This is a genomic window from Kibdelosporangium aridum (genome assembly GCF_900176515.1).
GTDB classification, from domain to species: Bacteria; Actinomycetota; Actinomycetes; order Mycobacteriales; family Pseudonocardiaceae; genus Kibdelosporangium; species Kibdelosporangium aridum.
Genome location: NZ_FWXV01000005.1, coordinates 247,360 through 303,702 on the forward strand (window position 1 = coordinate 247,360; position 56,343 = coordinate 303,702).

Annotated in this window: 56 protein-coding genes and 1 tRNA gene (1 of these 57 only partly in view); 32 read left to right on the forward strand and 25 right to left on the reverse strand. The window is 66.0% G+C overall.

Features of this window, described 5'->3' with window-relative positions; translation table 11 throughout:
• Positions 1-641: HAMP domain-containing protein (locus B9C43_RS56895; protein ID WP_160096782.1), on the reverse strand; the 641-nt coding region annotated here is incomplete at its 3' end.
• 217 nt (positions 642-858) lie between these two features.
• Here B9C43_RS56895 and B9C43_RS28440 point away from each other — a divergent pair.
• Positions 859-2,121, forward strand: a complete 1,263-nt coding sequence (locus B9C43_RS28440) for a PP2C family protein-serine/threonine phosphatase (RefSeq protein ID WP_160096747.1) — start codon at positions 859-861, stop codon at positions 2,119-2,121.
• Here B9C43_RS28440 and B9C43_RS28445 read toward each other — a convergent pair.
• Both B9C43_RS28445 and B9C43_RS28450 read right to left on the reverse strand, forming a co-directional pair.
• Positions 2,115-2,495 carry an STAS domain-containing protein gene (locus B9C43_RS28445; RefSeq protein WP_160096749.1) on the reverse strand — a complete coding sequence of 127 codons (381 nt, stop codon included), beginning with the start codon at positions 2,493-2,495 and terminating at the stop codon, positions 2,115-2,117. The two genes, B9C43_RS28440 and B9C43_RS28445, sit on opposite strands and share 7 nt — an antisense overlap.
• Before the next feature lie 9 nt (positions 2,496-2,504).
• Complete coding sequence (locus tag B9C43_RS28450; protein WP_084430048.1) at positions 2,505-3,521, reverse strand: YhjD/YihY/BrkB family envelope integrity protein; 1,017 nt, start codon at positions 3,519-3,521, stop codon at positions 2,505-2,507.
• A gap of 83 nt (positions 3,522-3,604) precedes the next feature.
• Here B9C43_RS28450 and B9C43_RS28455 point away from each other — a divergent pair, with 83 nt between their 5' ends.
• The 3 genes from B9C43_RS28455 to B9C43_RS28460 are packed head-to-tail and all read left to right on the forward strand — an operon-like array spanning position 3,605 to position 5,516.
• Positions 3,605-4,153, forward strand: a complete 549-nt coding sequence (locus B9C43_RS28455; RefSeq protein WP_051897095.1) for a hypothetical protein — start codon at positions 3,605-3,607, stop codon at positions 4,151-4,153.
• On the forward strand, positions 4,150-4,818 hold the full coding sequence (locus B9C43_RS57660) for a hypothetical protein (RefSeq protein WP_200825725.1): 669 nt from the start codon (positions 4,150-4,152) through the stop codon (positions 4,816-4,818). The genes B9C43_RS28455 and B9C43_RS57660 overlap by 4 nt, the downstream gene beginning before the upstream one ends.
• Positions 4,819-4,868: 50 nt before the next feature.
• Positions 4,869-5,516, forward strand: coding sequence for an HNH endonuclease family protein (locus tag B9C43_RS28460; protein WP_200825726.1), 648 nt, complete (start codon positions 4,869-4,871; stop codon positions 5,514-5,516).
• A gap of 9 nt (positions 5,517-5,525) precedes the next feature.
• Here B9C43_RS28460 and B9C43_RS28465 read toward each other — a convergent pair whose 3' ends face one another.
• Genes B9C43_RS28465 through B9C43_RS28475 form a run of 3 tightly spaced genes read right to left on the reverse strand, consistent with a single transcriptional unit; the run spans position 5,526 to position 7,575 of the window.
• The gene (locus tag B9C43_RS28465) at positions 5,526-6,332 is read right to left on the reverse strand and encodes a maleylpyruvate isomerase family mycothiol-dependent enzyme (RefSeq protein ID WP_033390291.1); all 807 of its coding nucleotides are present in this window, start codon (positions 6,330-6,332) and stop codon (positions 5,526-5,528) included.
• Entirely contained in the window at positions 6,329-7,012 is a 684-nt protein-coding gene (locus tag B9C43_RS28470) for a mycothiol-dependent nitroreductase Rv2466c family protein (RefSeq protein ID WP_235038883.1), read from the reverse strand. Before B9C43_RS28470 ends, B9C43_RS28465 begins: the two co-directional genes overlap by 4 nt.
• On the reverse strand, positions 7,009-7,575 hold the full coding sequence (locus tag B9C43_RS28475; RefSeq protein ID WP_084430049.1) for a TetR/AcrR family transcriptional regulator: 567 nt from the start codon (positions 7,573-7,575) through the stop codon (positions 7,009-7,011). Before B9C43_RS28475 ends, B9C43_RS28470 begins: the two co-directional genes overlap by 4 nt.
• Positions 7,576-7,675: 100 nt before the next feature.
• Here B9C43_RS28475 and B9C43_RS28480 point away from each other — a divergent pair, with 100 nt between their 5' ends.
• The 5 genes from B9C43_RS28480 to B9C43_RS28500 all read left to right on the forward strand — a co-directional run bounded on the left by B9C43_RS28480 (position 7,676) and on the right by B9C43_RS28500 (position 12,856).
• On the forward strand, positions 7,676-8,725 hold the full coding sequence (locus B9C43_RS28480) for a sensor histidine kinase (protein ID WP_084430050.1): 1,050 nt from the start codon (positions 7,676-7,678) through the stop codon (positions 8,723-8,725).
• The gene (locus B9C43_RS28485) at positions 8,722-9,381 is read left to right on the forward strand and encodes a response regulator (protein ID WP_084430051.1); all 660 of its coding nucleotides are present in this window, start codon (positions 8,722-8,724) and stop codon (positions 9,379-9,381) included. The genes B9C43_RS28480 and B9C43_RS28485 overlap by 4 nt, the downstream gene beginning before the upstream one ends.
• A 99-nt stretch (positions 9,382-9,480) precedes the next feature.
• On the forward strand, positions 9,481-11,493 hold the full coding sequence (locus B9C43_RS28490; protein ID WP_327223374.1) for an MMPL family transporter: 2,013 nt from the start codon (positions 9,481-9,483) through the stop codon (positions 11,491-11,493).
• Positions 11,494-11,548: 55 nt separating this feature from the next.
• Complete coding sequence (locus B9C43_RS28495; protein ID WP_084430052.1) at positions 11,549-12,190, forward strand: hypothetical protein; 642 nt, start codon at positions 11,549-11,551, stop codon at positions 12,188-12,190.
• Positions 12,191-12,229: 39 nt separating this feature from the next.
• Positions 12,230-12,856: a response regulator gene (locus B9C43_RS28500; RefSeq protein ID WP_033390299.1), complete on the forward strand. Its 627-nt coding sequence runs from the start codon at positions 12,230-12,232 to the stop codon at positions 12,854-12,856.
• Positions 12,857-12,930: 74 nt separating this feature from the next.
• Here B9C43_RS28500 and B9C43_RS28505 read toward each other — a convergent pair whose 3' ends face one another.
• The gene (locus tag B9C43_RS28505; protein WP_084430053.1) at positions 12,931-13,539 is read right to left on the reverse strand and encodes a hypothetical protein; all 609 of its coding nucleotides are present in this window, start codon (positions 13,537-13,539) and stop codon (positions 12,931-12,933) included.
• Positions 13,540-13,671: 132 nt separating this feature from the next.
• Between B9C43_RS28505 and B9C43_RS28510 the strand changes: the two genes are divergently transcribed.
• From B9C43_RS28510 to B9C43_RS28540, 7 genes are read left to right on the forward strand one after another with little or no spacing between them, the layout of a single operon-like run.
• Positions 13,672-14,943, forward strand: a complete 1,272-nt coding sequence (locus tag B9C43_RS28510) for an ABC transporter substrate-binding protein (protein ID WP_084430054.1) — start codon at positions 13,672-13,674, stop codon at positions 14,941-14,943.
• Between the two features lie 4 nt (positions 14,944-14,947).
• Entirely contained in the window at positions 14,948-15,889 is a 942-nt protein-coding gene (locus tag B9C43_RS28515) for a carbohydrate ABC transporter permease (protein ID WP_143446648.1), read from the forward strand.
• On the forward strand, positions 15,886-16,695 hold the full coding sequence (locus tag B9C43_RS28520; protein ID WP_084430055.1) for a carbohydrate ABC transporter permease: 810 nt from the start codon (positions 15,886-15,888) through the stop codon (positions 16,693-16,695). Before B9C43_RS28515 ends, B9C43_RS28520 begins: the two co-directional genes overlap by 4 nt.
• Positions 16,696-16,705: 10 nt before the next feature.
• Positions 16,706-17,467 carry a nucleotidyltransferase domain-containing protein gene (locus B9C43_RS28525; RefSeq protein ID WP_084430056.1) on the forward strand — a complete coding sequence of 254 codons (762 nt, stop codon included), beginning with the start codon at positions 16,706-16,708 and terminating at the stop codon, positions 17,465-17,467.
• 6 nt (positions 17,468-17,473) lie between these two features.
• On the forward strand, positions 17,474-17,887 hold the full coding sequence (locus B9C43_RS28530) for an FxsA family protein (RefSeq protein ID WP_051897101.1): 414 nt from the start codon (positions 17,474-17,476) through the stop codon (positions 17,885-17,887).
• A 9-nt stretch (positions 17,888-17,896) separates the two neighbouring features.
• Positions 17,897-18,934 (forward strand): DUF3616 domain-containing protein, encoded by a 1,038-nt coding sequence (locus B9C43_RS28535; RefSeq protein ID WP_033390303.1) that lies wholly within the window; start codon positions 17,897-17,899, stop codon positions 18,932-18,934.
• Positions 18,931-19,449, forward strand: a complete 519-nt coding sequence (locus B9C43_RS28540) for a class I SAM-dependent methyltransferase (protein ID WP_084430057.1) — start codon at positions 18,931-18,933, stop codon at positions 19,447-19,449. The genes B9C43_RS28535 and B9C43_RS28540 overlap by 4 nt, the downstream gene beginning before the upstream one ends.
• A gap of 31 nt (positions 19,450-19,480) precedes the next feature.
• On the opposite strand, the gene B9C43_RS28545 is transcribed toward B9C43_RS28540, so the two are convergent.
• Positions 19,481-19,942 (reverse strand): MarR family winged helix-turn-helix transcriptional regulator, encoded by a 462-nt coding sequence (locus B9C43_RS28545; protein ID WP_200825727.1) that lies wholly within the window; start codon positions 19,940-19,942, stop codon positions 19,481-19,483.
• 84 nt (positions 19,943-20,026) lie between these two features.
• Here B9C43_RS28545 and B9C43_RS28550 point away from each other — a divergent pair, with 84 nt between their 5' ends.
• Positions 20,027-20,386, forward strand: coding sequence for a cupin domain-containing protein (locus B9C43_RS28550; RefSeq protein WP_200825728.1), 360 nt, complete (start codon positions 20,027-20,029; stop codon positions 20,384-20,386).
• A gap of 94 nt (positions 20,387-20,480) precedes the next feature.
• Positions 20,481-23,474 carry an alpha-mannosidase gene (locus tag B9C43_RS28555; protein WP_084430060.1) on the forward strand — a complete coding sequence of 998 codons (2,994 nt, stop codon included), beginning with the start codon at positions 20,481-20,483 and terminating at the stop codon, positions 23,472-23,474.
• 48 nt (positions 23,475-23,522) lie between these two features.
• Here B9C43_RS28555 and B9C43_RS28560 read toward each other — a convergent pair whose 3' ends face one another.
• Positions 23,523-23,840: a hypothetical protein gene (locus B9C43_RS28560; RefSeq protein WP_235038884.1), complete on the reverse strand. Its 318-nt coding sequence runs from the start codon at positions 23,838-23,840 to the stop codon at positions 23,523-23,525.
• Between the two features lie 11 nt (positions 23,841-23,851).
• Positions 23,852-24,400, reverse strand: coding sequence for a hemerythrin domain-containing protein (locus B9C43_RS28565; RefSeq protein WP_235038885.1), 549 nt, complete (start codon positions 24,398-24,400; stop codon positions 23,852-23,854).
• Between the two features lie 94 nt (positions 24,401-24,494).
• On the opposite strand from B9C43_RS28565, the gene B9C43_RS28570 reads away from it, so the two are divergent.
• Positions 24,495-24,905: a hypothetical protein gene (locus B9C43_RS28570; protein WP_084430062.1), complete on the forward strand. Its 411-nt coding sequence runs from the start codon at positions 24,495-24,497 to the stop codon at positions 24,903-24,905.
• A 252-nt stretch (positions 24,906-25,157) separates the two neighbouring features.
• Here the strand turns inward: B9C43_RS28570 and B9C43_RS28575 are convergent, their stop codons facing one another.
• The 6 genes from B9C43_RS28575 to B9C43_RS28600 form a co-directional block, all read right to left on the reverse strand.
• Positions 25,158-25,523 carry a hypothetical protein gene (locus B9C43_RS28575; protein ID WP_084430063.1) on the reverse strand — a complete coding sequence of 122 codons (366 nt, stop codon included), beginning with the start codon at positions 25,521-25,523 and terminating at the stop codon, positions 25,158-25,160.
• The gene (locus tag B9C43_RS28580; protein WP_084430064.1) at positions 25,520-28,222 is read right to left on the reverse strand and encodes an FtsK/SpoIIIE domain-containing protein; all 2,703 of its coding nucleotides are present in this window, start codon (positions 28,220-28,222) and stop codon (positions 25,520-25,522) included. The genes B9C43_RS28575 and B9C43_RS28580 overlap by 4 nt, the downstream gene beginning before the upstream one ends.
• Positions 28,223-28,468 carry a hypothetical protein gene (locus B9C43_RS28585; RefSeq protein ID WP_143446650.1) on the reverse strand — a complete coding sequence of 82 codons (246 nt, stop codon included), beginning with the start codon at positions 28,466-28,468 and terminating at the stop codon, positions 28,223-28,225.
• The gene (locus tag B9C43_RS28590; RefSeq protein WP_033390317.1) at positions 28,465-28,725 is read right to left on the reverse strand and encodes a hypothetical protein; all 261 of its coding nucleotides are present in this window, start codon (positions 28,723-28,725) and stop codon (positions 28,465-28,467) included. The genes B9C43_RS28585 and B9C43_RS28590 overlap by 4 nt, the downstream gene beginning before the upstream one ends.
• Before the next feature lie 372 nt (positions 28,726-29,097).
• Positions 29,098-31,686: an AfsR/SARP family transcriptional regulator gene (locus B9C43_RS28595; RefSeq protein WP_235038886.1), complete on the reverse strand. Its 2,589-nt coding sequence runs from the start codon at positions 31,684-31,686 to the stop codon at positions 29,098-29,100.
• Positions 31,687-31,730: 44 nt separating this feature from the next.
• The gene (locus B9C43_RS28600; RefSeq protein ID WP_200825729.1) at positions 31,731-32,306 is read right to left on the reverse strand and encodes a histidine phosphatase family protein; all 576 of its coding nucleotides are present in this window, start codon (positions 32,304-32,306) and stop codon (positions 31,731-31,733) included.
• A 166-nt stretch (positions 32,307-32,472) separates the two neighbouring features.
• Here B9C43_RS28600 and B9C43_RS28605 point away from each other — a divergent pair, with 166 nt between their 5' ends.
• The 4 genes from B9C43_RS28605 (at position 32,473) to B9C43_RS28620 (ending at position 34,678) form a co-directional block, all read left to right on the forward strand.
• On the forward strand, positions 32,473-32,664 hold the full coding sequence (locus B9C43_RS28605) for a CbtB domain-containing protein (protein WP_084430066.1): 192 nt from the start codon (positions 32,473-32,475) through the stop codon (positions 32,662-32,664).
• 19 nt (positions 32,665-32,683) lie between these two features.
• On the forward strand, positions 32,684-33,412 hold the full coding sequence (locus B9C43_RS28610) for a CbtA family protein (RefSeq protein WP_084430067.1): 729 nt from the start codon (positions 32,684-32,686) through the stop codon (positions 33,410-33,412).
• Positions 33,413-33,584: 172 nt separating this feature from the next.
• On the forward strand, positions 33,585-34,061 hold the full coding sequence (locus B9C43_RS28615; RefSeq protein WP_033390320.1) for a hypothetical protein: 477 nt from the start codon (positions 33,585-33,587) through the stop codon (positions 34,059-34,061).
• Between the two features lie 74 nt (positions 34,062-34,135).
• Positions 34,136-34,678 (forward strand): GNAT family N-acetyltransferase, encoded by a 543-nt coding sequence (locus tag B9C43_RS28620; protein ID WP_084430068.1) that lies wholly within the window; start codon positions 34,136-34,138, stop codon positions 34,676-34,678.
• 56 nt (positions 34,679-34,734) lie between these two features.
• Here B9C43_RS28620 and B9C43_RS28625 read toward each other — a convergent pair whose 3' ends face one another.
• From B9C43_RS28625 to B9C43_RS28635, 3 genes are all read right to left on the reverse strand, one after another.
• Positions 34,735-35,943: a glycoside hydrolase family 18 protein gene (locus tag B9C43_RS28625; RefSeq protein ID WP_084430069.1), complete on the reverse strand. Its 1,209-nt coding sequence runs from the start codon at positions 35,941-35,943 to the stop codon at positions 34,735-34,737.
• A 129-nt stretch (positions 35,944-36,072) separates the two neighbouring features.
• On the reverse strand, positions 36,073-38,109 hold the full coding sequence (locus B9C43_RS28630) for an AMP-binding protein (protein WP_084430070.1): 2,037 nt from the start codon (positions 38,107-38,109) through the stop codon (positions 36,073-36,075).
• Positions 38,110-38,234: 125 nt separating this feature from the next.
• Positions 38,235-39,890 carry a M14 family metallopeptidase gene (locus tag B9C43_RS28635; RefSeq protein ID WP_084430071.1) on the reverse strand — a complete coding sequence of 552 codons (1,656 nt, stop codon included), beginning with the start codon at positions 39,888-39,890 and terminating at the stop codon, positions 38,235-38,237.
• 275 nt (positions 39,891-40,165) lie between these two features.
• Here B9C43_RS28635 and B9C43_RS28640 point away from each other — a divergent pair, with 275 nt between their 5' ends.
• A complete protein-coding gene (locus tag B9C43_RS28640; RefSeq protein WP_084430072.1) occupies positions 40,166-41,014 on the forward strand; it encodes an LLM class flavin-dependent oxidoreductase in 849 nt (282 codons plus the stop codon).
• Positions 41,015-41,023: 9 nt separating this feature from the next.
• On the opposite strand, the gene B9C43_RS28645 is transcribed toward B9C43_RS28640, so the two are convergent.
• A complete protein-coding gene (locus B9C43_RS28645; RefSeq protein ID WP_084430073.1) occupies positions 41,024-41,578 on the reverse strand; it encodes a PadR family transcriptional regulator in 555 nt (184 codons plus the stop codon).
• Positions 41,579-41,651: 73 nt separating this feature from the next.
• On the opposite strand from B9C43_RS28645, the gene B9C43_RS28650 reads away from it, so the two are divergent.
• From B9C43_RS28650 to B9C43_RS28660, 3 genes are read left to right on the forward strand one after another with little or no spacing between them, the layout of a single operon-like run.
• Positions 41,652-42,674, forward strand: coding sequence for an LLM class F420-dependent oxidoreductase (locus tag B9C43_RS28650; RefSeq protein WP_033390326.1), 1,023 nt, complete (start codon positions 41,652-41,654; stop codon positions 42,672-42,674).
• Positions 42,671-43,720 carry an MBL fold metallo-hydrolase gene (locus B9C43_RS28655; protein WP_084430074.1) on the forward strand — a complete coding sequence of 350 codons (1,050 nt, stop codon included), beginning with the start codon at positions 42,671-42,673 and terminating at the stop codon, positions 43,718-43,720. Before B9C43_RS28650 ends, B9C43_RS28655 begins: the two co-directional genes overlap by 4 nt.
• A complete protein-coding gene (locus tag B9C43_RS28660) occupies positions 43,717-44,139 on the forward strand; it encodes a pyridoxamine 5'-phosphate oxidase family protein (RefSeq protein ID WP_084430075.1) in 423 nt (140 codons plus the stop codon). Before B9C43_RS28655 ends, B9C43_RS28660 begins: the two co-directional genes overlap by 4 nt.
• A 514-nt stretch (positions 44,140-44,653) precedes the next feature.
• Here B9C43_RS28660 and B9C43_RS28665 read toward each other — a convergent pair.
• Both B9C43_RS28665 and B9C43_RS28670 read right to left on the reverse strand, forming a co-directional pair.
• A tRNA-Asn gene (locus tag B9C43_RS28665) sits at positions 44,654-44,726 on the reverse strand.
• Positions 44,727-44,783: 57 nt separating this feature from the next.
• A complete protein-coding gene (locus B9C43_RS28670; protein ID WP_033382755.1) occupies positions 44,784-45,215 on the reverse strand; it encodes a DUF6319 family protein in 432 nt (143 codons plus the stop codon).
• A gap of 107 nt (positions 45,216-45,322) precedes the next feature.
• Here B9C43_RS28670 and B9C43_RS28675 point away from each other — a divergent pair, with 107 nt between their 5' ends.
• A complete protein-coding gene (locus B9C43_RS28675) occupies positions 45,323-46,843 on the forward strand; it encodes a cobyric acid synthase (RefSeq protein WP_084430076.1) in 1,521 nt (506 codons plus the stop codon).
• Here B9C43_RS28675 and B9C43_RS28680 read toward each other — a convergent pair.
• Positions 46,783-47,766: a sensor histidine kinase gene (locus tag B9C43_RS28680; protein WP_084430077.1), complete on the reverse strand. Its 984-nt coding sequence runs from the start codon at positions 47,764-47,766 to the stop codon at positions 46,783-46,785. The two genes, B9C43_RS28675 and B9C43_RS28680, sit on opposite strands and share 61 nt — an antisense overlap.
• Complete coding sequence (locus tag B9C43_RS28685) at positions 47,763-48,419, reverse strand: response regulator transcription factor (RefSeq protein WP_033382758.1); 657 nt, start codon at positions 48,417-48,419, stop codon at positions 47,763-47,765. The genes B9C43_RS28680 and B9C43_RS28685 overlap by 4 nt, the downstream gene beginning before the upstream one ends.
• Before the next feature lie 86 nt (positions 48,420-48,505).
• Between B9C43_RS28685 and dacB the strand changes: the two genes are divergently transcribed.
• The 3 genes from dacB (at position 48,506) to B9C43_RS28700 (ending at position 53,916) form a co-directional block, all read left to right on the forward strand.
• Positions 48,506-50,005: a D-alanyl-D-alanine carboxypeptidase/D-alanyl-D-alanine endopeptidase gene (gene dacB / locus B9C43_RS28690; RefSeq protein ID WP_084430078.1), complete on the forward strand. Its 1,500-nt coding sequence runs from the start codon at positions 48,506-48,508 to the stop codon at positions 50,003-50,005.
• Positions 50,002-51,123 (forward strand): serine hydrolase domain-containing protein, encoded by a 1,122-nt coding sequence (locus tag B9C43_RS28695; protein ID WP_084430079.1) that lies wholly within the window; start codon positions 50,002-50,004, stop codon positions 51,121-51,123. The genes dacB and B9C43_RS28695 overlap by 4 nt, the downstream gene beginning before the upstream one ends.
• A 93-nt stretch (positions 51,124-51,216) precedes the next feature.
• Positions 51,217-53,916 (forward strand): lectin, encoded by a 2,700-nt coding sequence (locus B9C43_RS28700; RefSeq protein ID WP_084430080.1) that lies wholly within the window; start codon positions 51,217-51,219, stop codon positions 53,914-53,916.
• A gap of 27 nt (positions 53,917-53,943) precedes the next feature.
• Here B9C43_RS28700 and B9C43_RS28705 read toward each other — a convergent pair whose 3' ends face one another.
• On the reverse strand, positions 53,944-54,801 hold the full coding sequence (locus B9C43_RS28705; protein WP_084430081.1) for a TIGR03621 family F420-dependent LLM class oxidoreductase: 858 nt from the start codon (positions 54,799-54,801) through the stop codon (positions 53,944-53,946).
• 166 nt (positions 54,802-54,967) lie between these two features.
• Between B9C43_RS28705 and B9C43_RS28710 the strand changes: the two genes are divergently transcribed.
• A protein-coding gene (locus B9C43_RS28710) for an MMPL family transporter (RefSeq protein ID WP_084430082.1) crosses the window boundary here: on the forward strand, positions 54,968-56,343 show its 5' portion. It continues 754 nt past the right edge of the window; the window shows 1,376 of its 2,130 coding nt (coding positions 1-1,376); the start codon lies at positions 54,968-54,970; the stop codon falls past the right edge of the window.

Genomic DNA, 56,343 nt, shown 5'->3' on the forward strand with positions numbered 1-56,343 from the left:
TTGAGTTCGAGGATCTCGCCACGAGCCCCGACGTTGATCTTCTGCGTCAGGTCACCCCGCGCCACCGCGGTCGCCACCCGCGCGATGTCACGCACCTGATCGGTCAGGTTCCCGGCCATCAAGTTGACCGAGTCGGTCAGATCACGCCAGATGCCCACACCACCCGGCAGCTGGGCCCGGCCGCCGAGGATGCCCTCGGTACCGATCTCCCGGCCGACCCTGGTCACCTCGGACGCGAACAGCGACAGCTGGTCGACCATCCGGTTGACGGTGTGCGAGAGGTCCAGGACGTCACCGCCGAGCGGCCTGCCGTCGATCTCCACCGGCATCCGCTTGGTCAGATCACCCTCGGCGACCGACGTCAGCACGTGGTTGATCTCGACAGTCGGCCTGGTCAGGTGGTCGATCAGCTCGTTGACGACCGAGGTCGCCACGCCCCAGCCGCCTGTGTCGTCCGTCGGACGCAGCCGCTCGTGCAGCACACCCTGGGTCGCGACGCTGTCGCGCACTCTCAGCAGCTCGTTCACCAGTTGCTGGTTACGCTCCGCGATCTCGTTGAACGCTGCGGCGAGGTGCGCCGAGCGACCGTCGCCTGTGGCGACGATCCGGCGGCGGAAATTGCCCTCACGCAGGTCTTCCATCGCGGCCAGCAACCGGTCCAGCGTCGTGTCCTCGCCATCTTGGCTCACAGAATCTTGGTTGATGTGCGTAGTCACGGCGACTGCTCCCCGGATCGAGGCGGCTTACAGGGCTTACCTTGCCATGTTTATCCACAGCCGTGGTGGCAGGTCACCGCATGCGTGGCGGCAGGCGCTACGGTTTAGAGACGTAGTTGCCGAAGCGTCAGCGAGGTGCGGGATGACCGATGCGGCGGCATCGGCCCGTCCGGCCGTTGCCCACCAGGGTGATGCGGCTTTCCTTGCCGAGGTGGGCGGACGGCTCTGCGGCAGCATGGACACCGACACGGCCGCGACGGTCATCGCGGAGCTCGCGAGCCCGGTCCTGGCCGAGCGCGCAGTCGTGTTGTTGCCCGCGTCGCGTGGTCGTTGGGAGTGGTGGAGCCACGTCCTGGACGGCCGGTCCACGCATGGCAAGGTCAGGAGACTGGCTCCCTCGATAGCGCCCGTGCTCGCCAGAGCCATGTTCGCGACGCAGCCCACGGTCAGAGTGTTGCCGCAGGCCGAGGTCGACGCCATTCCTGGCACGCTGGGCGAGATTCTCGCCAACTGCGCCGAGGTCAGCGTGGTCCCCCTGGTCGCGGCGAACGAAACCTCCGGCGTACTGATCTTGGCCCGCAGCGAGCCGCTGGCCGAGCAGGACACGCATGTCGTCAGGGAGTTCGCCGCGCGCGCCGGAGCCGCCCTTGGCGCGGCCGCCGTGCTGGGCAAGGCACGCGCCGCCATCGAAGGCCTGGAAACCACACTGCACCCGGCCGAACTGCCGAGTGTGCCCGGCGCCAGGATGGCCGCTTTCTACCGTCCCGCCGCCGGTCCGCTGCAGGTCGGCGGCGATTTCTACGACGTGCACCCGCGTTCGGACGGCACGTTGTTGTTCCTGCTCGGCGACGTGTGCGGCAACGGCCCCGAAGCGGCGGCGCTGACCGGCAGCATCCGGCACGCCCTGAGCGCGTTGCACCTGGTCGAACGGGAGCCGCAGCGGCTGCTGGACCTGGTCAACCAGACGCTGCTGGCCACCGGACGCAGCCGGTTCGCCAGCCTGGTGGTCGGTTCGCTGACCGCACGTGGCGCGGACACGATGCGCCTGGCGTTGGGGTCCGGTGGGCACCCGAGCCCGTTGGTGCTACGCGGGGACGGCCGCGTCGAAGAGGTGATCATCCCCGGCATGCTGGTCGGAGTGACCGCGAACGCGAAGTTCGGCCAGGAGTTCGTCGAGCTGCGCCGAGGCGACATCTGCCTGCTCTACACCGACGGCATCAGCGAGGCCCGTGGCGGGCCGAGCGGTGACGAGATGTACGGCGAGAGCAGGCTGCATGAGCTGCTGTCCAGCTGCGTCGGCCTCCCGATGGACACCATCCTCGCCAAGGTCGACGCGAGCGTGCGGGAATGGCTCGGCGGCAACGATCACGACGACATCGCGCTGCTGGCCATCCAGCCTTATTGAGCGGCCGGCGGCAACGGGGAACCGCTCAATGCGGCCAATGCATCCGGGACCGTCGGGTAGAGCGGCAGGACCTGCTCAAGACCGGTGATCTTCAGCGGGCGGATGATCGGTGAGGTACCCGCGACGATGCCCCATCTGATGTTGCGGCGCTCGGTCTCGTGATGCGTCTCCACCAGTGCGGAGAAGCCGAGTGAGCCCATGAACGTCACGCCGTCCAGGTTGAGCACGAAGGCGTTGCCGCTGGCCACGCCCTGTGCCAGGCCTTCACGGAACGCATCGGCCGATGAAAGGTCGATGTCTCCGGTCACGTGCGCGACGGTCACCGCCGACTCGTGACGTTCCAGCTGGATCTGGATCACGTCGCTGCCGGACACGATGTCTCCCTACTTGCGCGTTTTCCGTCGGATGGTTCGCTGAAGCCACAGCGCCACCACGGCGCCTGCCGCCACCAGCCAACTAGCAGCCGCCAGGCGCAGTGGAGGCGCCTTGGGCCCAGCGGTGGTGCCCCCAAGGTACCCCGCGCGTTGCTCCGGTTGGACCACCACCGGGGTGGCTTTCGGATCTTCCGCGGTCGCGATCCAGGTCGCCACCAGCAGCAAGAGCCGTGCGACGAGGTAGATGAACACCAGCAGACCGATGATCGACCCGAACGCGGCGGTGGTGGGGGAGCGGCCGAGCAGGCTCAGGTACAGGTTGGCGCCGATCTTGAGGATCTCGAAGCCGACAGCCGCGGCGAGCGCGCCGCGCACGGCCGAGCGGGTGTTGACCTTCGCGCGAGGCAGCCTGATCAGCACCCACAGGAACACCAGCCAGTCCGCGAAGATGGCCAGCGGAACGGACAAAAGTGACAACACCGTCCCCGCCCACGGCTGATCATCCATTCCCGTCCACCGCAGGACCGAGCTGTTGAGCCAGCTCCCGACGGCGGTCAGCGAGAAGGAGACCAACAGGGCGAGCGCCAAGCTGACCAACGCGAGCAGGTCCCACAGGATGGTCCGGAAGAACGGCAGCTGCGGACGTTCCAGGTCCCACATCGCGGTCAGCGCGTCACGCAGGGCGTTCATCCAGCCCCACCCCGCGTACAGGCCGATGACCAGACCGAACACACCGAGTGAGGCGCGCTGGGCTATGACGTTGTCATAAATCTCGGCCACGAAGCTGTCGAGACCCGACGGCAGCGCCTGGATGATCGTTATCCGCATGTCACGGGTGATCTCGTCGCTGTCGGCCAGGACGAAACCGGTGACCGACAAGCCGACCATCGTGATCGGCACGACCGACAGCACGCTGAAATACGTGATCGCGGCCGCGTACTGATAGGCGTTGTGGTCGATGTACCGATCGATCGTTCTGACCAAGTGGTCGAACCAGGCGTATCGGTTGCGCAGCCGCGTGAGCACCGCACGATTCTTGCCGACCGAGGTGTAGTGATCATCACCAAGGGCACCCTGGCGTCAAACCTTCGAGTCAAGGAGGTCTTTTCATGTCAACGGGTGCGATCATCGCCATCATCGTTCTGGTGGTGCTGGTGGCCGCCGCCGCGGTGTTCTTCTTAATGCCGCAGATGCGAAGCCAGCGGCTGCGCCGCAAGTTCGGTCCGGAATACGACCGGGTGGTCTCGAGCAACGGTGACCGGCGTGCGGCGGAGAAGGAACTGGCCGACCGGGAACGGCGGCACGCGGAGTTCGACCTACATCCCATCCCTCCGGAGAAACACGAGAAATACCGCGTCGAATGGACTCGGATCCAGGAGCGTTTCGTTGAGGCGCCGGTCGAGTCCGTGGCGCAGGCCGAGCGGTTGGTGAACGTCGTGGTGGCGGATCTCGGGTATCCGTCCGAGGGGTACGACCGTCAAATCGCCGATCTGTCCGTGGAACACGCGAACGCGGTCGAGCACTACCGGTCAGCGCACGACGTCCGGTCGCAGTCCGACGCGACAACGGACGACCTGCGCAAGGCCATGATCTCTTACCGCAAGGTGCTCGACGATCTGCTTGAGCACCGGCCGCGGAAGGCGGTGCAGCGCGCATGACGACCTTTGATCCCAGCAACCGCAAGCGCGACGAAGCTCAGCAAGTCGACCAGGCCGAAGTTCACGGGCGTGACCGTGCCCAGCAGGCCGACGACAGAGCCAGCCGTGCCGACGACGCCGACGCGCGGAGGCACGACCGGACCCGGCAGACCGACCAGGCTGACGTTCGCGGGCACGACCGGACCCGGCAGGCCGATCAGGCCGACGGCCGCCGAGACGACCGGACCCGGCAGGCCGATCAGGCCGACGGCCGCCGAGACGACCGGACCCGGCAAGCAGACCAGGCTGACGTTCGCGGGGACGACCGAACCCGGCAGACCGACAAGCCCGGCGTTCGTGCTGAAGAAGCCCGGACGCCGGAGACACGGACTCCTGGTGGTGTCGAGAACCAAGCCCCGGTGGCGGCGCGGTCGAAGCTGTTCGGAGAGACCGAAGCCGAGCAGTACCGGGTGCAGTGGCGTGAACTGCAGGCCAACTTCGTTGACGAGCCGCGTGCGGCCGTCCGCGAGGCGGAGACGTTGGTGTCCCAGATGATGGATGCGCTGACATCTCAGCTCAAGGAGCAGAAACGGGCACTGGAGGGCGGATCGGACAGGGACACCGAGCAGCTGAGGGTGGCGATGCAGCGCTACCGGTCGTTGTTCGACCAAATGTTGCAGGTCTAGTCCGGCGCGCCTGACCCGGCTCACGACTGTGATCGTTTTAGATCGCAGTCGTGAGCCGGACTCGTTCATCGACCGCGGCGGCGGCAGCGGTCCTGCTGCTGGTCGTGCTGGCCATCGCCCTGTGGTGGCTCAACAAAGCGGAGTCGACTGCCCAACCTCCGCCGAATGCGACGGCTCCGGCGGATCTGAACGCGTTGGTGGTGGCGCCGGCCGGCCCGATGAGCGGCTACAGCCGGGACAGGTTCTCGCACTGGGCAGGCTCAGGTGCGGGAGATTCCTGCGACACACGGGAAATCGTGCTCCAACGCCAGGGAACCGAGGTAGCGCGAGACGCCCAATGCCGTGCGGTGTCAGGAAAGTGGGTCAGCCCGTACGACGGCGTCGAGCTCCGCAAGGCCGCGGACGTGGACATCGACCACGTGGTGCCGCTGGCTGAAGCATGGCGCTCCGGTGCGTCGACATGGACAGACGAGCAACGCAAACTCTTCGCCAACGACCTGGGCAACCCGCAGCTGGTCGCGGTGACGGCGGCGTCGAACAGGTCGAAGGGCGACCAGGACCCTGGCACGTGGAAACCTCCCGCCAGGACCTACTGGTGCACGTACGCGAAGAACTACGTCGCGGTGAAAGCTTTCTACAAGTTGACGGTCGACACGAAGGAACGCGACGGTCTCACGACGATGCTGGCCACGTGCTGAGCTTCGCGATCAGATCGTGAACGGGAGTGCGAAGGCCACGTGTTCGGCCAGTTCACGGTCGCCTTCTGGTTCCGTCTGGCCGAAACCGAGCTCGACAGGGATTCGGCCACCGGCCATCCGGGTGAACACAGTCGACGACATCGTCAGTGTCGCGGTCGCCGGTCCGGGCAGCTGCGGGACCACGGCGGCACGGCCATCAACCTGGACGTGGATCTGGCGGGTGACCGGGCCGTCGAGGTCGAACGTGACCGATGAGCCTTGGGGTGCTTTGGCTTTCTTGCCGACGATGTACCCGAGTGCCAGCGTGATCTCGTCGATCGAGAGTTCCGCGGCGGAGCCCGCTTCGTTGCCCCTGCGGTCCACCGCTTCGCGGATGTCCTGCTCGTGCATCCAGCAGTCGAACACCCGGATCTGCATGAACCGTGCGTACGTGTCCTGACCGGCCGGTGTCCAGGATGGTGCGAAGAAGTCCTCTTCGGACATCGCGGTCAGCGCCTCTGCCCGTGTCGCGGTGATTTCGCGGAACCGGCGCAGGACTTCGGCGGGGGACTGGGTGCGCATCCACTCCACCCAGCATTCGTTCAACGCGCCGATGTCGTTGCGTACGTGGGAATACTTGCCCGGGTCCGGCTGGATGGGCGGCTGCTTGCCGGACAGGCCGAGCTCCGCGCCGACGATGTGCGCGACCACGTCCTGCACCGTCCAGCCGGGCAACGGCGTCGGCGCCGCCCACTGTTCCTCGGGCAGGTCGGCCAGCAGCTTGTCGATCGACGACCACTCGTCGATCAGGATTGCCACCCTCTCGGCCTTGGTCATGCCGTCCCTCCAGAGAAATCGATGATCTCGCCGCGGTTCACGCTCACCCAGTCACGGCCACTCAGATACGGCTGCAGCGTGCGCGCGATCAGTTCCTGGTCTGCTTGTGCCTTGGGGCGTTGCAGTTCGTAGACGTGTGGCAGGTCAGCCATGCCGGTGACCACGTTCCACAGCTTCAACGCTTCCTCTCCGCGTGGCGGATCGACCAGTACCGGGCCGAAAAGCGTTTGCCCGTCGGCGAAGAACAGCGTCGGCACGCCGAAGCCGCCCGCGTCGATGACGCGTTGATGATCCGCTCTTACTTCGTCATGCGTTGTCGGGTCGGCGATTGCCTCGTCGAATACCCGAGGGTTGTCCAACAGTCGGCGTGCGGCTGAGGGGTCGTGTGGCTTCTCGCCGCGCATGTGGAGTGCTTCGCCGACACGGGCATACCAGGTGTCGAGAGCGTCCATGCTGTGCCGTCGCAGCGTCGCGCCGATCCGCATCAGCGACCAGCCGTACGACCATTCCCGCTCCCACGGGTGCTTCTTGCCCTCGAAGCGGTTGACCTCCTCGAGGCTGAAGAAGCGCCAGTTGACGGTGATCCCAAGCTGCGCCCGGACGTCACGCAGCCATACCGAAGTCTGATAGGCGAACGGGCACATCGGGTCGAAATGGAAGTCCACAGTGGAGCGTGTCACACCGGCTCCTTCAGGTTGGCGCTGATCAATGCCCGCACACCGGCGGCGATCTCAGCGGCGGGCCGCAGCCGCACCTTGGCGATCAGGATCTGTCCCTGGATCTGCGCGAGAATCATCTGGGCCAGCTGCTCAGGCTCGACGCCGTCGCGCAGCTCAACTCGTTCACACGCGGCGACAAGCCGTTTCTCCCACCGGTCGAAGACGTGGGCGACATGGGCGCGCAGGTCGTCGTCGGTGGTGGACAGCTCGGCGGCGAGATTGCCGAACGGGCAGCCCACGATCCGGCCGAACCGTTCCTCGAACTTGCCTTGCACGAAGGCGACGGCGCCCGCGACCGCGTAGAGACCCTGCGACTCGGCCTCGTCGAAACGTTTGTCGAACTCGGCCGCGTGCAGGTCGATCACGGCCTTGGCGAGCTCGGCCTTGGACGGGAAGAAGTGGTAGAAGCTGCCTTTGTGCACTTCGGCCGCGGTGCACAGGTCACTGATCCCGACCGAGGTGTAGCTGCGGGTCAGGAACAACTTGGCTGCCGACCGGACGATCCGGTCCCGCGACACGACCATGCCCGGCACGCTAGCGCGCCCTTGACTGACCGGTCAACTAGATTGTCAACTAGGGGCTCACCCGGATGTCCCGACGGGTTTTCTCCAGCACACTCGGCGTGTGGTGGAGTGGACAAAGGACTCGTTGCTCGCCGGTGCTGTGCTGGCCGGTGTCCTTGTGCTGACGTACGTCAACGGCCCGGCACCGGACCCGATCGCCATCACGGTCATCGCCCTGACGTGCGCGACCTTGGTTTTCCGGCGCCGTTTTCCGATCTGGGTCCTCGCGGGCACAGTCGTGGGCTGCGGCATCTACTACCCGTTCGTCGGCAGCGCCGGCCCACTGCTCGTGACCTTCGTGATCGCCCTGTACTCGGTCGCGGCCGCCGGCCGGATCTTGGTCGCGACGGCCAGCGCGACGGTCAGCATGGCAGCGATCGTGCTGGGCGAGATCTACAGCCCGATCCGTCACGTGGACAACATCGCCCTGTTCATGCTTGTCGGTTGGCTCGTCGCGGTGATAGCGCTGGGCGCGGTCCGCAGCAGCCGGAGAGCCCTGGTGAGCGAGGCGGAGAAGCGAGCAACCGGGGACGAGCGCCTGCGCATCGCCCGTGAACTGCACGACGTCCTCGCCCACAACATCTCCCTGATCAACGTGCAGGCCAGCGCGGCACTGCACCGCAAGAACCGGGAAACCGAAGCCCTCGAAGCCATCAAACAGGCCAGCAAGCAAGCGCTCAAGGAACTCCGGGCGACGCTAGGCGTGCTGAGGCAGGTCGACGAGCAGGCCCCAACCACACCACCAGGCCTGGGCCAGCTGAAGGAACTGGTCGAGCGAACCAGGGCAACAGGCTTGCAGGTCACGCTCGACGGTGAACCCCGGCCGCTGCCACCGGAAGTGGACCTGGCCGCGTACCGGATCATCCAGGAAGCGCTGACCAACGTGACCAGGCACGCATCGGCCCAGGCCGTGAACGTCCGGATCCACTACGACGACAAGCACATGCGAGTGCAGGTCGACGACGACGGCCGAGGCGGCGAATTCATGACAGGCAACGGAATCCGAGGAATGACGGAACGTGCACGATCTCTCGGCGGCGACGTGACCGTCCGGGGGAGCACCGACGGAGTGCGAGTCGACGCCCGCCTGCCGATCGGAGCGGGAGAATGATCAAGGTACTGCTCGCCGACGACCAACGGCTCGTCCGCGCAGGCTTCAAGTCCATTCTGGACGGCGAGCCCGACATCGAAGTCGTCGCCGAGGCGGCCAACGGCACCGAGGCGATCGGCCAGACCCGTGCGCACAAGCCAGATGTCGTGCTGATGGACATCCGGATGCCCGAACTCGACGGCCTGGCCGCGACCCGCGAGGTCGTCAAGAACTCCGACGTCCGGGTGATCATCCTGACCACGTTCGACCTCGACGACTACGTCTACGGCGCCCTGCGCGGCGGAGCGAGCGGGTTCCTGGTGAAGGACACCGAGCCGATGGAACTCATCCACGCCGTGCGCGTGGTCGCCAGAGGAGACGCTCTGCTGGCGCCCGCGGTGACACGGAGGTTGATCGCCGAGTTCGCGGGCCGCGTCGCGCGCCCCGCCACGAGCCCGCGGCTGAATTCGTTGACCGAGCGGGAACGCGAGGTGATGACCCTGGTCGCGGCCGGGCTGTCCAACGACGAGATCGCCGCGAAGCTCGTGCTCAGTCCGGCAACCGCCAAGACACACGTCAGCCGGATCATGACCAAACTGGACGTTCGCGACCGGGCACAGCTCGTCGTGCTGGCCTATGAGTCGGCCATGGTCACGCCCGCGTGGATGTCAACCTAGGGTGTAGGGGATCGCCAGTAGGGAACAACTCCCGCGGTACGTCAACTGCCCCCTTCGGCCGGACGACCGCAACCTGGTGCGTAGCCGAATCTTTCCGGTGTGAACACACAGAAACTCAGCCGGTTCGAGCGGCTGGCGGGCTGGTCGCGACGGCACCGCTGGCTCGCGGTGATGCTCTGGGTGGTGGCGCTCGCCGGGATCACGCTCGCCTCGCAGGCGGTCGGCAGCGACTACCACAACGACCACTCCATGCCGGGCACAGAGTCCCAGCAGGTCGCCGACATGTTCCAGGGCCGCGACTCGGTCGACACGATCCAGGTCGTCGCCGAGGGCGACCTGTCGAAGTTCCCCGCTGTGCTGGACAATGTCCGTGGCCTGCCGCACGTCGCGCAGGTCCAGGAGCCTCAGGCCAGCGGGAACATCGCTTTCGCGACCGTCACGCTGGACGCCAAGGGCGTGCCGGACGAGGACATTCGCCGGATCATCGACACCGCACAGTCCACGGATCTGCGGGTCGAGCTCGGTGGCGAGCTCGTCCGCGGCGCCGAGGAATCGTCCGGCGGTGGCGCGGAAGGCGCGGGAATGCTGGCCGCGCTGGTGATCCTGGTGCTGATGTTCGGGTCACTGCTGGCCGCGGGACTGCCGATCATCACGGCGATCTTCGCGGTCGGTACGACCGTCGGGATCATCATTCTCGCGTCGCACCTGGTCGACCTGCCGGATTACGCGCCGCCGGTGATGATCCTGGTCGGCCTCGGTGTCGGCGTGGACTACGCGCTGCTGATCTTCGCCCGCTATCGCAGCGAGCTGCTGGCAGGTGCCGACCGTGACACCGCGGCGACCAAGGCGCTGGACACTGCTGGCCGGTCGGTGCTGTTCGCCGGATGTACGGTGATCATCGCGTTGCTTGGGCTCTTGGCTCTTGGTCTCGGATCGTTGCAGGGGCTCGCTTTGGCTGTGACGCTGACTGTCCTTTTGACACTCGTCGCGTCGTTGACGCTGTTGCCTTCGTTGCTTTCCCTGTTGGGCAGGCGGATCGAGAAGGCCGTCATGCGCCGGGCGCACAAGCCGCACGGTGACCGTTGGCGTGCCTGGGCTTCCATGGTGCAACGCCGCCCTTGGCCTGCCTTGGTCCTCGCGGTGGTCGCTTTGGGAGCGCTGTCGTTGCCTGCCTTGGGGATGCGGCTGGGTTTCGCCGATGCTGGGACGGAGTCGCCAAGTTCGACGTCTCGTCAGGCCTACGACCTGCTGGCCAAGGGATTCGGACCTGGCTTCAACGGCCCGCTCGTGGTCGTGTCACAAGGAAACGAGCCGAGGCTGCCCGAGGTACTCGCAGAAACCGCAGGCGTGGCCAAGGTTCTTCCGCCGCACCAGACTCCACACGGGACTGTGGTCATGCTCTATCCGACGAGTGCGCCACAAGACGCGGCCACCAACGATCTGGTTGTCCGGTTGCGCACCGAAGTGCTGCCCAAGCTGTCCGGGACTTTCCTGGTCGGCGGTGCCACGGCCGCGGCCGATGATTTCGCGTCGGCGGTCAGCGACCGGCTGCCGTTGTTCATCCTGGTCGTGGTGGGTCTCTCGGCACTGCTGCTGATGGTCGTGTTCCGGTCGATCCTGATCCCGCTCAAGGCGGCCGTGCTCAACCTGCTGAGCATCGGTGCGTCGATGGGCGTGGTGACGTTGGTGTACGGCGACGGGCTGTTCGGCGTCCAGTCAGGACCGATCGAGGCGTTCGTGCCGGTGCTGATCTTCGCGATCGTGTTCGGGCTGTCGATGGACTACGAGGTGTTCCTGCTGTCCAGGATGCACGAGGAGTGGCGAAGGACCGGCGACGCGGGTTTCGCTGTCCGGGAAGGCATGGCCAGCACCGGCGGGGTGATCACGGCCGCGGCCGCGATCATGATCGTGGTGTTCGGGGCGTTCCTGTTCAGCCCGGACCGGATGCTGCAGCAGTTCGGGCTGGGCCTCGCGGTCGCCGTGCTGCTGGACGCGGTCGTGATCCGGTGCCTGATCGTGCCTGCCGTGATGCGGTTGTTCGGCCGGGCGGCCTGGTGGCTCCCGCGTCCGATGGACCGCAGGCTGCCCCACTTGGCCCTGGAGCACGCCTGACAGGCGGCAGAAATACCCACCCGGAACGCCTGGGAGCTGTGCCTACCATCTGCGGATGGTGCCGGGGTCCGCAGAACGTGAGCTGCTCAGCAGCCCGCTGCGGTACGCCCTCGACACGGCCTCGGCGACGCTGCTGATGGTCGGGGCCGGTGTCGTGGCCAAGCGGGAACGGTGGCTGCGCGAGCAAGCCGCGCGTGACCTCGATGGAATTCGCGACGTCCTAGCGGGCGAGGACGACGTGGTGCGCGAGGTCTGCGCGGTGCTGGCCGGGCTGGCTGCCGGCTCGCTGAACCCGGGCGACCCCTCGACTCGGCGGCAGTGTTCGCTGGGTGCGGCCAAGATACGGCGCCTGTTCGCCGAGCGCGCCCCCGATCCGCTGCTGGACGAGCTGCGAGGCTGCATCGAACTGGCCGAACGCAATGGTGTCTCGGTCCGGTTCGCTGAGCGCGGCCAGCGTCCGACCGTGCCGCCGGACGCGCGGCGGATGCTCACCGAACCCGCGGTCGCGATGCTGGCGACCGCGGCGAGCACGGCACGAGTGACTGTTGTCGGTTCGGGGGAATCAGTGACCGTGAGCGTGGTCTCGGACTCGCCGCCCGAGGCCGTACCTGCGATTTCGTGTGTCGGGATCAGTGCGTCGACCGTCCGCAGCGGTACGCGGGTCTGGGTCGAGGTGACCTGGATGAGGGGTGAATGACTGTCACGCTGAGCGGTTGGTGATTCGTAACGTGGTGACATGGGGATCACAGTCGGGGTGATCGAGGACCACCCGCTCTACCGCTCAGCCGTGGCGCAGCTGATCACGGAGTCACCGGGCTTCGAGCTCGACGCGGCAGCAGAATCCGTCGCCCAGTTCGCGGTCCGCCGAAGACACCCGTCCTCAGTGGTCATCCTCGACCTGGGACTGCCCGGTGTCCGCGACGCGGCAGCGGTGCTCGAAGTGGTCACGATGGGCCACAAGGTGTTGGTGGTCAGTGCCCACGCGGCACAACACGAGGTGCTCAGTGCCATGGCTGCGGGGGCACGCGGGTTCCTGTCCAAGGACGTCGAGGCCGACGAGTTGCTGCGCGCACTGCGGCAGATCGCACAGGGCGACAGCTACATCTCGCCGACCTTGGCCTCGTACATGCTGTCGGCTTCGCGCGGCAGGCACGTGATCGAACTGTCCACTCGGGAGCGTGAAGTCCTTTCCCTGGTGGCATCCGGTGAACGCGACCAGGACATCGCCGTCGAACTCGCCATCAGCATCCGCACGGTCCGGTCCTATCTGGACAGAATCAGGGACAAGACCGGCCAGCGTCGCCGCTCCGAGCTGACCCGATACGCGATCGAGCAAGGTGTCCTCGCCCGCAGGTCCGCCTAACGTCCGCAGAAGGCCGCGGTCATCGCGGCGGAGATGTCGAACTCCGGCATGGGACGGGGGTGCACGCGGCCACGTCAGCGATTTTTTCTCGTTGCCTTGACCAGTTGCGAAGTCGTGAGAGGTATCGCGGCTATGAAGATCTCGCCGACGTGACGGCACATCGTGGGGCATGAGCCGAAGTGCCCTGGTGGTTCGTCAGCGACCGCGACAAGGTCATCGAATTGCCATGCCAGCGGGCCTGCCACTACTGACAGCTGTTGCAGGCTGTGCGAACGACCGTCGGCCACGCCGTGGATCGTGCTCATGGACAGTCCGGTGAACGGCATCGACCGGGCGTCCAAGCCGCGATTGTGCAGCAAGCCGTTGAAGATCTCATGAAACGCACGTCCGGCAGGGGCGCTGTCCGGGCCTTCAGGGGCAGGGTTGGCTGAACCCAGGGCCACTACGAGGTTCTTGACGGCCGCCAGGTGTGCATGATCCATCGTGACGAATTGCTTGGCGAACGCGCGCATGACGTCGCGATCGCGGGCAGGTGGCCGTAGGTGCGTGGGGACCGGATGCCCAGAGACGACCAACACATCGGAAACGAGCAGGTCTAGTTCGGCCGCGAGCTCGTACAGCCGCTCACGCCCATAGCCCAGGCCGTGGTCCACGAGGTCTCGGAGCACCTCCGCGCGTTTCATACCGCCAACCTAGCTTGAACGATACATCCGATGTATCAACACCGTAAACCTTTGCAGACCGCTTGACACCCGATCAGTCATCCGATGAAATCCGCCGTGGAGTGACGACGGTCACCGGTAGGGAGATCGGCGATGCGCAAGCCCATTGTGTTGGCGTTACTGGTGGCTGCCTGCTTGAGCGGGTGCTCGGTCAAGCAGGATGCCGGCGGTGGCGGGCAGCAGGAGATCAGCTTCCTCACGTTCGAAACACCCAACCTCCCGCCCGCCTACTGGGACGCGGCCATCAAACGCGTCACCGAGAAACACCCGGACATCAAGGTGACCAAGCTGGTCGCGCCGACCACTCAGGGACGCACCGCCTACGCCAAGCAGCTCTTGCAGTCCGGGCAGTTCCCCGACGTGATGATCGCGGTCGACCCGGCCGGGTTCGCCGAGGCGGGCAACCTCTACGACTGGAAGCCCGAGGAGCTCACCGACTTCGAGTTCCCGCAGGCCAACCCGATCAAGGGCGGCCACCACCAGCTCCCGGCCAACACACAGACCATTCCGCCCGTCTACTACAACAAGAAGATGTTCGCCGATGCGGGCATCACCGGCACCCCGAAGACATGGGCCGAACTGCTGCAAGCCGCCGACAGGCTGAAAGCCAAGGGGCAGCAGCCGTTCGTCATCGGTGGCGGCAAGGACGGCTTCCCGGCGTCCATGATCCTCACCGGCATCATCAGTGTCGACGTGTACGGCAAGACGCCCGACTGGTTGACCCAGCGCAGGAACAACAAAGTCAAGTTCACCGACGCCGATTTCCAAGCCGCGGTGGCCAAGTTCGCCGACCTTGCCGCGAAGGGATACCTGGACAAGGACAGCGTGTCCCGTGACTACGCCGCCACCGAGCAGGCCTTCCTCGACGGCAAAGGCGCGATGTACCCGATGGGCAACTGGTTCGCGGCCAACGCCGACACCAAGAAGCACGACTTCGACATCGGTGTGTTCAACTTCCCCTCCGACAGCGGGAAACTCGTCGTACCCGCGTACACCGGCGGCGGCATGAGCGTGAACGCCAAGTCCAAGAACCTCGACGCGGCCAAGCGGTTCGCCATCGCGTTCCAGACCGACAAGGGCCAGATCGACGCGTCGGTCAAGGCGGACGGTCTCGTCCCGGCGATCAAGGGCTATCAGATGCCACCGGACGTCGGCCCGGTTCTCAAAGCGGGCTACGACTTGTACACGCAAGCCGTGCAGCAGAAGGCGATCGTCAACTCGTTCGGCTGGGAGACCGCGGACGACGGGTTGCTGCCCGGGCTGAAGGAGAAGTTCTACGCCATGGCCCAGGACTTGGTCACCGGCCGCAAGTCAGCGGCGGACGCGTGCGCCTTCCTGGACACCGAATGGGAGAAGGCGGGCTGAGGGGATGGCCGCCGCTGAGGTCGCCGCACCGCTGGACACTCGCAGGGACCGCGGTGCGGCGACCAAGGCCAGACTGGGCCCGAAGGTCTGGCACTTCATCTCCTTCGCCGCACCCGGAGTCCTTGTCTACGCGTGCTTTGTGCTCGCCCCGATCGGGATCAGCCTGTGGTACAGCCTGACCAACTACAACCCGTTCAACCCGCCGACCACGTTCGTCGGGCTGCGGAACTTCGGGCTGCTGTTCGAGGATCAGGAATTCCTCACCGCGCTGCGGGTCACGTCCATCCTGACGCTGATCGTCGTGATCGTGCCCAACGTCCTCGGGCTCGGGGTGGCTTTGCTGCTGGACAAACGAGGCGGTCTCTACAACGCCTTGCGCAGCGTGTTCTTCACGCCGGTGATCTTGAGCTCGGTCGTGGTCAGCATCATCTGGTCGCGTCTGCTCGACAGTGAGGGACCGGTCAACGAGCTCCTCCGGGCGCTGGGCGTCTCCACTCCGCCGGGGTGGTTGTCCGATCCCGATCTGGCCTTGTATTCGCTGGCTTCGATCGTGTGCTGGCAGATGCTCGGGTTCTGTGTCGTGGTGTATCTCGCCGGGCTGCAAGGGGTTCCGCAGGAGCTGCTGGAGGCCGCCGCGATCGACGGCGCCGGGCCGGTCCGCCGGTTCCGCGCGGTGACCTGGCCGTTGCTGGCGCCCGCGTTGACGATCAACACCGTGGTGCTGCTGATCTCCGCTTTCAAGACGTACGACTACGTCAAGGTGATCACCAACGGCGGTCCCGGGTCCGGCGCCACCGCGACCATCGCGTTCAACGTGCTGGCCACCGGGTTTGACGCCAACCATGTCGGTTACGCCTCCGCGATGGCGATCGTCATGCTCCTGATCGTCGCGGTGATCACCGCGATCGTGTTGAAACTCTTGCAGCGCAGGGAGATCGACCTATGACTCGGCCGATCGCCGCGATCTTCGTCAGCGCGCTGTTCTTCGTCCCGCTGTACTTCGTGCTGGCCAACGTGTTCAAGCGGGGCGATCTGATCTCCGCCGAACCGGCCGCGCTGCCGATACCGCCCACTTTGGACAACATCGCCGCCGTGGTCACCCGTCCTGATCAGCTTTTCTGGGTGAGTCTCACCAACAGCATCGTCGTGACGACACTTTCCGTGGTGATCCTGACCGTGTTGAGTGCCATGCTCGGGCACTACCTCGCGCGGTCCAGGCAGCGGTGGACGCGGATCCTGACGCTGGTGCTGCTGTCCGGGCTGATGATCCCGCCCCAGGTGATCCTGATCCCGATCTCGGACGTGCTGAACATCGCCGACCTGATGACCACCCTGCAAGGCCTTGTGCTGTTCAACGTCGGCTACTACGTGCCGTTCGGTGTGTTCGTGTTCGCCGGGTTCATCCGGAGCGTGCCGGTCGAGCTCGAAGAGGCCGCGATCCTCGACGGCGCGCGACGCGGCCAGGTGTTCTGGCGGATCGTGTTCCCGTTGCTACGCCCCGCGACCGCGAGCGTGATGATCTTCCTCGGGGTGTGGATCTGGAACGACTTCATCGATCCGCTGATCATCCTCGGCCCCAGCCAGGGGACCACCGTGACGACCGGGATCTACCGGTCCATCGGTCAGTACCAGGCCGATTTCGGCAGCGTTTTCGCGCTGATGTTCCTGGCGACGTTGCCCGTGCTGATCTTCTATCTGTTCCTGCAGAAGCACTTCGTCAAAGGCCTGACCGGGGGTGCCACCAAGGGATAGGGTCGGGTGAATGTTCGAGCAGATCGTCAACCGGTACCTTGCCGTGGCCGATCGGCTGATTCCCGGCCGGATCAGCGGGTTCTACGTGGTCGGTTCAGCCGCGCTCGGCGCGTGGCACGCGGATACCAGCGACATCGATTTCGTTGCCGTGCTGAACGGGCCCGCCAAACAGTTGCCTGCCTTGCACATCCTGGGAAACCTGGCCACGGCTTGGCGTGCCCTGCTGCGCCGCCAGCCGCACATCCCCGGCACGATGAACGGGGTTTTCGTCGCCACCGAAGACATTTCCAAGCCGGTGACGCGGATACGGCCGATCGCGTCGCACAGCGGGCGGAAGTTCAAATGGGATACCGGGTTCGACGTGAACCCGGTGATGTGGAAAGTGCTGCGGGAAAAGGGCATCACATTTCGCGGACCGGAACCGGCCGAATGGGGACTCGATCCGGAACCCGGCATGCTGCGGCAGTGGACCCTTGATCAACTGAATGGTCATTGGCGATCGTTCGCCGAGAAATGCGTGTCCGGCGACCCGCCGTGCAAACCGCTGATTTCGCCGGACAGGGTCGCCGCCGCGCGGGTGACCGGTCCGCCCAGGTTGCACTGCACCGTCACGACCGGCGAGGTCATCTCGAAGGACGCTGCCGTCCGGTACGCCCTGGACACGTTCGGCGTTCGCGTTGGTGATCTCAAAACCGCCAGGCACGCGGGCGAATTCATGCTCGAGGTGATTTCCGACGCCGGACGGGAGTCTTTTCGCGGTCTCGAGCGTTGAGCGAGTATGCCCGTTTTGATCCTGTTGTTGCTGGCGATGGCGGTCGAGCTCACCGTGCTGGTGCTGATCGGCTCGGCGATCGGTGTGCTGCCGACGATTCTGCTGGTGGTCGTGGCCACCGTGATCGGTGTCGTGCTGCTGCGCCGCGAGGGGATGCGGGCGCTGACGGCGTTTCAGGCGAAGGTCCGGTCCGGACAGCAGCCGCAGGGGGAGATGCTCGACGGCGTGCTGATCGCGGTCGCCGGGATTTTGGTCGTGTTGCCCGGTTTCGTCAGCGATGTACTGGCGATCGCCCTTTTGTTCCCGCCGACGCGGGCGTTGATCCGTGGGCGCGTGCTAAAACGGGCTGAGGCACGTGCGCGCCGCTACCGCGAGGGCGGCGGTCAGATCTTCATCGTTGACGCGCGGCCCAGCGACTAGAGGGGGCGTATGACCGTCAACCGCCAGGTCCGGCTGCGGTTCGAGACCGGTGCCGTCGAGGCGCAAACGCACGTCAACCTGTCCGCGGTCCGCAGCGACGGGCGCTACCTGTGGATCGCCGGCGACGAGACGGCGACCATCGAGCGGCTGACCGCCGACGAGATCGGACGCCCGGCCGAGTACGCCGAACACGTGACGTTCCCGCTACCGGACGTGATCAAGCTGCCCGGAGAGGCAGAAGAAGAGGTCGACGTCGAAGGCCTCGCGCGCGTGGGCCCGTATCTGTGGGCGGTCGGTTCGCACAGTGCGAAGCGCAAGAAGCTCAAGCGGGAACACTCGGATGCCAAGTCCGCCAAGCGATTGGCGAGCGTGAGCATGGAGCCGTCGCGCCGCGTGCTCGCTCGCTTGGCGATCGAGAACGACGAGCCGGTCGACCGGACCAGCGACGGGCACCGCAGTGCCGCGCTGGGCAAGCCGGGCTTGATCGACTTGCTGGAGGACGACGAGCACCTCGCGCCTTTCCTCGCCATCCCCGGCAAGGACAACGGGTTGGACATCGAAGGCATCGCGGCGGCCGGTGACCCGGGACAGGAGCGCGTCTTCCTCGGTCTGCGCGGGCCAGTGCTGCGCGGCTGGGCGGTGATCATGCAACTGGCGCCCCGCGCCGACGGCGACGAGCTGAAGCTGGAGAAGCTCAACGGCGACCGCTACGTCAAGCACTTCCTCGACGTCGACGGCCTGGGCGTGCGCGACATGTGCGTGCACGGCGACGACCTGTTGATCTTGGCAGGCCCATCGATGGACCTCGACGGCCCAGTGCGCGTCTACCGATGGCGGGATGCCGCGGACTTGAAGACCGCGGACGTCGTCCACCGCGACGAACTGGAGAAGGTGCTCGACCTGCCGTACGGCGAGGGCGACGACCACGCCGAGGGAATCGCGCTGCTGCCCGACAACGAACTGCTCGTGGTGTACGACAGCCCGGCGAAGGCGCGGCTGACCGAGCCGGGCGTGGTTCTCGCGGACGTGGTGAGCCTTCCTTCGTGAAAGTCCCGGACCGTGTTCGCTGGGCCCTGTCGGTCGTGGACCCGGGCCCAGCGGACCGCGTCCTGGAAATCGGCTGCGGCCCGGGCGTCGCGGCCGCGTTGATCTGCGACCGCCTGGAAACCGGGCACTTGCTGGCGATCGACCGTTCGCCGGTCGCCGTCCAGCGCGCCGCCGACCGCAACGCGTCCCATGTGGACGCGGGAAGACTGGAGGTCCGGCAGTCGGCACTGGACGACCTCGAAGTCCCCGCCGCCAGCCTGGACAAGGCATTCTGCGTCAACGTCAACCTGTTCTGGGTACGCGACCCCTCGGCCGAACTCACCGTGCTGCGAAAGGCCTTGCGGCCAGGCGGAATCCTGTACATCTTGTACGGTGATGGCCCGACCGGCGACGACCGCGTGACACCTGTGATCGTGGAGGCATTGGAGCGCAACGGCTTCGTCGGTGTCGAGGTGATCGAGGGAGCAGGGTTTGGGGTTCGTGGCGAAGACTGTCGTACCCCACTGGTAGCGTGAAAATCAGGGGTTCCCCCGGTGACGGGTTTTGTCACCAGATGGGGCGGAGGGCCGGCAGGTTGGGGCCGGCCATCGTCCTGATCAACTTGGTGAGCTCGGATCGTAGTCCAGGGAAGTCGACCTGTTCGGCGAGCTCGGCCTCCAGCTCGTGCAGGATCCGGCCCGCCACGGTCAGGTGCCGGAAAGCCTTGTCGGTCAACACGACCAGCTTGCGCCTGCCGCCTTCGGGGTGCGGCTTGCGGGTGACGTAGCCCTTCTCTTCGAGCTCGTCCACGATTTGGCCGGCCGCTTGTTTTGTCACGCCGAGGCGGTCGGCCAGTTCTGTGCCGGTCGCACCGGATGCCTTCAGCGCCTGGAACACCGCGCCGTGAATCGGCCGCAGGTCCTCATACCCCGCCGCCTCGACCCGCGTGACGAACTCACGCAGCACAAGCTGGAACCCCATGCCGAGCAGGAACGTCAGCTCGGTCCGGGCCAGTGGGTCGTCGGTCACGGACATATCTTGACACACCCGAGTCAAGCCGCTTTACTCATCGACAAGTAAAGCTACTTGACTTAGGGGGCGACGATGATAGTCGTGGAGAACGCACGTGTGACCGAGACGCCGAACGCCGTGATGGCCAGCCTTGCCACGCCCAGCCTGGGCAGCAAGGACCTCAGCACCTGGCGCGGGAGCATGAAGGAAGGCGCGCAAGGACCGCTGCACGTCGTCGACCGTGAGCAGGTCTGGGTCACGCTCGCGGGCGCGGTCGAGTTCATCGCGGATGGTTCAGCGAAACTTGTCCGAACCGGACAAGCGGTCATCCTTCCCGCGCACGAGGCGCGGCAGGTGCGGGTGGTCGACGGTCCGGTCGATGCGTTGGTCTGCATGTCGATCGGGGGTTTCGCGTCCGCGCCGGGCTCTGACGAGCGGCATCCGTTGCCGTGGGCGGAATGACGCCGGTCCGGCAATAGTGAACTTCATCGGCTGCCTTCTGGTGAAACCTTGGTATAGCGTCGGCCAGGAACCCCGTTAGACCTGGAGGTCACCTGTGCACGATGATCGGCGGCTGGTCGAGGACCGGCTGGCACGGATGCTCACCACGCGCATCGCGCCGGCCAAGTACGCCGGGTCCTGTCCGCTGGAAATCGAGGTCTGGCACGTACCGGACGAGCCGGTGCCGGTGGCCGAGGCGCTCGCCGCGGACTACGAGCCGTTCACTGTGGGGCAGCGCTGGGGCGCGCCGTGGTCGACCAGTTGGTTCCGTATCCGCGGAGCGGTCCCCCAGGAGTGGCACGGCAAGCGCGTCGAGGCCGTGATCGACCTCGGTTTCACCAAAGCCCAGGCAGGGTTCCAGGCCGAGGCGCTGGCGCACGACCTGCAGGGGCGCCCGATCAAGGGCATCGCGCCGCGCAACGACCACGTCCCGTTGACCGGGGACGTGGTCGGCCTGCTGATCGAGGCCGCGGCGAACCCGGACGTCCAGGAAAACGGCATGCAGCCGACGATGTTGGGGGACAAGCAGACCGCGGGCAAGGACCCGCTGTACGTCTTCACCGCGGCCGACGTGAAGCTGCTCGACGAGGACGTCTGGCACCTGCAGATGGACGTCGAGGTGCTCAGCCAGCTGATGCACCAGCTGTCCACATCGGACCCGCGGCGGCACGAGATCCTGCGCGCACTCGAGCGTGCACTGGACGCGATCGACGTAGCGGACATTTCAGGCACGGCTGCAACGGCTCGCGCCGAGCTGACCGAAGTGTTGTCCCGTCCGGCGCACGCGAGCGCGCACAAGCTGTCGGCCGTCGGCCACGCGCACATCGACAGCGCGTGGCTGTGGCCGCAACGCGAGACCATTCGCAAGACTGCCCGCACGTTCGCGACGGTCACCGCGTTGGCGCAGGACTACCCGGAGTTCATCTTCGCGTGCTCGCAGGCCCAGCAGTACGCGTGGATCAAAGAACACCAGCCGGTCATCTTCGAGCGCATCGCCGCGGCCGTGAAAGCAGGCCAGTGGGCGCCGGTCGGCGGAATGTGGGTCGAGTCCGACGCCAACCTCCCCGGCGGCGAGGCGCTCGCCCGGCAACTGGTGCACGGCAAGAGGTTCTTCCTCGACGAGTTCGGCTACGAATGCGAAGAGGTCTGGCTGCCCGACTCGTTCGGCTACACCGCAGCCTTCCCGCAGCTGGCCAAGCTCGCCGGGGCCCGCTGGTTCCTGACGCAGAAGATGTCGTGGAACCAGACGAACAAAATGCCCCACCACACCTTCTGGTGGGAGGGGATCGACGGGACCAAGGTGTTCACGCACCTGCCGCCGGTCGACACGTACAACTCGGAGTTCTCCGGCAAGGAGATGGCGTACGCTGTCTCGAACTACCTGGAGAAAGGTCGCGGCACCACATCGCTTGTGCCGTTCGGTTACGGCGACGGTGGTGGCGGCCCGACTCGCGAGATGCTTGAGCGGGCCCGTCGTCTGCGTGACCTCGAAGGCACGGCGAAGGTCACGATCGAGAAGCCGAGCGAGTTCTTCGAGAAGGCGTACGAGGAGTACCCGGACGCCCCCGTGTGGTCCGGCGAGATGTACCTCGAGCTGCACCGGGCGACGTACACCTCGCAGGCCAGGACCAAGGCGGGCAACCGCCGAAGCGAGCACTTGCTCAGGGAAGCCGAACTGTGGGCGGCCACCGCGGCGATCTTCGGCGACTTCGAGTACCCCTATGAAGCCTTCGACCGGCTGTGGAAAGTCGTTCTGCTGCACCAGTTCCATGACATCCTGCCGGGCAGTTCGATCGCGTGGGTGCACAAGGAAGCCGAGGCCAAGTACGCCGCGGTGGCGGCCGAGCTGCACGCCATCACCAACGCCGCGATGTCGTCCTTGGTGGGCTCTGGTGATCAGCAGCTGGTCTTCAACACGAGCCCCCGTGCCCGCAACGAGGTCGTCGATGGCGTGCTGACGTCCGTTCCAGCCTCTGGTGCCGCAGTGGTCTCCGCTGTTGTCGCTCCCGAGGTGACCGTCACGGATCGCTTGCTGGACAACGGCTTGGTCCGTGTCACGCTGGACGACAACGGGTTGATGACGTCGGTGATCGCGGACGGCCGTGAGATCCTTTCCAGCCCGGGTAATCTGCTGCAGCTGCACCCGGATCTGCCGAACTTCTGGGATGCCTGGGACATCGACGCGCACTACAAGCGTCGCCACACGGATCTGACCGATGTGGACTCGATCAACGTGGTGAGTACGGGGGTTGAGGGTGCGATCGAGGTCGTACGTTCCTTCGGGTCGTCCCGGATCACGCAGGTGATCAGTGTGCGGGCGGGAAGCCGCCGGATCGACGTGCGGACCGAGATCGACTGGCACGAATCGGAGAAGATCCTCAAGGCCGCGTTCCCGATCGACATCCACGCCGACCGTTCGGCCGCGGAGATCCAGTTCGGCCACGTCTACCGGCCGACGCACACCAACACCAGCTGGGACGCCGCAAGGTTCGAGATCTACGCCCACCGCTGGGTACACGTCGCCGAACCTGGTTACGGCGTCGCAGTCCTGAACGACTCGACCTACGGCCACGACATCGGCCGCGTCTCCAACGACGACGGCACAACGACGACGACCGTACGGCTGAGCCTGGTGCGCGCACCTCGTTTCCCGGACCCGTACGCCGACCAGGGCAAGCACGTGATGACGTACTCACTGCTGCCGGGCGCGTCCATTTCGGACACAGTGGCCGAGGGTTATGCGCTGAACCTTCCGGTTCGTTCAGTGCAGGGTGCCTCGGTCCCTGAGCCTTTGATCACTGTGGACAGTGACGCGGTGACAGTCGAGGCGGTCAAGCTGGCTGACGACCAGTCCGGCGACGTCGTTGTGCGGCTTTACGAGGCACTCGGTGGGCGGACTTCAGCGGTCGTGAAGACCAGCTTCCCGGTGTCGAGCGCGAAGACGACGGATCTGTTGGAGCGGCCGCTGGCCGATGCCTCGGTGACGTCCGAAGGAATCCCGGTCTCGTTGCGGCCCTTCCAAGTGCTCACGCTGCGCCTGAGCAGGTAGTTGCCTGTTGTTGGGGGGAAGGCCTTATGTAGGCCTTCCCCCCAACCGTCATTCCGCGGGACGAAGGGGCGTACGCTCCTCGGCCGCCATCGAACCGCCCGCTTCGTCAGCGGCTTGGCCACGGCCGACGGCTTCCCGCTCGATCTTCTCGTCCAAAGGGGACAGTTCGGGCTGGGTCTCCGGCTGCTCTTCGGCCAGCCGGTCCTCCATCGGCCTCGGGTGCGACTGTTCGTACGGGGTCGTGCCGTACTTGTCCGCACCGGACCAGTGTTCCGGCGGGTCCATCCCGGCTTCGAGCGGGTCGGCTCGCAAGCGGTCCTCGTCGAGGTCTTCGGCACTCGACGAGTCCCTGTCTGGCGAATTCACGATGGTTCCTCTCAGGACGATTGGGTCTGCAGAGCCTTGGTCAGCTGCTCCCGGCTCATGCTGGACGCGCCGCTGATGCCGGCGTTGCGGGCCTGCTGGAGCAACTCGCCCTTGGTGGCCTGACCAGGCATTTCACCGAGATGCTGTGCCCTGCTCGACGCGAACGCCTTGGCCAGCTGCGAAAGGCGGTCGCCGTCGAGCCGCGAACGCATGCCGGGCAGCACGGTCGACTCTTCTTCCTCGACGTGGTGGGTCACCGACTCGATGACCTTGTCCAGCAACTGCTCGTAGCGCGACCCCGTCGGGTCGGCCTGTGCGAGCTCGGCCAGCAGCTTCTCGGCCTCGGCGTGCTCCTGCTGGCTGTGCTCGACCTCGTCGGTCTCGCCAGCCTCTTTCTTGGCGACCGGATAGACCTCGGACTCCTCCGCACGGCTGTGCGCGACCAGCAACGCGCACATCACCGGCGTCAACAAGGGCCGTTTGTCCGGGTTGTTCTTCAATTCGTTGAACAGTCGTTCCACCTCACGGTGGTCATCCATGATCATGTCGACGACGTCCACGAGCAACCTCCTCAGGTCGAACCTTGGCTACCCAGATGAGCGGTGTGTAGTCATCGCGTTTGCGGGTACGCAGAGCTGAGAAAGGGGTTGAGCCATGCCTACCTACCACCGCACACGCACGTTGCACGCCGGTGAGGACCGGGTGTTCGAATACCTTGCCGACGTGAACAACCTGCCGAAGTACTTCGACCACATGAAGACGGCCAAACACGTCGGCGGCGACACAGTGGAAGTGGAAGCCGAAGTCCACGGCGAGAAAGAACACGGAGAGGCATGGTTCCGCGTCGACCGCACCGCCCGACGCATCCAATGGGGCTCACGCGACAGCGACTACTCCGGTGTCCTGGACATCAAAGCAGAACAAGACCGGACCATTGTGGACATCGAACTGCATGCCCACCACGAAGACGCGGAGATCGACCAGGCATTGGATACCACGCTCGACCACATCCAAGAGCAAGTGGAAGCCCCCGACGCCCGCAAGGGAACAGCGACCGACAGCTGACGGTGCCCGCGCGGCTCGCGCTACGTTGGCCCGCGCGGCTCGCGCTACGTTGGCCCGCGCGGCTCGCGCCACGTTGACCGTGCAACTGGACCGTTCGCAAATCTAGTTGTCCACAACCCGCCGGTAACCCCTTTGACCAGCCCATATCCGCGATAGACTGGCCAGGGGTCGTCCCCCCGGGAGTGGTGGGGGATGTTCTGGGGTTGGGGTGAGGTTCGGCAAAAGTCGTCGTCAGAAATGGCGGGGAACGGTTTAGGGAAGTTTCTTGGGCCACACGGCTTTCCGCAGGGCGGCCACGAAGGTGTTCGTGGCCGGTTCGATCTCGGCGAGGTAGGTGTCCAGGAGGTCAGGTCGGCCCGCGGGATCCGGCTCCGGTGGGCGGCCGGGCGTGATCCAGTTCAGCCCGGCGAGCCGGGCGGCGACTTGGCGCCACCAGCCGGTGATCTCCTTCTTGACCTGTTCCTCTTGCTCGGTCGCTTGTTTGATCGCTTTTTCGGCGGCGGTTATCTCCGTGACGACCTCGACTCGGCGGCGGCGTTCGCGGTCCGCCAGTTGCTGCGAGGCCTGCCGGGTCAGGTCGAGGATCTCCTTGTACTGCGCGACCGGGTCGTCTGTCATTCCGACTCCACCGTGTCGAAGGGGATGATCACGTCGGGTGAGCTGTGCGTCGACTTGTCGAAGTAGATCGCTCGTTTCGGGCGGGGCGCCCAGTCGATGACCTGCCCGGCGGCCAGGGTGTTCAGTTCGGCGCCTTGGACGTCCAGAGCCACCCACGCGCCGATGTCGTCGGTGCCGCCGAAGCCCAGGGTGTCCTTCAGTCGTCCGACACCGCGCCACCAGCCGAACGTGTGCACGTGGTTGGCGGGCCCGTTCTTCAGCAACGCGCGCAAGTCGTCCAGTCCGCTGCGCATCGCGGGTGGTTCCTTGCGTTCCAGCCATTGGTGTGCGGCGTCCACCGCGAAGAACAGGATGTACCGGGGCCGTTCTCCCGAAGCGGGCGCCAGTTTGGCGATCGACTCGTCGGTCCGGTGGTCCACCGCGTGGCCGATCGCCGTGAGGATCTTCGCCAGCCGGGTGACCCGTTCCTGCAACGCCGGCACGGCGCACCAGATGCTGAAATCCACCGAGCCAGGGGAGTGCTTGCGCGCCAACGAGAACGTGATGCTCTCCATAATAGACAGAGCGTCCGCCGTCGCCGTGCCGATCACTGCGAGGTTACGGCCGGGCACCGCGTCCAATGCCATGGTCGCGGCCCGGCATTCCACGTCGATGATCTGCCCGAGCAGTGGCCCTGGCGGGTCGGTGAAATCAGGCGACTCGGCGAGCAACGGCTGGTGTGCGCCATCGAAAAGCCTTGGTGCCAACGAGTTCCCGGCGGCCCAGAGCCGCGCTTGCAGCGCGTCGAACGTTCCCTTCGCCGAGGCGTCCGGGATGTGCGCGACCTGGTTTCCGTGTGGCACACCGGAGTCGTGGTTGATCACGGCGTGCCAGCGCGGCAGGCTGAACGCCGCGTTGTTGGTCTCCGACAGCACACGCTTGGCCTTGGGCATCGCGATGCGCAGCGTGCACTGTTCGAACACCGCGGGCTTGCCCCAGAACGCCTCGATCCCGGCGATGTCCTGGCTGGCCAGCACCAGGTGGATGCCCTGCGAACGCCCCCGCCGGGCCACGTCCTCCAACAACACCGTGGCCTGCTGGGTGATCCGGTCCCGGCCGCCGAACAGCGCCTGGAACTCGTCGATCACCGCGACGATCCGCGGCCAGTGTCCCTCCGGCTCGGCTTCCCGCAGCTCGGCCAGCTTGGTGACCTCCTGGCGCTTGGCCGCCTCGGCCCGCCGAGCCAGTTCCTCGGTCAGGAACCGCAGCAACGCCAAGCCGAACTCACGGTCGGTGTTGACGTTCACGCCGACCAGCCGCGCCTGCGGCAGCCAGCTCGGGTCCTTGCGCCCGGGTGCGAGGCCCGCGAACGACACGCCTTCCTTGAAGTCCAAAAGGTACAGTTCGAGTTCACTGGGCGGATAGCGAGCGGCGAGCCCGCCGAGCATCGCGTACAGGAAATTCGTCTTGCCCGATCCGCTCGGCCCGGCGATCAGCGCGTGCGGTGTCGCGTCGCCGATCACCACCTCGACCGGTACACCGTCGGCGAAACCGACGGGCGCACGCAGCTCCTCCTTGGAGCTGAGCTTGCCGAGTTCTTCCGGCAGCAGATCGTCGAACGTCCGCGGCTTGCCCCGGCGCGCGACCAGGTCCGCCGCGATCGCGGCAGCGGCGCGGCTGGCCAGACTGCCGTCCGGGGCGTCGTCCGGACGGAAGCGCACGCCGGGACCGGTCATGCTGGTCGTCGCGTGCCGCGAATCGGTGAACGCGATCGTCTCTAGTGGACTGTTCGCCGACAGCGGGACGTCGACGCAGATCAGGCTCACGCCGGCGTCGATCCCGGTCCGGGCGACTCGTTGCAGCTCACGCTGTTGCTCGTCGGGCAGGCGCTCGCCGTTGCCGAACAACACGACGACGCGCCACGGCTCGATCCGCTCACCCTTGGTGACGCAGACCGAACGCAACGAGGTCTCGCCTTCGCGCATGGCCTTGGCGTGCACGCGCCGGATGTGCCCGGCCAGTTCGGCCAGCAGGTCGTCCAGCCGGGTCGGATCGTGAACAGTGAGTAAACCGGCTGACGTCAACGGTTGCAGGTTGGGCAATGAACCGGTCAAGTGGCCGATGTCCCACAGGTGGACCTTGACAAGGCCCGGCCGGAAGTAGCTCATCAGCCGCAGCAGCAACGTCTCGACCAATGAGTCCACAACGGACCGGTTGTCCGGCGCCGAGTTCACCCGCAGGTGCGCGCGGTCGAGCAACGGGACCGCGACCGGGAACTCGTCCTCGCGCGGCGCCTCTTCCACCACCGCCGTGCCGACACGCCACATCGCCGGTGCGACGCCACCGGTGTCCTCGCCGACCTTGCTCAGCCAGTCGTGCCACGGCGAACCCGCAGCTCCTGGCGCCGCCGCCGCGACCAGCCGACGCAGTCGCTCCGGACCTTCCGGATGCCAGCGCGCGTACAGCTCGTCGCGTTCGGCGATCACCTTGTCCCACGTCTTGGCCAACGCCGGCCTGCCGCGCAGCTCGGTGATCTCCGGATCGAGTCTGGCCTTGGCCAGGCCGAGCCGCATCACCGCTTGCTCGAACTCGAGCTGGTCCTTCGTTGTCTGCGCGGCTTGCCGAGTTGCTTGGGCTGCGCCGAGCGCGAGCCGCAGTGCCTTGCGCAACTCGTCAAGCGCGTCCTGTGCGCGCTGCCGGCGTTCGCCTCTGCCCAACATCTACAGCCTCAACAAGTAGTCCAGTAGCGACTGACGGGCCAGGGCGATCAGTTCCCCGGCCGTTGACAACTGTGCCATCGCGAGATCAAGCTCGACAGGGTCATACCCGTTTGGGTCCCTGCTTACCGCCAACAGTGTCGCCCGGGACTCGGCCAGTAACGGAACCGCGGTCGCAGTGGTCGCGCGGGCTCGTTCCAGCGTGAGGTTCACGTCACGCAGCGCACCGGCCAATTCCGAAATAGTCAAAGCCGGTTCGCGTATCCCTCGGCGGACGAGATGCTCGCCTGGATGGCGCCCTGCGCGCTGGCCAACACCTGCAGCGCCTCGGTGAGCAGGCCCTGCGCCTGGCTCACGTCCGCTTGACTGCTGCCTTGTGTGGCGGAGAGCAGAGCGTTGCGTGCCTCGTCCAGTTGCATGGAAGCCTGTGTGATCGCAGCGATCCCGGCAAGAGACTTCTCGTTCGCCAACGCGATTCCAGCCTTGATGTCCTCAACACCCGCCATGCCGCCACAAGATACTGTTGATCTCAACGACGTTGTCACCCGGGTCCGAGATGGAGCTGGTCGCCAGCGCGAACCGGAGCCACCGCGGCGCACGGTCGGCAGGGTCCCGGCGGTTTGGGCGATCCTCCTCGCTCACGACGGTCTCCTCGCCATGGCATGCAGCTTTCGGGTGACCCCGGCAAGAGACTTTCGTCCGCCATCGCGATACCGGCGTTGATTTTCGCTACGCTCGCCGTGCCGCCACAAGATACTGTTGATCTTGCTGCGCGGCGTTACCCAGGTGGCCCAGTTTCCGTTGCCACGCTGAGGTTTCGTGATCAAAAAGACCGAGTGGGCCCCGTCGCTGAGGCCGCAGGTGCAGCTGGGAATCGTCTAGTGCTCGAGGTCGTCCAACAGGTGAGACACCTCCGCCGCTGACCGGTGGTCGCCCGCGCGCAGGTGCGCGTCCAGCGACCCGCTCAGCAGATCCCGTGCGCGCGTCCGATCCCCGGCACGCAGCAACAACTCCCCAGTGTGCTGCCGTGCGTATGCCACGCAGTGGTCGTCTCCCATGTTTTGGAACATGTCCGTTGCTTCAGTGAGGTGACTGAGAGCTTGCGCCGGCTCCCGCAGGGCGGCCAGCCGTTGCAGAGCGTGTGCTTCGCGGTGCCGGTCGCCGATACGTGCTGACAGCTCTCGTGCGCCGGTCAGCCAGCGTTCGGCTGCGGGAAGTCTTTGCTGGGCAAGCAGAGCTGTGCCGATGGCGATTCGGGCAGCGGCCTCGAAATGCGGCTTTTCGGTACGCATGAAGATTCGCAGTGCACGCTGGTGGTGCCGCAACGCTTTCTGGTAGTTACCGCGGATCCGGGCCGTCGTGCCGATTCCGGCGTGGGCGATTCCTACGCCGGTGTCATCTTCTGTTTCGGCGAAGAGCCGGAGGGCCTCTCGCGTCGCTGTTTCGGCTTCGGCGGGTCGGTCATGGTAAAGCGCCAGCTGTCCCTGGTTACGCAGGACGATCGCCTCACCGTGCTTGTCGTCTTCCTGCCGGACGCCCGATAGCGCGATCTCATGGGAACGCCGCCACTCGGCGTGTTTGCCGCGTAGGTCGAAGTAGGGCGCGGTCATGGCCGGAATTCGCCAGGCGTGCCGTTGGATGCCCAGTTCGGCGGCGAGTTCGAGAATCGCTGTGATGGACGGCACTTCCGCGTCGAACCATGCCGTCGCGTCAACTTCGCTGGACGAAGCATGCCCGTGTCGCGGCACGATGCCGAAGAACGGCACTGGCATGCGTGTCGCCGCATGTGTTGCCAGTGCGAGATAACCGTCCAGGACCCGCCGTGCGGCCGCGCGTAGTTCTCGGCGCGTTTCACCGGACAAGCGTTCGGTTGCGTAACACCGGAAGAGGTCCGGCATCCGGTACCGCAGGGTGCCGGTCTGGTCTACCGAGACCGCGAGAAGGTTGGCATTCACCAACGTGTCGAGTACGTCGTCGGCGTTCGGCCGGTCGAGCAGTGCGGCGATCGTCCAGCCGGGAAAGGAGACCGGGCCGAGCATCCCGGCGAACCGGAACGCCCGCGCCGCGCTCGTAGGCAGCCGGAGATAGCTGTCGGTGACGCTGGTTCGCACCGCCAAGCTTCCGGTTGTCAGCTCATCGAGTCGGCCGCGCTCGTCGGCCAGTCTTTCGGCCACCACCCGCAACGGAATGGACGGCCGGGCGACGAGTTTCGCCCCGGCCACCCGGATCGCCAGCGGAAGATTTCCGCACGACCGCAGGATTTCCCTCGCGCGGGCCGGTTCTGCGTTGACTCGGTGTGCGCCAGCCACCTTTGTCAGCAAATCGTGTGCCTCGGCGTCGGTTAACGCGTCGACGTGCACATGCGCGGCGCCATGGAGCTCGGGCAGCCACGTCCGGCTGGTGATCAGCACGGCGGATCGCCCTGATCCGGGCAGCAACGGCGCTACCTGTGCGGCGTCGACGGCGTCGTCCAGCACGACCAGCATCTCCCGGCGGGCCAGCACAGAGCGGTACCGTGCCGCCCGCTCATCAAGGCTGGCTGGGACATCGGGCACTCCCATGGCTTTCAGCAGGTACGCCAGGACGTCCGCCGGGTCACGCAGTCGCACGTACAGCTGACCGTCCGGAAAGGACTCCGCGACTTTATGTCCGATATGGACGGCCAAAGTAGACTTTCCGGCGCCTGGTGCGCCGGTCAGTACGACCGCGGCAGGCGGCCGGGTCAATGCCTTCGTGGCCTGGGTGACGATGTCCGTCCGGCCGGTGAAGTCCGGAAGATCCAGTGGCAGCTGGCGGACAGGGAAAACCCCGGTGCGGATCTTGTCGCGAGCCTGGCGCAGCCCGGGGCCGGGGCGCGTGCCCAGTTCGTTGGCCAGAACCCGTTCGGCTTCGTGGTACGCGTGCAGGGCCTCCGAGGTGCGTCCGTCGCGGTGCAGCGCCCGCACCAGGAGTCGCCAGAGTTCCTCCCGCAACGGGTACTCGGCGAGCAGGCCGCGCAGTTCCGGGATGGGGACGTCCGGACTTCGCTCGATCACCGACAGCCGGAGCTCCTCCAGCCTGGCCAGTGCCGGCTCCCACGCCGGACTACGCGGCAGGTCCGCCAACGCACGGCCGCGCCACAAAGCGCTGGCCTCGGCCAGTTCGCCTTGCCGTGCCTTGGCTTCGAAGGTGGTCATGTCGAGCTCGTCGTCCACGACCGTGATCTGGTAACCGCCCGGGCACGTGCGAACCCGGTCGCCGATCGCGGCGCGCAAGGCGTGTGCGTACGTCCGGACATTGGCAACGGCTGAGCGCGGCGGCGAACCGGGCCACAGGACGTCGACCAACGTGTCGACGCTGACGGTCCTGTTCGGATCGAGGAGCAGTGTCGCCAGCAGCATCCTCGGTTTGCGGCCGCCCAACGAAACCGCGCGTCCGTCGACCGTGACCTCCAACGGGCCCAGTACACGGAACGCCATGTCGGCCATGGCCCTGATGGTAAATCCTTGACTATGTCATGGGCTAGAGTTGGTTACTGATTCACCGCGTGGCCGGTTTCCCGCAAGGTCCAGTTCGGCCCGGAGTTCGACAGCCGGGTGACCGACAGGGAAGCGACGTCGATCCGCCAGAACGACTGTGCGGGCGCGTTCATCACGTGTACCACCGCCGCCCGGATGATGGCCGGATGTGTCACGGCCGCTACGCGTTCGCCGGATCCACGCAGGCTCGTCAGCCACGCACCGACGCGGGCGATGACGTCCTCCACAGACTCGCCACCATGCGGCGCGGCTGAAGGATCAGTGAGCCACGAGAAGTCCGTTATCTCGTCAAGCGCACGGCCACGCCAAGTCCCGAAGTCCTGATCGGTCAACGCCTCTTCGGTCTCGCCCGGCAAGCCGAGCCCGGCGGCTGTCTGCCGGCAGCGAAGCTCCGGCCCGGTCAGCCACCGGGTGAATCGCCCAAGATCGACAGGGGTGAGGTCGTCGGGTCGTTCCACCGGCTCATCAGCCGGAAACGCGGTCCGGCGGGTCGCCGTCGTGGCCGCGTGACTGATCAGGATCACGCGAGTCGAGGCATTCGGGTGAGCAGGGTCTCCCAGCGTTGACACGGTGTGCGGCTCCTGCCTACGGTCCTCAGGCCATTGGTCGGAGTAAGCCGGTGAGATCCCGGCACGGTCGCGCCACTGTATGCGGGCTCTGAGTCCCGTAAGTCAGACACTCCGGCCTTCACTACGAAGCCCCATTGGGTCGCGTCAGCCCGAGGAGGTCACACCGGTGACTACAGCAGCTGTGCCCGTACCGGTCCCGATTTCGATTCCCGTTCGCGAGATCCTGCCGTGGGCGGTGTTCACCGCGATTCTGTCCCTGGTGCTGCTCTACTTCGTGGGCACCGCGCAAGGCGCGGACAGCATCATCCACGAGTTCGTGCACGACGGCCGGCACCTGCTCGGCTTCCCTTGCCACTGAGTGAAGCGCGGCGCCTCACATGAAAATTGGACATGTACTGGTCCGGGGAATGCTCGCCGGACTGCTGGCGGCCGTGCTCGCGTTCGCCTTCGCGTCGATCTTCGGTGAGCCGCAGGTCGACATCGCCATCGCGGTCGAAGAGGCCGGCGCAGGGCACGACCACGGCGGCGAGGAAGCGGCAGTGGTCAGCCGCGGCGTGCAGAGCACTTTTGGCCTCGCGGTGGCCACGGGCGCGTACGGCCTGGCGTTCGGCGGGCTTTTCGCCCTGGCTTTCGCCTTCGCGTACGGCCGTGTCGGCAACCTCAGCGCTCGTGCGACCGCGGGCGTCCTGGGGATCGGCGCGTTCGTCACGGTGTTCCTGGTGCCGTTCTTGAAGTACCCGTCCAATCCGCCGGCGGTCGGCCAGGCCGACACCATCAACCAGCGGACGACCTGGTACTTCGTGATGGTCCTGATCTCGGTGGTCGCGGCGATCGCGGCGACCGTGATCGGCAAGCGGCTCGCCACGCGCCTGGGCAGCTGGAACGCGGTGCTCGCCGGCGTGCTCGGCTACATCGTGGTCGTGGCGGTGGCCGCCTGGGTGCTGCCTGTCGTCAACGAAGTGCCCGACGGATTCCCGGCGAGTCTGCTCTGGAACTTCCGCGTGGCCTCGCTCGGAACCCAGCTGATCCTGTGGGCCGGCATCGGGGTGGCGTTCGGGGTATTCATCGAACGCTCTGTCCGGCGTGTCGCCCAAGCTCGCGCATGATAGCCCTCTGACCTGCGGATTCGCAGCCCCTTCTGCCGCAACGCCCCCTAACTGGAGTTAGGGGGCCAGTCCTGTGTTCAGCGTCACGTTTGGTGACGTACCATGGACGGCAGCGAGCTCGGGGATCGCTCGAATGGAGCAACAGGCGAAGAACGGGGTAGGGGAATCCGTAATGACAACGATGACACAACCGGCTCCGGCCTGGTTGCGGGAACTGGCCGCAGCCCGGGCCCACTATGAGGAAACCTTCGGCTGGCCGGTGGCTGTCCAGGTCGGTCAGCGTCAGCTGGCCGTGGCCCTCGGTCAGGTGCTCGACGCAATCACCATGCCTGCCGGCCTGGCGGATCAGGTGAACCAGCAACTGGGCATCGCCATGCTGGCCGGCCCGGTCATCGCGCACCCGGACGGTGGGCGGTGGACCTTCCTGACCCAGGCGGCGACCATGATGCGTGGGGACATCGTCGACGGTCTGGCAGAGCACGAAGTACGGCATGCGGGGGTAGGCGCGTACACGGTCGTGCCGACCGAAACCGGCGACGGGGGATGGCGCTGGATCAGCGAGCCTAGGCCACACCAGATGCTTCCATCGGCCTACGCGGTGATCGCGACCGCGCGGAGGCTTTGCGCGGCTGCCAGCCACGCGGCTTGATCTCAAGCTTCGACGACCGGGCGGACACTTTGGTCCGCCCGGTTTTTTGTCGCCCAGTTGACGAAAGCGGCGGTATGGATCTCGATCTGAGCCTGGATGCCGGCCTTGACGCCCGTGTGCTGACCGTGGACGACGCACCTCTGCTGGTCGAAGCCACCACTGGGGAGACGGGACGGTCCTTGTGGGGTGCGCGGCCGGTGGGTCCTTACACCCTGACCGACGCGCAGAAGGCGTTGTCGCAGTGGAACCACGCCGAACACGGCCAGTTCTCGATCGGGATCCTGCGCGAACGGTATCTGGTCGGCGCGGTCGGCCTGATGCCGGACGAGGACGCCAATGTCGAACTGGCGTACTGGATCAGGCCACAACAGCGTGGAAGGGGAATCGGCTCACGGGTGGTGCGAGCGGTCACCCTCTGGGCACACCAGACCCTGAAGGCCCCGCGGATCTGGCTGGAGATCAACCCCAGCAACGAACCGTCGCTGCGTCTCGCCCGGCAGGCCGGCTACCGCTTCGAACAACGTCTTGCCCGGCATTGCCGCGACTGGTCGGTTGATGATCCGGAACGCGACACCTGGCACGACTGCCTGATCTGGATCTACCTGCCAGCGGCGTGAACCAGGGCTCAGGGGCGCGGGTGGAGAGTCGCCGCGCCCCTGGCCTGTTTCCCCGGTCAGCCGTTCTTCATGGCTGTGATCAGTTCACCGTTCGTGGTGTCGCCGGACAGTTCCCAGAAGAAGGAGCCGCCAAGGCCCTGACCACGGGCCCAGCTCATCTTCCCGGTGATGGTCGACGGTGTGTCGTAGCTCCACCATTGCGAGCCGCACTTGGCATACGCCGTTCCCGCGACAGTTCCGTTGGCTGGGCACCGCGTCTTGAGGACCTTGTAGTCCTCGATGCCCGCCTCGTAGGTTCCCGGCGCCGCACCTGTGGCAGAGCCACCTGGCGCGGTTTGGGTCACGCCGTTCCAGCCGCGTCCGTAGAACCCGATGCCGATCCACAGTTTGCTTGCCGGAACGCCCTTCGCCTTCAACTTCGCGATGGCTTCGGAGGTGGTGAAGCCGGCTTGGGGAATCCCGGTGTACGGCGTCAGCGGGGAGTGGGGTGCCGTTGGGCCGGTGGCCGCCCACGCGCCGAAGAAGTCGTACGTCATCACGTTGTACCAGTTGAAGTACTGGGCCGCGGACGCGTAGTTCGCCTTGTCGATCTTCCCGCCCGCTGACGCGTCGGCCGTGATCGCCGCGGTGACCAGCTTCGATGAGCCGAAGCGGTTGCGCAGCGCCTGTGCCAGCCTGGTCAGTGCTTCCGGGCCGCTGGTGTCGCAGGTCAGGCCGCAGGCGTTGGGGTACTCCCAGTCGATGTCGATGCCGTCGAACACGCCCGCCCAGCGCGGGTCGTTGACCAGGTTGTAGCAGGAGTTCGCGAAGGCCGTCGGGTTCTGCGCGGCCTGTCCGAAGCCGCCGGACCAGGTCCAGCCGCCGAACGAGAACAGCACCTTGATCTGGGGGTGCAGGCGCTTCAACTTGCGCAGCTGGTTGAAGTTGCCGCGCAACGCGCCCGCGTCCCACGTGTCGGCGACACCGTCCACACTGGACGCTGCGTCGTAGAACCGATCGTAGTCGGCGTAGCTGTCGCCGATCACGCATTGGCCGTTGACGACGTTGCCGAATGCGTAGTTGATGTGGGTGAGCTTGGTCGCCGCGCCGCTCGTCCTGATGTTCTTCACGTGGTAGTTGCGCTGGTAGACGCCCCATTGCGCGAAGTAGCCAAGGACGTTGCCGTTCGGCGCTGCGTCGGCTGTCGGTGTCGTTGTGGGGGAGACGGTCACTACCGCGAGTGCCGTGACCAGCGCGCTGGCGAAAGCCAGAAACCTTCTGGACATGCGTTCTCCGTTAGGTGACGCGGTGCGTCAGTGCACCGCACCCAGCAGGGAACCGCGGAGCCCGCGCCTGGCCGGCGGTTAGGTCGAACGCCATTCAAAGTAGAGTGGACTAGACCAATACGTCAACAGTTACCAGTGGCCGTCTTCCAGCATCCGCTTGAGCACCTTGCCGGTCGCGTTGCGCGGCAGGCCGTCGACGAACACCACGTCCCGTGGCACGGCGAACCGGGCCAGTCGCTGGTGCACGTACCCCCGCACGGTGTCGGCGTCCAGGTGGGCGCCGGGCTTGAGCACGATGTAGGCGGCCAGACGCTGCCCGTACTCGTTGTCCGGGACGCCGACCACGGCGGCCTCGCGAACCTGGGGCAGCGCGGCCAGTGCCTCCTCGACCGGCCGGGGGAAGACGTTCTCGCCGCCGGACACGATCATTTCGTCGTCCCGGCCCGCGACGAACAGGCGGCCGTCGGCGTCGAGGTAACCGCGGTCGCCGGTGTCCATCAGCGAATGGCGCAATGCCAGGTTCGCGCCGTTGGTGTAGCCGTCGAACAACATGTCGTTGCCGACGAAGATCCGTCCTACTGTGCCTGGCGGTGCCGGATATCCTTCGCTGTCAAGGATTCCGATGCGTGTCCCGTTGGGTGGCAGGCCTGCCGTAGTCCGTGCGGCCCGTAGATCCGATGGGTCGGCGATAGTTGCCCATGACACTTCGGTTGAGCCATACAGGTTGTAGAGCACATCGCCGAACGCGTCCATGAACTGCTCGACCAGCCGTCCGGGCAGAGCTGAACCGCTGCTCGCGACAACCCGCAATGATGAGGTGTCGTAGTTGGAACGCACGCGTTCCGGCAGATCCATCATGCGCTGCAACATGATCGGCACCGCGAACATCGACGTGATCCGGTGCTTCTCGATCGCCTGCAGCGCCGCTTGTGGATCAAAACGGCGTTGCAGCACCAAACTTGCCCGCAACGGCATGCCCAGTTGCATCGCCGCCAGGCCCCACGTGTGGAACAGCGGCGCGGCGACAAGCATCTTTTCCCCGGCACGCAACGGAATCCGGGACAAAATAGCGGCCGCGTCGCCGAGCCCGCGAGGTGTCGGCCTGCGCGCGCCCTTCGGCGGCCCGGAAGTGCCGGATGTCAGCACCACGATCCGGCCGGGCTGCTTGGGCGGCGTGAGCTTGTCCGCGGACCCGTTGGCGATCAGGTCGTCGACCGTCGGCCCGGAACCGGCCGGCTCGCCCCAAGTCCGGATGCGCGGCAGCTCAGGCGGGAGGTACGTCGTGAGGCTCGCGAACTCGTCGTCGGCCATCAGCAGCACCGGATCGTGGTTCCGCACGACCTCGGCGACCTGGTTCGCGGCCAGGCCCGTGTTCATCAGCACGACATCGGCGCCGAGTTTCCCGCACGCGATGAACGACTCGACCATCCTGCCGTGGTTGCGGGACATCAACGCGACCCTTGACCCGGCGGTCACCCAGTATCGGGACAACGCGTTGGCCAGCCGGTTCGTGCGTTCGTCGACCTCGGCGAACGTGCGCGGGCCGTCCTCGTCGTAGTAGGCGATCTCGTGCGGGCCGCGTGCGGTGGAAGCCTGGTAACCACCCACGACCGTCGCACCCCATCGGGCCAGCGACGCCAGTTGCCGCAACGTCCGATCGGGCCGTGCGGGAGTCAGAACACCGGCCTTGACCAGTGTTTTCGCGATGCTGAGGGTCGACCCGCGCGCGGAGGAGGGATCACGCGGCTCGGGTGGCAGGGCAGCGGGCACGCCCTCCAGATGATCACGCAGGCGGGCCAGCGCGTCGTCGATCCGGCGCCGCAGCGCGGTCACGTTCTGATCGTCTGACTGCAACGAGAGCAGCACGGAGATCTCAGTGCCGCCGTTGGGCACGTGCTTGAGCTGGATCGACAGCCGGTGCGTCTGCCGCCGGACGCTGGACCACACCAAGTGCTCGTCCTGCCGGAAGAGCAGCAGCTCGACCTCGTCCTCGTACCCGACGCGCACCAAATACCGCGCACCACGGCCCTGATGTGGCGTCAGGCGCTCACACCAGCTCAACCCGCGGACATAGCGCGGGTACAACTCCGGGTCGCTGATCACCTCCCACACCTGAGCGGGTGGTTGGCGGACGACCGCTTGCGCTTCAACGCTGTCGGATCGCATACCTACTGATGAGTAGCAGTGTTCCGCTGGGCGGTGCAAGGTTGTCGCCCGAACGGACTAGCGGCCAGAAAAAGGCCACCCGAGCCGGATGTCCGGCGCGAGTGGCCTTTCCCCTGGTGAAGACCTTAGAAGGTCAACCGCCACAGATCGACGTATCCGACATCCGCCGAATAAATGTCCTGAACCTTGAGCTGCCAGGTGCCGTTCGCGGTCTCCGCGGAGGCGTCCACGGTGTACGTCTCGTTGACGTTGTCCGCCGAATCACCCGAGCTCGCGCCCTTCAGGCGGTACGTGGTGCCGTCCGGTGCGACCAGGTCGATCACCAGGTCACCGCGGTAGGAGTGCTTGATGTCCACGGCCACCTTGAGCGCGGCCGGCGCGTTGCCGTCGCGGTTGGCCACCGCGATCGAACTGGTCACGGCCGATCCCGCGTCCGGGATCTGCACGTCGGTCGCGTTCTCGTACGGGCCAGGACCCGGCGGCGGCGTGGTGCCGCAGTACTGCTGCTCCTTGCCGATCGCGCGCTGCGGGCAGTCGGAGATCTCGAGCAGTTGCAGCACGGCTTCCTTGTTGCGGGCTGTCTCCCGGTCGATCACCTCGTCCGGCGGGTAGAAACCGCCGCCGCTGGTGCCCTTCGGGTACATCTCGAACGTGTAGCCGAAGATCTTCTGGTCGCCCCACAGCCAGTCGTCGATCGAGCCGTCCGTGATGTACAAATCGGACGATTGCTCCGGCGTGTAGTTGTTGGTGGCGGCCATGTTGCGGCCGATCCGGGCGAACGTGGCCTGGTCGTCGGCGGTCATCCCCGGTGCGAGGTCGTCGTATGTGTAGCCGTACGGCCAAAGGATGAGCTCGCTGTAGGTGTGGAAGTCGATACCGGTCTTGATCTGTTGCACACCACCGACATTGCGGCCGCGGACGAAGTCGGCGAACGCCTTGACCTCAGGCGAGGACTCCGGCGCCGGGCCGCGGTAGGTCTCACTGCCCGTGCTGCCGGACGAACCGCCGCAGCAGCCCCACTTGAAGGCCCAGTTGCGGTTCAGGTCAGTGCCCACATTGGACGATCCGGCGTTCGGCTGCCGGTTCTTGCGCCACGACCGGTAGGAGCCGGTCGCGATGTCGTACTCGCCACCGTCCGGGTTGAGATCCGGCAGCAACCAGATCTCCCGCGAGTTGACGATGTTGGTGATCCGCTGGTCCGAGCCGTAGCCGGTGGTCAGCTGGTTGAGCAGGTAGAGCGCCATCTCCTTGGTCAGGTGCTCACGGGCGTGCTGGTGCGCGGTGAACAGGACCTCCGGCTCGGCCTCGTCGGTCGCGACGTTGTCGGAGATCTTGATCGCGATCAGGTCGCGGCCCTCGTAGGACTTGCCGATCACCTGCTTGGACACGATCGCCGGGAAGTTCGACGCGGCCGCGTTCACCTCGGCGGTGAGCTCGGTGAAGTTGTGGTACTTCGAGTCGGCTGGCGGGAAGTCCAGGATGCCCGTGTCGGGCTGGGTCGGGGCGGCCTGCTGGCGCACGGTGAACCCGAGCTGCTTGATCTGCTCGACTTCCTCGGGCGTGGCGGTGATGCCCACGACGCCGTGCTCCACGTAGGTCACGGCGGCGCCGGTCGAGGCGATCCGGCTGCGCTGCTTGCTGGTCTTCACGCCTTCGACCTGGTACTCGGCCGAAGTGCGCTGGGGCGCGCTCGACGATGGACCGGCCGTGCCGGGCGACAGCACGACAAAGCTCAACGCGACCGCGAGGGCCAGCGAAACGGACAATCTACTTCGGATCACGCAGGGCCTCCTGGTCTTCACGGCGGGCGTCCGCAAGATCTTGCGGTGGCCATCCCGTGCGCGCCACCCTGCGTCAGGCGGAGGAAATTGCCAGAATTCCCAGGTCAGCCGCGCGAGCTGAAAAATCGGCGGCGTGCGGATCACGCTTCGGGGTAGGGTGGCCTCACTCTAAAGATCACGCTCTTCCGGAAGTACGCCGCAGATGAAGAGCAGCGCCTGATCAGGCGTCGCAGAGGGGCGGCAGCACTGTCGCATACCCTCTGTAAGGATCGATCTTGACGAACGTTGGTCTTGGTCTGCCCATCGCTGACCTCGAATCGTTGCTTGCCTGGGCCCGTCTCGCCGACGAGGGCCCGTTTTCCACTCTCGGTCTGCTGGACCGGCTCGTGTACGACAACCCCGAACCGCTGGTCACGCTGGCCGCGATCGCCGGCGCCACAACGCGTATCCGTGTGCAGACCGAGGTTCTGTTGGCACCGTTGCGTTCCACCGCGCTGCTGGCCAAGCAGGCCGCGACCCTCGACCGGATTTCCGGCGGTCGCTTCACGCTCGGTCTTGGCGTCGGCGGCCGTGTCGACGACCACCTCGCCGCGGACACCGATATTCGGACTCGTGGCCGTCGCCTCGACGAGCAAATGTCCCAGATGCGTCGGATCTGGTCCGGTTTGCCTCTCGATACCGAAGTAGGTCCGATCGGGCCGAAGCCATTCCGGCCCGGCGGTCCGGAAGTGCTGTTCGGCGCCTTCCGCCCGCCCGCGCTGGAACGCGTCGCACGGTGGGGCGACGGTTTCCTTTGCGCCGCCCCGGTCGAATGGTGCGACCGTCTTTTCAGGACAGTCCGGGAGTCGTGGTCGGCCGCTGGCCGCTCCGGCACTCCTCGGCTGGTCGCCCAGGTCAACGTCGCTCTGGGATCCACTGTGGACTCGGCGCGGCGGAACATCGCCGACTACTACGGAAAAGACGCTCCTTGGGTGGTGGATCGCTTGTTGACCACGCCCGAGCAGATCCGTGACGCGGTTGCCGCGTTCGCTGAACTCGGTGTTGACGAAGTGATGCTTTATTGCTGGTCGCCCGATATCGGCCAGGTCGGCAAGTTGGCCGATGTGGTCGGCGGCGAATTGTAGCCAGCGGCTCTACCGTTGACGGGACCGCAGGATCCCAGCGGCCCACTCGCACCATTCGGCCTGGTCTTCGTGGTACATCTTGCCGCGCGTGCCTGCCAGGTACGGGCCGACGTTGTCGGCCGACGCGAGGTAGTCCGCTTCTGACTTGTCGCCGCGCAGTTTCGCCATCTGGGAGCCGAGGAACTCGGCTTTCGCCCGCGACTGCGCGGCGCGGTCGGTCAGCTGTTTGATCAATGTCTCCGCGTCGGCGGCCTGTTCGGCGTACGCCTTGACCATGAGGTCGTCGCGGATCGACGTGGGTTTGGTCGGAGCGTTGGTGAACCGGCTGAGCTCGTCGCGGCCGGCGTCGGTCAGCGCGAACACGCGCTTGTTCGGGCGGCCTTGCTGGACGACTTCGTGCCCGGTGAGCAGGCCGTCGGCTTCGAGTTTGCCGAGTTCGGCGTAGAGCTGCTGGGAGGAGGCGTGCCAGAACGACGACGCGCCGAGGTCGAACAGCTTGCTCAGCTGGTAGCCGCTCAGCTCGCGGTCCAGCAGCGCTGCCAGCAGGGCGTGCCGAAGTGCCATGTGTCTCCCGTCTCTTGTGAAGATGATACTCAAGGATATGATTAGTCAAGAAATTGAGTAGCGGGAGGCGCGCGTGAAGCTCGGATTCCACACCGGCTACTGGTCATCGGGTCCGCCAGCGGGCGTCGAGGAGGCCATCGCCGAGGCAGAACGGCTGGGCCTCGATTCGATCTGGGCCGCGGAGGCGTACGGATCGGACTGCTTGACGCCGCTGGCGTGGTGGGGCTCGCGCACCAAGACCGTGCGGCTCGGCACGAACATCCTGCAGATGTCCGCGCGTACGCCCACGGCCACCGCGATGGCCGCCCTGACGTTGGACCACTTGTCCGGTGGACGGTTCGTGCTGGGAATCGGCGCGTCCGGGCCGCAGGTGGTCGAGGGCTGGTACGGGCAGCCATACCCCAAGCCGCTCGCCCGCACTCGTGAGTACGTCGACATCGTGCGCAAGGTCGTCGCACGCGAGCGAGTCGAGTACTCCGGGAAGTTCTTCCAGTTGCCGTACCAAGGCGGCACCGGGCTCGGCAAGCCGCTGAAGTCCACAGTGCATCCACTTCGGACGGACATCCCGATCTACCTGGCCGCGGAAGGCCCGAAGAACGTGGCGCTGTCGGCGGAGATCGCCGACGGCTGGCTGCCGATGTTCTTCTCACCGCGCAGCAACGACTTCTTCCGCACAGCGTTGCAGGAAGGCTTCTCCCGGCCGGGCGCGCGGCGTGACTGGGACACCTTCGAGGTGCCCGCGTTCGTGCCGGTGATCGTGAACGACGACGTGGAGAAGGCGGCCGACTGGGTGCGGCCGATGCTCGCGTTGTACATCGGCGGAATGGGCGCGAAGGGCGCGAACTTCCACTTCGACGTGTTCGTCAGGCTCGGCTACGAGGCCGAATGCCAGAAGATCCAGGAACTCTACCTGGACGGCCACAAAGCCGAGGCGGTCGCGGCGGTCCCGACCCGGATGGTCGAGGACATCGCGTTGGTCGGACCACTGGCCAAAATCCGGGACGAGCTATCCGCGTGGCGGGAAAGCGTGGTGACGTCCTTGCTGGTCAACACGGACGTACCGACGTTGCGCGCGCTGTCGGAAATCGTCGCATGAGCACCGTTCCGGCCGAGCCGAGCGCACAGGGGCAATGGGAAGCGTGGAAACGCAAGGAACTGCCACCGGTTGAGAAGGTCAGGGAAGACCTGTGGTCAGTGCCCGTGCCGATCCCGCACAACCCGTTGCGCTACACCATCACGTACCTTTCGGTGTCAGACTCCGGTGTCGTGGTGGTCGACCCAGGCTGGTTCGCGACCGAGACATGGGACGCTTTGGTTGCGGGCCTTGCGGTCGCGGGCGCATCTGTGTCCGATGTGGTCGGTGTGGTGGTGACGCACATCCACGCGGACCACCACGGCCTGAGCGCGCGACTGAAGCAGGAATCCGGTGCGTGGATCGCGATGCACCCGGCGGAGCGTGATGTCTTGCCGATCCGGCTGGCCGAGACGACGCCGGACTCGTTCGACAAGAACTGGCTTCGTTCCTCAGGCGTGCCTGCGGATGTCGCTGCGAAGCTGTCGTTCAGCCCGGACGCCATGAAGCCGTTCATGGAGTTGTCACTGCCGGACATCCTGTTGTCCGATGGCGACGTCGTCCCACACGGCTCCCGTACGATGCGCGCGGTGTGGACGCCTGGGCACACTCCTGGCCACATCTGTTTGTACGACTCGGTTCGCGGTGTCTTGCTCACCGGCGACCACGTACTGCCTCGGATCAGCCCGAACATTGGGATGATGGTCGGTGACGACGACCCGTTGTCGAGTTACATCGCTTCTCTGGAACGTATTGCGGGTTACGACTCCGCTGAGGTTCTGCCTGCGCACGAGTACCGATTTCACGGGGTGGCGCGTCGCACGCTCGCTCTGATCAAGCATCACCAGGAACGGTGTGACGAGATTTCTGCGGTTCTGCGGGCCAATGGCGAGTCGACCGCATGGGAGATCACTGAGCGTCTGACTTGGTCGCGTGGCTGGGAGAATGTTCGCGGGATCATGCGGCGGAGCGCGGTCGCGGAAACCTCCGCGCATTTGCAGTACATGCGCAAGCTCGGTTCCGTGGAGCTCATCGATGGCGAGGTGCGGCGCTGGCGGGCGGGCATGTGAGCTTCGACGTCGACGCTTTCCTTGCGCGGCCGCTCACCGCCCGGGTCGCGACCAACGGGCCGACGGTTAGACCGGTGTGGTTTCTCTGGGAGGACAACGCTTTCTGGATTCTCACGGGTCCTTGGGCCAAGTTGCCGGGGCGGGTTCTGGCAGACCCGGCCGTCGCCCTGGTCGTCGACGAGTGCGACCTTGCCACGGGGACAGTCAAGCAGGTCGTCGCGCGGGGGCGGGGTGAGATTTTGCCGTTCGATGTGCCGCGTGGGTTTCGGAAGCTGGCCCGGTACCTAGGGGACGATGAAACTCTTTGGGATGAACGGTTCCGCCGGTACTTGCATGATGATCCTGCGGAGTCCGGAACGGTCTGGCTGCGGGTTGAACCAGACTCGATGACTGCCGCCGACCTCAGCTACGAGGTTTGATCCCGGCGTGCGGTTTGGGGATGCGGCGGCCGAGTGTGGTTTGGGGATGGCCGAGTGCCTGCATGGTGAATACAGAGTTCAGCTGGGGGCGGACACTGTGCACGCTGTGGCGCTGAATGTCGAACGCTGAGTGTTGTGTTCTGAATGCAGAGTTCAGGGCGGTAGCGGCTGGTTGTCCTGCGCTTGGTCGGCTATGCCGCTGTTGGGGTTGGGCGCTGTGTGTTTGAGGGTTGTGTGTTGTGTTCTGAATTCGGAGTGCAGCCGGGCGCGAGGGCTTGGGGCGCTGGGTGTTGAGGGGTTGCGTGCTGTGTTCTGTATTCAGAGTGCGGGGCGGCGGTAGGGCTTGCGGCACTGTGTGTCGGCGTACGGCGAACCGAAGGCGACTGGGCGAACATGGTTCGGCGTTGAGTGCGGTGTTCTGAATGCAGAGTTCAGGGTTCAGGTGCGACAGTCGCGCGGCTCGTTCGGCCGCAGCACAGCCCCAGGCCTGTGACCTGGAGCGACATCCGTGAAGCTCCTCCAGCTGGACTCGAACCAGCAACCCTTCGATTAACAGTCGAATGCTCTGCCAATTGAGCTATGGAGGAAAAAACCCCGCCGTCGGCGCGTCGCGAACGACACGCCGACGGCGGTAATAGGGTGCGTCAGGCCTCTTCGCCGAGGTCGGCGAGAGCCTGCTTGACCTTGGCCATTTCTTCCTGGAGCTCGCGGAGCCGTGACTCGTGCTGCTCACGAGCCGCGGTGATCACCTCTTCGATCTTCTCGGCGATGTCCGGGTGCAGCTCCTGCGCGGCCTTGGCGACGGCCGTTGCTGGAATGGTGAGGCCCTGCACGACCCGCGTGCTGCCGTGCATCAGGTCTGCCTGCCAGGCACCGTCAAGGCTGCCCGTCACGGTCAGCGTGAGCTCGACGGTCCGGGTCTTCTTCGCGGTGCTCTTGGCCCGAGTGGCCTTCTTGGGCTTCTCCTCGGCTGCGGGAGTCTCGTCCGCGGGAGCTTCGGTGCCCTGTCCGTTGGTCGAGGCAGGCACCTCCTCGTCACCGGGAGCGCTTGCCGCCTCGGCGGTAGGAGCGGTCATCCTGGTCCTTTCGTGGTCACGTGGAGGGGGTATCACATCCTAGAACACGTGTTCGACCGAGCGTGTTCCAGGGGGCGTCAAGACACTATCCCGATAGGGTTCGCCGGGTGAGCGGAGGCCTGCTGGTGGCCGGCACGTCATCGGATGCCGGGAAGAGTGTGCTGGTCGCCGGCCTGTGCCGGTGGTTGGCGCGTCAGGGTGTACGGGTCGCGCCGTTCAAGGCGCAGAACATGTCCAACAACTCCGTCGTGACGATGGAGGGCGGCGAGATCGGCCGGGCGCAGGCCCTGCAGGCGGCCGCCGCCGGGTTGGTGCCGAGTGTCCGGTTCAACCCCGTCCTGCTCAAGCCCGGCGGCGACCGGACTTCTCAGGTTGTCCTGCTGGGCAAGGCCGTCGGGCACACGTCCGCGTTGTCCTATCGGGACCGCAAGCCCGAGTTGTTCGAGACGGTTCTGGCCACTTTGGAGGGCCTGCGGGCCGAGTACGACGTGGTCGTCTGCGAGGGCGCGGGCTCCCCGACGGAGATCAACCTCCGGCGCGACGACATCGCCAACATGGGCCTGGCCCGGGCCGCGAACTTGCCGGTCCTTGTCGTCGGTGACATCGACCGCGGTGGGGTTTTCGCCCATTTGTACGGCACGGTCGCGCTGCTCTCACCCGCTGACCAAGCGCTTGTTTCCGGGTTTGTGATCAACAAGTTCCGCGGTGACCCCGCCCTGCTCAAGCCGGGGCTCGACCAGATCAACCAGCTTACCGGCCGGCCGGTTCTCGGGGTCCTGCCGTGGAACGTCGACCTGTGGCTGGACGCCGAGGATTCGTTGTCCTACACCGCTGACGGCGTCGTGGGCAGGCCGAAGCCGCCGGTGGGGGAGCAGTGGCTGCGGGTCGCGGTCATCAGGCTGCCGAGGATCTCCAACGGCACCGACGTGGAGGCCCTGGCTTGTGAGCCGGGTGTCTCGGTGCGGTTCGTGACCGAGCCGTCCCGGCTGGCGGACGCCGACCTGATCGTGATCCCGGGTTCCAAGGCGACCGTGAACGATCTGGAATGGTTGCGGCACAACGGACTCGCCGACGCGATCGGCAAGCATGCCGAACGCGGGCTCCCGGTGATCGGGATCTGCGGCGGGTTCCAGATGCTGGGCACCAAGATCACCGATTCGTATGAATCCGGCGCGGGCACCGTCACCGGACTCGGCCTTCTTGACGTGGAGTTCGAGTTCCAACCGGACAAGATCCTCCGTCGCCCGGACGGGTTCGTTTTCGGCAAGGCCGCGACGGGCTACGAAATCCACCACGGCACGGTCGTCGACCAGCCGGGCAACGGCCTGGTGACGCTGCCGGACGGACAAGCCGAAGGCGTGCTGGAGGGTGCGATCGCGGGCACGCACTGGCACGGCCTGCTCGAAAACGACGAACCCCGCCGCGAGATCCTGAACTGGGCGGCCGCGCACTCGAATCGAGCACACTTCAAGGCCGCCGGCAACACGTCCTTCGCCCAAGCCCGCGAAGCACAGCTCGACCTGCTGGCGGATTTGGTCGCTGAGCACCTCGACACCGACATGCTCCGTCAACTGCTCGCCGAAGGGGCGCCCGCGGGCTTGCCTGTGTTGCCGCCGGGGGCGAGCTGAACAGTGATGTCCAGGCCGCCGGACGGGCACGCGGCGTACGAAAGTGTCCCGCCATGGGCTGTGACGACCGCGCGCACGATGGACAGGCCAAGGCCGGTGCCGCGAACCCGTCGGGAGCCACGCACGAACGGCTCGAACAGGCTGTCGACCTCGGCCGGGTCCACGACCTGACCCGAATTGACGATCCGCAGGAACGCCTGACCGGTGCGCACAGCGATGTGTCCCCCGGCGACGTTGTAGCGGACGGCGTTGTCGACGAGGTTGTTCACCATTCGTTCGAGCAGCACGGGTTCGCCGCGGATCACAGCGGGCCGCAGGTCGGTCCGTAGTTCGAGGTCCCGGACACCCGCGAGGGCAGAGGTGACGAGGGCCGCGAGGTCGACTTCGCGCTGTTTGACCAGTCCGGTCTGACTGCGCGCCAGGATGAGCAGCCCGTCCAAGGTCCGCTGGCTGTGGTCGACCGCATCGCTGATGTCGCCTGCCATGGCGAGCAGTTCCGACGTGGTGGGCCGCCCGTCCAGCGTCACGTCGATCGCCGCGCGCATCGTGGTCAACGGCGTCCGCAGCTCGTGGGCGGCGTTGGCGACGAACATGCGTTGGCTGTCCAGCAGACGATCGCGTTCGGCGACACTGGACTGGATGACGCGCCCTGCCACCAGCCAGCCCAGCGCGGCGGCGACAACGACCACGATCCCGAGCGCGATCGCGGACTGGGTCAGGAAATCGGCCATGGTCTGGGCGTGCATGTCGTCCAGCGAAGCCGACAGCGCGTCCGGGTCGATCACCGGCCGCCCGGTGCCGAACGCCACGACCACCCGCGGCCGGTCTCGTCTGACCAGCAGAAAGGTCAACGCGATCAGCACAAGCCCAGCGGCGAGCACCAATCCGGTGTAGAGCAGGGCCAGCCTGCCACGTGCGGTCATGTCGCGATGCGGTACCCGGCCCCAGTCACCGTCTGGATGACCGGCGGGTCGCCGAGCTTGCGGCGAAGCGTGCCGACCGTGATCCGGACCGCGTTGGTGAACGGGTCGGCGTGCTCGTCCCATACCTTGTCCAGCAAGGTTTCCGCGCTGACAACATCGCCAGCGGCCATCAACAACCGTTCCAGTACACCGAATTCCTTGGGTGTCAGGTGCACGAGACGACCACCGCGTTCCACACTGCGCCGTGCCGAGTCGAGCACGATGTCGCCGGCACGCAGGACCGGCGGCCGCGCTGGCACAACACGCCTGCCCAACGCCCGCACACGCGCGACGAGCTCGGTGAACGCGAACGGCTTGCCCAAGTAGTCGTCAGCGCCCAACGTGAGGCCGTCCACCCGGTCGGAGACCGTGCCGGACGCGGTGAGCATGAGAATGCGTGATGTTCCCCGGTCCGCCAAGCGCCTGCACACGGTGTCTCCGTGCACCACCGGCAGATCACGGTCGAGCACCACCACGTCGTACGGCGTCAGTTCCACTTTGTCCAGCGCGGCTTGGCCGTCCAGCGCGATGTCGACGACACAACCGTGCTTACGCAACCCCGTGGCGATGTAACCGGCCAGCGGTTGCTCGTCCTCGACCAGCAATACCCGCACTGCCTGAAGTATCCGTATCAGGCATATGGATTTCGTATGGCCGCACAAGCCGTGCACCAGACAAGCGAGTCGATAGAAGTGCGGGCATGAACAGAGAGCAACAACCGTCCCGGCGGACAGTGCTCGGCGGATTGGCGGCAACCGGCTTGCTGGCCACGACCGGCACCGCACATGCCGCGCAGGAACTGCCTGACCGGATCCAGCAGATCATCGGCCGCCCAGAGTTCGATGGAGCGCAGTGGGGCATGGCGTTCTACGCACCCGACCGCGGTGAGGTGATCCACGCGATGAACCACGAGGAGCTGTTCGTCGCGGCGTCGTCCTTCAAGGTTTTCATTGGTGCCACGGCATTCGAGGCGCTGGGGCCGGATCGCCGATTTCAGACCCGAGTCTGTCGTACCGGCCCGCTGACAGGGGGCGTGCTCAACGGTGACCTGGTCCTGGTGGCAGGCGGCGACATGCTGTTGTCCGGCCGAGTGGGGCCTACGGGCAAGCTGAACCTGCCCGAGCCGGACCACTCGTACCCCGGCGCGCCGCCACTGCCAGGTGACAGCTTGGCGGAGATCCGGGCTCTCGCCGCGCAGGTGAAGGCGGCGGGTGTGCGGCGTGTCAACGGCCGCGTTCTCGTGGACACGTCGTTGTTCCGGGAAGGCCGCGAGAACATCGCACTGAACAACCAGATGATCACGGTGTCGCCGATGATGGTGAACGATCACATCGTCCATGCCGTCGTCACTCCGGGCAACGCGGTCGGCGCTCCTGCCGACGTTCACGCGGTTCCGCAGACGGGACACGTGCGGTTCGTCAACGAAGTGATCACGGTGAGTGGTACACCGAAGCCGCTTATCTTCGTGGACAACAGGCTCACCGGGGAGATCCAGCTGGGCGGCCCGGTCCGGTACGTGCCCTACTACGTGCAGGATCCGGCGCCGTTCGCCGCGGCTGTCTTCGCCGAAGCCTTGCGGGACAGGGGAGTGCAGGTTCGCGGTGAGGCGTGTCATGGCTCCCGGCGGGTCCCGATCGCGGAGCACACCTCGCTTCCGTTGTCCGAACAGGCGAAGGTGATGCTCAAGGTCAGCTCGAACATCCACACCGTCACCATTCCCTACCTGGTCGGCGCGATTGCGGGGCGTGCACACGACGATCCGAAGGCGTCCTACCACGAATTCCGGCGCGCGCTGTTCCGCGCGGCCGGACTCGATGGCGATCCGGCAGGCTCCGACCAGGACCTCTACACGGCCGACACGTTCATCAAGTTCCTGGCGCACATCGCGAAACGGCCGTACTTCCGGATCTTCCGTCTCACACTGCCGATCATGGGCAGGGACGGCACCCTGGCGGGTAACCAGCCGGAGTCGCCTGCGGCAGGCCACGTCTACGCCAAGACCGGCACCGGCTACATGAACAAGACGATGAACAAGGCACTGGCCGGATACATCGAGCTCCCCGATGGCCGGTGGCTGACGTTCGCGCAGTTCATGCGCAAGGGCGTGGCATCGATGGCCGAAGGCATCGCACTGGGTGACCAAGCGCAGGAAGCGATGGCCGAAATAGCCACCGCGGTCTACGAAGGGAGCCGACGATGACCACTCGCCGATCGGTGCTCGGCCTGTTGGGCGCGGCCCCGGCGATGGTGGCTCTGCCCGCAGCCGCCGAGACGACGGAGACAACCAAGACAGCGAAGGCAGCGAAGACAAAGGATGTCCGTTCGTTCGAACGGTTTTTGGCCGACCAAGCGGCGCAGGACAAGTTCTCCGGTACCGTTCTGCTGGCCCATCGCGGCAGGCCCGTGCTCATCCGTTCGCACGGCATGGCCTACGACTCGGCGCACAACACCAAGGACACGATCTTCTGCGTCGCGTCGATTTCCAAGATCTTCACAGCCGTGGCGGTCGCGCAGCTCGCGCAGGCGGGCAAGCTGGCCTTCCACGATCCGCTGAGCAGGTATCTGGACGGCTTTCCGGACAAGGTCACCCTGCATCACCTGCTGACGCACACCTCGGGGCTCGGGCGCCCGGCGTTGGGCAGCGGTCCGCCGCCGACCTGGCAGAGTTTCGACGAAGCGATGACCGGCACGTTGGACCTCGTCCGGTCCACGCCACCGCAGTTCACCCCGCCAGGCGCGGAACACCGATACAGCAACGACGGGTACTGGGTGCTCGGCGCCGTCGTCGCGAAGGTGTCCGGACTGTCCTTTTTCGACTACGTCCGCGAGCACGTGTTCCGGCCTGCGGGCATGACACGCACGGACTACTACACCAAACCTCAAGTTCTGGCGGCCAAGGACATCGCGCATCCCTATTGGACACAGCCGTCAGGCGCCCGCGTCGACGGCACCGCCAGTCCGTACTTCCCGTACACCAACGGTCCTGCTGGCGGCGTCTACTCCACAGTCTCGGACCTGCTCGCGTTCACCCGCTCGTATGGCAAGGTGCTCCGCCGTCCGTTCGTCGACCTCATCACCAGCGGCAAGGTCGCGTTGCCGCCTGCGTCCTTGCCCACCCAGACGAACTTCTACGCGTACGGCCATGTCGACGCGATCGTCGCGGACCAGCGGGTCTTCGGGCACTCCGGCAGTGGCCCGGGCATGGCGAACCGGCTCGACGTCTTCCCGTCCGCCGACTGGGTGTCGATCGTGCTGAGCAACTACGACACGAGCGTTGATCCGATTGTCGCGGCGGCCCGGGAGGCGATCACCGGGTAGTTAAGCCGAGCGGTGGCTTCCTCCGCAGGGCGCGGAGTGCGAAAATGGAGCGTTGACAACGTTGTCAGCCTCCATCCCTGCAGGAGGAACATCATGCGTGCACTCGCCGCGTCGTTGGGATTCGCGGCGGCGCTCATGTTCGCCGCCAGTCCCGCAACGGCCGAGCCCGTCAGAACGGCCGTCAGCGATCCCGCGCAGTACGTCAATCCATTCGTCGGCACCAAACCCGGAGGCCCGGACTTCGGCCACGGCGGCGGTGCCGGCAACACCTTCCCCGGCGCGGACGCGCCCTTCGGGATGATGCAGTGGAGCCCGGACACCGTGACCCACCAGCACGGCGGCTACCACTACGACGACAACCGCATCAAAGGCTTCAGCCTCACCCACCTCTCCGGCCCGGGCTGCAGCGACTTCGGCAACATCCCGTTCATGCCGACCCTCGGCACGACCCCGGTCAGCAACTACACGTTCTCCCACGCAGGCGAGTCCGCCTCGCCTGGCTACTACTCCGTCACCTTCAACAACGGTCTGCGCACCGAATTGACCACGACGACCCGCTCCGGGATGGCCAGGTTCACGTATCCCGCCGGGCAACGGGCATCGTTGTCAGTCGACGCCGCGAAAGCGTTCAACGCGGCCAGCGGAACGATCACCATCGGCACCAACACCCTGTCCGGCTACACCGACAGCGGCGGCTTCTGCGGCGCCGGGAACCGGTATCGCCTGTACTTCCACGCCGTGTTCGACACCCCGTTCGCGACATCCGGAGTCGCGGGCGCCGACGGCAAGGTCGACGAAAGCCGCAAGTCCATCACCGGCGACAGCGCAGGCAGCGTGCCGCAGCCGCAGAAAGGCGCGGACACCCGAAAGGGCCCGGCGATCACGAGTGACGTGACCCCGCTCGCGGCCTCCGCTTTCGTGTCCTTCAACGCGACCACGGTCACGGCCAGAGTCGGGATTTCCTTTGTCAGCCTGGAAGGCGCGCAGGCGAACCTCAACGCGGAACAAGGAGCCAGGAGCTTTGAGGAGATCCGGACCGGCACGCGCAACGCGTGGAACAACCTGCTCGGCCGGATCAACGTCAGCGGTGGGACCGACGCCCAGCTGCGTACCCTGTACACCGGGCTCTACCACTCGTTGTTGCACCCCAACGTGTTCAGCGACGTCGACGGCCGGTACATGGGGTTCGACAAACAGGTCCATTCGGTGCCCAGCGGCCGCGTCCAGTACGCGAACTTCTCCGGCTGGGACGTCTACCGGTCCCAAGTCGCGCTCATCGCACTGATCGCACCGGCGGAAGCGGCCGACATCGCCCAATCGGCGATCAACCAAGCCGTGTACGGCGGCTACTTCGACCGCTGGACGGTCGCCAACGGCGGAACCGGCGTGATGAACGGCGATCCGGTCTCCATCATCGTGTCCACAATGCACGCGTTCGGTGCGACGAACTTCGACGCGGCCGACGGCCTGAGAAGGATCGTCGCCGGTGTCAACGATGTCCGCCAACGCCCTGGCTGGCTGCAGTACAACCAATACGGTTACGTCCCGATCGGCCTGCCCGACGTGTGGGGATCGGCGTCCACCACACTGGAATACACCAGCGCGGACTTCGCGATCTCCCAGCTGGCCGCCAGACTCGGTGACGGCGCGACCGCCGAGAACTTCCTCAGGCGCGCCCAGAACTGGCGCAACATCTTCGAATCAGGCAACAAGTACCTCCAGCCGCGCAACACCGACACGACATTCCCGTCGTTCAGCCCGACCCAGCAGAACGAGTTCGTCGAAGGCAACGGCGGCCAGTACGCGTGGATGGTGCCGTACAACCATCGTGGCCTGTTCGACGCCATGGGCGGAAACGCGACCGTGGTGTCCAGATTGGACTCGTTCTTCACCGAGCTGAACGCTGGCCCGACCAAGAACATGGCCTACCTCGGCAACGAACCGACACTCAACACTCCGTGGGCGTACGCCTACGCCGGCGTGCCGTACAAGACCCAAGACGTGGTCCGGCGCGCGCTGACTAGCTTGTTCAAGCCGTTGCCGGAAGGCATTGTCGGCAACGACGACCTCGGACAGATGTCGTCGTGGGCGGTCTGGGCGGCGCTCGGGATGTACCCGCAGGCACCGGGCCGGGCGGAGCTCGTCCTGGCCAGCCCGCAGTTCCCGAGCATCACGATCAGCCGGGGCAACGGCAAGACGATCACCATCACCGCGCCGAACGCCTCGGACAGCGCAAAATACGTGCAAAGCCTCCGGGTGAACGGGCAGAACTCGACCAGGGCGTGGCTGCCGGAGTCCTTCGTGGCCAACGGCGGCACACTCGATTTCACGCTCGGCACCAGCCCGAACACGTCATGGGGCAGTGCGCCGGCTGATGCTCCACCGTCCTTCGACGTCGGCCCGGCGACACCGCGGACCGGCGCGATCGTGGGCCTGGCGAACAAGTGCGCCGACGCGGACCCGAGCCAGACCGCCAACGGCGCGATGGTCCGGCTGTGGGACTGCAACGGATCACCCGCGCAGCAATGGACATTGGCCTCCGACGGCACGATCCGCGCCGCTGGCCGCTGTATGGACGTCGCCAGCAGCAAACGCGACAACGGCACCAAGGTCCAGTTGTGGGACTGCAACGGGACCGGTGCCCAGCAGTGGTGGCCAAGGCCGAATGGCTCCCTGGTGAACCCGCCGTCCGGCCGGTGCCTCGACGTCCCGAACAGCAACCCCGCCAACGGCACCCAGTTGCAGATCTACGACTGCAACGCGACAGGCGCCCAGAACTGGCGGTTGCCATAACCGCTGAGCCGATTCCTTGGGACCCGGTCATTCCCTGAGCATGGGGATGACCGGCCCGAAGGCCTCGAAACCCGGTTCGAGCACGGTGATGTAGCTGATGCCGAACCGATCGCGCTGCGCTCGCAGCTGCTCGGCGATCTCCTCGTACGTGCCTGCCAGCACCGCAGGGACTTCGAGCAGGAAATCCGTGCTTTCCGCCAGGCCGAACCGCTGCCTGAGCGCGTCGACCGTGCCACGCCGGTCCTCGGTCACGACGACGTTCTGAACCAACAGGTTCGACTCGTAGTCACGGCCGCCTGCCGCGTCCTGAACGAACTCCACGCGTTCGTCGAGTTCGTCGGCGGTGAGGAATTCCAGTGGTGGCGTCGCGTCCGGCACGGCTTTGAGCCCGGCGAACGCCACGATGTCGGCTTGCTCGGCCGCCAGTCGCAGGACGCGGTCGCCGTTGCCGCCGACCATGATCGGCAAAGACTGCCCAAGTTTCTCGGCTGCCGTGCGGATTTTGTGGACTGTGTCGATCAGGTGCGTGACGCGTTCGCCCGCACTGGGCCAGCCAAGACCGGCCTCTTCGAACTCCTCGCGGACGTACCCGGCGCCCAGGCCGAGCTCGAGCCTGCCGTCGGTGTACGTGTTGACGGCGAACGCGTCGCGGGCAAGCAGTGTCGGGTTCCAGAAACCGGCGTTGAGTACGAACGTCCCCAGTCGCGGACGGGTGGTGACCCCCGCGGTGAGCATCAACGACGGAAACGGCGCTGCCATGGACAGGTGGTCTGGCATGAGGATCACGTCGTAGCCGAGTTCCTCAGCCCGGCGGCTCTTCGCGATCCACTCGGCGCGATCACCGACCGCGGTCATGTTGACACCGAACCGAAATGCGCGAGTCATGGTGTGAACCTACCAATCCGAAGAACAAAGTAGGGCTGAACGGAACCGATCGGGTGGTGCTGGCTCCATCAGGGATTTATCAGGGTCGCGTCCCGGATGTTCCCCGATCAGGCCACCGAGATACTTCGCCCGGCAATCCGGATATTCCAAGCAGGGGGAAGTACGCATGGCGACACCTGTGGACACCGCACGCCCGATTCCGCCGCCCGCACCGGGAAGCCCGGTCAAGACCAGACGGTTACGCTGGCTGCTGCCGGCGTTGCTGGTGATCGGATGGCTGGTGATCGGCGCGATCGGCAGTGGCTACCAAGGCAAACTCAGCGACGTGGTCGAGGATTCCAACGCGGCGTTCCTGCCCAAGTCCGCCGAAGCGACCAAAGTGGATGAACTGGTCGCCAGATTCGACGACAGCACAGACGTTCCCGCACTCATCATCTTCGCCAGGCCCGACGGCCTGACCGGTGCGGACAAGGACTTCATCACCACAAGGGCAGCCGAACTCGGCCAGTTCCGTAACGCGGATCTCGACAAAGCCGGTGGCGTGGCGAGCCGGATCTCCCCGGTCATCCCTTCACAGGACGGCAAGGCAGCGCAGGTCGTGGTGGCTCTGCCGGGTGATCTGCAGGACAAGATCGGTGACGTCACCAAGGAGATCCGGGCTGCCGTCGCGGCCAGCCTGCCCAGTGGACTGTCCGCGCACGTGACCGGTCCGGCCGGGATCTCCGCCGACTTCAGTGAAGCGTTCGGTGACATCGACGGCCTGTTGCTGTGGGTGACCATCGCGGTCGTCGTGGTGATCCTGATCCTGATTTACCGCAGCCCGTTGCTGCCGATCATCGTGCTGCTGTCCGGCGGATTCGCGCTGACCACGGCGTCGATGGCGGTGTACTTCCTGACCGACGCCGACGTGATCACGCTCAACGGGCAAAGCCAAGGCATCCTGATGGTTCTCGTGCTCGGCGCCGCGACGGATTACGCGCTGCTGCTCGTCGCCCGTTACCGCGAGGAACTCCGTAAGCGCGAGAACAAGTACGACGCCATGCGAGTGAGTTGGCGTGCGTGCCTCGAACCACTGCTGGCCTCGGCGGTCACGGTCATTCTCGGCCTGCTGTGCCTGTTGTTGTCCGATTTGAACAGCAACAAGAGCCTCGGGCCGGTCGCAGCGATCGGTATCGCGGCGGCGCTGATCACCGCGTTGACGTTCCTGCCCGCCATGCTGGTGCTCTTCGGCCGTGGCGCGTTCTGGCCGTTCCGGCCGATGCCCGGCACCGAAGGCACTGAGTCGAAGGGCCTGTGGGCTCGCGTGGCGAACGTCGTCGGCAAGCGCCCGCGTCTGGTCGGCGGCGCGACAGCGGTGCTGCTGCTCGGGGCGGTCGCGTTCGTGCCGCAGTTCAAGGCCGACGGCCTGCAGTTGTCCGACTCGTTCGTCACGAAGACCGAGTCGATCAAGGGGATGGAGGTGTTCGCCCAGCACTTCCCGGCAGGCACCGGCATGCCCGCGACGATCGTGACCAGAGCGGACCGTGCGGGTGAGGTCGCGGA

Bases quoted from the DNA above. Each gene is read 5' to 3' on its own strand.
- B9C43_RS28440 (WP_160096747.1), top strand. From the start codon at position 859: ATGACCGATGCGGCGGCATCGGCCCGTCCGGCCGTTGCCCACCAGGGT.
- B9C43_RS28455 (WP_051897095.1), top strand. From the start codon at position 3,605: ATGTCAACGGGTGCGATCATCGCCATCATCGTTCTGGTGGTGCTGGTG.
- B9C43_RS57660 (WP_200825725.1), top strand. From the start codon at position 4,150: ATGACGACCTTTGATCCCAGCAACCGCAAGCGCGACGAAGCTCAGCAA.
- B9C43_RS28465 (WP_033390291.1), bottom strand. From the start codon at position 6,332: ATGACCAAGGCCGAGAGGGTGGCAATCCTGATCGACGAGTGGTCGTCG.
- B9C43_RS28475 (WP_084430049.1), bottom strand. From the start codon at position 7,575: ATGGTCGTGTCGCGGGACCGGATCGTCCGGTCGGCAGCCAAGTTGTTC.
- B9C43_RS28485 (WP_084430051.1), top strand. From the start codon at position 8,722: ATGATCAAGGTACTGCTCGCCGACGACCAACGGCTCGTCCGCGCAGGC.
- B9C43_RS28495 (WP_084430052.1), top strand. From the start codon at position 11,549: ATGGTGCCGGGGTCCGCAGAACGTGAGCTGCTCAGCAGCCCGCTGCGG.
- B9C43_RS28500 (WP_033390299.1), top strand. From the start codon at position 12,230: ATGGGGATCACAGTCGGGGTGATCGAGGACCACCCGCTCTACCGCTCA.
- B9C43_RS28505 (WP_084430053.1), bottom strand. From the start codon at position 13,539: ATGAAACGCGCGGAGGTGCTCCGAGACCTCGTGGACCACGGCCTGGGC.
- B9C43_RS28510 (WP_084430054.1), top strand. From the start codon at position 13,672: ATGCGCAAGCCCATTGTGTTGGCGTTACTGGTGGCTGCCTGCTTGAGC.
- B9C43_RS28515 (WP_143446648.1), top strand. From the start codon at position 14,948: ATGGCCGCCGCTGAGGTCGCCGCACCGCTGGACACTCGCAGGGACCGC.
- B9C43_RS28520 (WP_084430055.1), top strand. From the start codon at position 15,886: ATGACTCGGCCGATCGCCGCGATCTTCGTCAGCGCGCTGTTCTTCGTC.
- B9C43_RS28525 (WP_084430056.1), top strand. From the start codon at position 16,706: ATGTTCGAGCAGATCGTCAACCGGTACCTTGCCGTGGCCGATCGGCTG.
- B9C43_RS28530 (WP_051897101.1), top strand. From the start codon at position 17,474: ATGCCCGTTTTGATCCTGTTGTTGCTGGCGATGGCGGTCGAGCTCACC.
- B9C43_RS28535 (WP_033390303.1), top strand. From the start codon at position 17,897: ATGACCGTCAACCGCCAGGTCCGGCTGCGGTTCGAGACCGGTGCCGTC.
- B9C43_RS28570 (WP_084430062.1), top strand. From the start codon at position 24,495: ATGCCTACCTACCACCGCACACGCACGTTGCACGCCGGTGAGGACCGG.
- B9C43_RS28575 (WP_084430063.1), bottom strand. From the start codon at position 25,523: ATGACAGACGACCCGGTCGCGCAGTACAAGGAGATCCTCGACCTGACC.
- B9C43_RS28580 (WP_084430064.1), bottom strand. From the start codon at position 28,222: ATGTTGGGCAGAGGCGAACGCCGGCAGCGCGCACAGGACGCGCTTGAC.
- B9C43_RS28590 (WP_033390317.1), bottom strand. From the start codon at position 28,725: ATGGCGGGTGTTGAGGACATCAAGGCTGGAATCGCGTTGGCGAACGAG.
- B9C43_RS28595 (WP_235038886.1), bottom strand. From the start codon at position 31,686: ATGGCCGACATGGCGTTCCGTGTACTGGGCCCGTTGGAGGTCACGGTC.
- B9C43_RS28610 (WP_084430067.1), top strand. From the start codon at position 32,684: ATGAAAATTGGACATGTACTGGTCCGGGGAATGCTCGCCGGACTGCTG.
- B9C43_RS28615 (WP_033390320.1), top strand. From the start codon at position 33,585: ATGACAACGATGACACAACCGGCTCCGGCCTGGTTGCGGGAACTGGCC.
- B9C43_RS28620 (WP_084430068.1), top strand. From the start codon at position 34,136: ATGGATCTCGATCTGAGCCTGGATGCCGGCCTTGACGCCCGTGTGCTG.
- B9C43_RS28625 (WP_084430069.1), bottom strand. From the start codon at position 35,943: ATGTCCAGAAGGTTTCTGGCTTTCGCCAGCGCGCTGGTCACGGCACTC.
- B9C43_RS28630 (WP_084430070.1), bottom strand. From the start codon at position 38,109: ATGCGATCCGACAGCGTTGAAGCGCAAGCGGTCGTCCGCCAACCACCC.
- B9C43_RS28645 (WP_084430073.1), bottom strand. From the start codon at position 41,578: ATGGCACTTCGGCACGCCCTGCTGGCAGCGCTGCTGGACCGCGAGCTG.
- B9C43_RS28655 (WP_084430074.1), top strand. From the start codon at position 42,671: ATGAGCACCGTTCCGGCCGAGCCGAGCGCACAGGGGCAATGGGAAGCG.
- B9C43_RS28670 (WP_033382755.1), bottom strand. From the start codon at position 45,215: ATGACCGCTCCTACCGCCGAGGCGGCAAGCGCTCCCGGTGACGAGGAG.
- B9C43_RS28680 (WP_084430077.1), bottom strand. From the start codon at position 47,766: ATGACCGCACGTGGCAGGCTGGCCCTGCTCTACACCGGATTGGTGCTC.
- dacB (WP_084430078.1), top strand. From the start codon at position 48,506: ATGAACAGAGAGCAACAACCGTCCCGGCGGACAGTGCTCGGCGGATTG.
- B9C43_RS28695 (WP_084430079.1), top strand. From the start codon at position 50,002: ATGACCACTCGCCGATCGGTGCTCGGCCTGTTGGGCGCGGCCCCGGCG.
- B9C43_RS28700 (WP_084430080.1), top strand. From the start codon at position 51,217: ATGCGTGCACTCGCCGCGTCGTTGGGATTCGCGGCGGCGCTCATGTTC.
- B9C43_RS28705 (WP_084430081.1), bottom strand. From the start codon at position 54,801: ATGACTCGCGCATTTCGGTTCGGTGTCAACATGACCGCGGTCGGTGAT.